The sequence below is a fragment of the Mucilaginibacter gossypii genome (assembly GCF_900100945.1).
In the GTDB taxonomy this organism is placed as follows: Bacteria; Bacteroidota; Bacteroidia; order Sphingobacteriales; family Sphingobacteriaceae; genus Mucilaginibacter; species Mucilaginibacter gossypii.
The window spans coordinates 172612-230282 of sequence record NZ_FNCG01000005.1 but is presented as its reverse complement, the minus strand read 5'-3'; the positions used below and the strand labels follow the sequence as shown (position 1 = coordinate 230282).

General features: G+C 43.9%; 48 protein-coding genes and 1 pseudogene (2 of these 49 only partly in view). 28 read left to right on the top strand and 21 right to left on the bottom strand.

From position 1 onward, the window contains the following. From BLS28_RS12685 to dcd, 3 genes are all read right to left on the bottom strand, one after another. On the bottom strand, positions 1-1711 hold the 5' portion of the coding sequence (locus BLS28_RS12685) for a hypothetical protein (RefSeq protein ID WP_091167415.1). Its footprint begins 1130 nt before the window's first position; the window shows 1711 of its 2841 coding nt (coding positions 1-1711); it begins with the start codon at positions 1709-1711; its stop codon lies off the left edge, out of view. An 88-nt stretch (positions 1712-1799) separates the two neighbouring features. Beyond that, positions 1800-4517 (bottom strand): TonB-dependent receptor plug domain-containing protein, encoded by a 2718-nt coding sequence (locus BLS28_RS12680; RefSeq protein ID WP_091167413.1) that lies wholly within the window; start codon positions 4515-4517, stop codon positions 1800-1802. A gap of 160 nt (positions 4518-4677) precedes the next feature. Beyond that, a complete protein-coding gene (gene dcd / locus BLS28_RS12675) occupies positions 4678-5214 on the bottom strand; it encodes a dCTP deaminase (RefSeq protein WP_090530796.1) in 537 nt (178 codons plus the stop codon). A 211-nt stretch (positions 5215-5425) separates the two neighbouring features. Between dcd and BLS28_RS12670 the strand changes: the two genes are divergently transcribed. From BLS28_RS12670 to BLS28_RS12650, 5 genes are read left to right on the top strand one after another with little or no spacing between them, the layout of a single operon-like run. Beyond that, positions 5426-6067, top strand: coding sequence for a 4'-phosphopantetheinyl transferase family protein (locus BLS28_RS12670; RefSeq protein WP_090530799.1), 642 nt, complete (start codon positions 5426-5428; stop codon positions 6065-6067). Beyond that, complete coding sequence (lipB, locus tag BLS28_RS12665) at positions 6064-6822, top strand: lipoyl(octanoyl) transferase LipB (protein ID WP_091167410.1); 759 nt, start codon at positions 6064-6066, stop codon at positions 6820-6822. Before BLS28_RS12670 ends, lipB begins: the two co-directional genes overlap by 4 nt. Then, the gene (locus tag BLS28_RS12660) at positions 6822-7541 is read left to right on the top strand and encodes an SGNH/GDSL hydrolase family protein (protein ID WP_218134405.1); all 720 of its coding nucleotides are present in this window, start codon (positions 6822-6824) and stop codon (positions 7539-7541) included. Before lipB ends, BLS28_RS12660 begins: the two co-directional genes overlap by 1 nt. Before the next feature lie 56 nt (positions 7542-7597). Beyond that, positions 7598-8005: an Xre family toxin-antitoxin system antitoxin gene (locus BLS28_RS12655; RefSeq protein ID WP_091167407.1), complete on the top strand. Its 408-nt coding sequence runs from the start codon at positions 7598-7600 to the stop codon at positions 8003-8005. Beyond that, positions 8002-8463, top strand: a complete 462-nt coding sequence (locus tag BLS28_RS12650) for an RES family NAD+ phosphorylase (RefSeq protein WP_091167405.1) — start codon at positions 8002-8004, stop codon at positions 8461-8463. The genes BLS28_RS12655 and BLS28_RS12650 overlap by 4 nt, the downstream gene beginning before the upstream one ends. A gap of 4 nt (positions 8464-8467) precedes the next feature. Here BLS28_RS12650 and BLS28_RS12645 read toward each other — a convergent pair whose 3' ends face one another. Beyond that, positions 8468-9895: an L-serine ammonia-lyase gene (locus tag BLS28_RS12645; RefSeq protein WP_091167403.1), complete on the bottom strand. Its 1428-nt coding sequence runs from the start codon at positions 9893-9895 to the stop codon at positions 8468-8470. A 139-nt stretch (positions 9896-10034) separates the two neighbouring features. Between BLS28_RS12645 and BLS28_RS12640 the strand changes: the two genes are divergently transcribed. Both BLS28_RS12640 and BLS28_RS31560 read left to right on the top strand, forming a co-directional pair. Continuing rightward, positions 10035-10508 (top strand): DUF5684 domain-containing protein, encoded by a 474-nt coding sequence (locus BLS28_RS12640; RefSeq protein ID WP_256337408.1) that lies wholly within the window; start codon positions 10035-10037, stop codon positions 10506-10508. Continuing rightward, a pseudogene (locus BLS28_RS31560) lies at positions 10508-10669 on the top strand (DUF2752 domain-containing protein); the annotation flags it as partial. The gene BLS28_RS12640 and the pseudogene BLS28_RS31560, both read left to right, overlap by 1 nt. An 18-nt stretch (positions 10670-10687) precedes the next feature. Here BLS28_RS31560 and BLS28_RS31325 read toward each other — a convergent pair. Together BLS28_RS31325 and BLS28_RS12630 are read right to left on the bottom strand one after the other, a co-directional pair. Then, positions 10688-10843: a hypothetical protein gene (locus BLS28_RS31325; RefSeq protein WP_256337414.1), complete on the bottom strand. Its 156-nt coding sequence runs from the start codon at positions 10841-10843 to the stop codon at positions 10688-10690. Positions 10844-10860: 17 nt separating this feature from the next. Further along, entirely contained in the window at positions 10861-11595 is a 735-nt protein-coding gene (locus tag BLS28_RS12630; RefSeq protein WP_091167401.1) for an RDD family protein, read from the bottom strand. Between the two features lie 90 nt (positions 11596-11685). On the opposite strand from BLS28_RS12630, the gene BLS28_RS12625 reads away from it, so the two are divergent. The 7 genes from BLS28_RS12625 to BLS28_RS12595 all read left to right on the top strand — a co-directional run bounded on the left by BLS28_RS12625 (position 11686) and on the right by BLS28_RS12595 (position 20367). Next, entirely contained in the window at positions 11686-12648 is a 963-nt protein-coding gene (locus BLS28_RS12625; protein ID WP_091167399.1) for a stage II sporulation protein M, read from the top strand. Further along, complete coding sequence (locus tag BLS28_RS12620) at positions 12649-13521, top strand: hypothetical protein (protein WP_091167397.1); 873 nt, start codon at positions 12649-12651, stop codon at positions 13519-13521. 7 nt (positions 13522-13528) lie between these two features. Further along, positions 13529-14293, top strand: a complete 765-nt coding sequence (locus tag BLS28_RS12615) for a DUF4129 domain-containing protein (RefSeq protein ID WP_091167395.1) — start codon at positions 13529-13531, stop codon at positions 14291-14293. Beyond that, positions 14290-15471, top strand: coding sequence for a DUF4350 domain-containing protein (locus BLS28_RS12610; RefSeq protein ID WP_091167394.1), 1182 nt, complete (start codon positions 14290-14292; stop codon positions 15469-15471). The genes BLS28_RS12615 and BLS28_RS12610 overlap by 4 nt, the downstream gene beginning before the upstream one ends. Positions 15472-15473: 2 nt before the next feature. Further along, positions 15474-16451 (top strand): AAA family ATPase, encoded by a 978-nt coding sequence (locus BLS28_RS12605; protein WP_091167392.1) that lies wholly within the window; start codon positions 15474-15476, stop codon positions 16449-16451. Positions 16452-16459: 8 nt separating this feature from the next. Continuing rightward, on the top strand, positions 16460-17806 hold the full coding sequence (locus BLS28_RS12600; RefSeq protein WP_091167389.1) for a DUF58 domain-containing protein: 1347 nt from the start codon (positions 16460-16462) through the stop codon (positions 17804-17806). Between the two features lie 287 nt (positions 17807-18093). Continuing rightward, entirely contained in the window at positions 18094-20367 is a 2274-nt protein-coding gene (locus BLS28_RS12595; RefSeq protein ID WP_091167387.1) for a Tex family protein, read from the top strand. Between the two features lie 231 nt (positions 20368-20598). Here BLS28_RS12595 and prfA read toward each other — a convergent pair whose 3' ends face one another. Both prfA and BLS28_RS12585 read right to left on the bottom strand, forming a co-directional pair. Further along, complete coding sequence (gene prfA / locus BLS28_RS12590; protein ID WP_091167385.1) at positions 20599-21672, bottom strand: peptide chain release factor 1; 1074 nt, start codon at positions 21670-21672, stop codon at positions 20599-20601. A 329-nt stretch (positions 21673-22001) separates the two neighbouring features. Continuing rightward, positions 22002-22748 carry a UDP-2,3-diacylglucosamine diphosphatase gene (locus tag BLS28_RS12585; RefSeq protein ID WP_091167651.1) on the bottom strand — a complete coding sequence of 249 codons (747 nt, stop codon included), beginning with the start codon at positions 22746-22748 and terminating at the stop codon, positions 22002-22004. Between the two features lie 114 nt (positions 22749-22862). On the opposite strand from BLS28_RS12585, the gene BLS28_RS12580 reads away from it, so the two are divergent. Together BLS28_RS12580 and BLS28_RS12575 are read left to right on the top strand one after the other, a co-directional pair. Further along, positions 22863-23105 (top strand): hypothetical protein, encoded by a 243-nt coding sequence (locus tag BLS28_RS12580; RefSeq protein WP_091167382.1) that lies wholly within the window; start codon positions 22863-22865, stop codon positions 23103-23105. A gap of 11 nt (positions 23106-23116) precedes the next feature. Continuing rightward, positions 23117-23464 (top strand): hypothetical protein, encoded by a 348-nt coding sequence (locus tag BLS28_RS12575; RefSeq protein ID WP_091167380.1) that lies wholly within the window; start codon positions 23117-23119, stop codon positions 23462-23464. 123 nt (positions 23465-23587) lie between these two features. Here BLS28_RS12575 and BLS28_RS12570 read toward each other — a convergent pair whose 3' ends face one another. Further along, the gene (locus tag BLS28_RS12570) at positions 23588-24343 is read right to left on the bottom strand and encodes an outer membrane beta-barrel protein (protein ID WP_091167378.1); all 756 of its coding nucleotides are present in this window, start codon (positions 24341-24343) and stop codon (positions 23588-23590) included. Between the two features lie 405 nt (positions 24344-24748). Between BLS28_RS12570 and BLS28_RS12565 the strand changes: the two genes are divergently transcribed. From BLS28_RS12565 to BLS28_RS12555, 3 genes are read left to right on the top strand one after another with little or no spacing between them, the layout of a single operon-like run. After that, on the top strand, positions 24749-26803 hold the full coding sequence (locus BLS28_RS12565; protein ID WP_256337407.1) for a prolyl oligopeptidase family serine peptidase: 2055 nt from the start codon (positions 24749-24751) through the stop codon (positions 26801-26803). A gap of 31 nt (positions 26804-26834) precedes the next feature. After that, complete coding sequence (locus BLS28_RS12560; protein ID WP_091167373.1) at positions 26835-27608, top strand: GDSL-type esterase/lipase family protein; 774 nt, start codon at positions 26835-26837, stop codon at positions 27606-27608. Positions 27609-27619: 11 nt separating this feature from the next. Beyond that, positions 27620-28471, top strand: a complete 852-nt coding sequence (locus BLS28_RS12555) for a hypothetical protein (protein ID WP_218134404.1) — start codon at positions 27620-27622, stop codon at positions 28469-28471. 40 nt (positions 28472-28511) lie between these two features. Here the strand turns inward: BLS28_RS12555 and BLS28_RS12550 are convergent, their stop codons facing one another. The 7 genes from BLS28_RS12550 to pdhA form a co-directional block, all read right to left on the bottom strand. Beyond that, a complete protein-coding gene (locus BLS28_RS12550; protein WP_176844444.1) occupies positions 28512-33896 on the bottom strand; it encodes an Ig-like domain-containing protein in 5385 nt (1794 codons plus the stop codon). A 348-nt stretch (positions 33897-34244) separates the two neighbouring features. After that, the gene (gene trpC, locus BLS28_RS12545; RefSeq protein WP_091167370.1) at positions 34245-35027 is read right to left on the bottom strand and encodes an indole-3-glycerol phosphate synthase TrpC; all 783 of its coding nucleotides are present in this window, start codon (positions 35025-35027) and stop codon (positions 34245-34247) included. Between the two features lie 462 nt (positions 35028-35489). Beyond that, positions 35490-36107: an anthranilate synthase component II gene (locus tag BLS28_RS12540; protein ID WP_091167367.1), complete on the bottom strand. Its 618-nt coding sequence runs from the start codon at positions 36105-36107 to the stop codon at positions 35490-35492. 71 nt (positions 36108-36178) lie between these two features. Then, positions 36179-37588, bottom strand: coding sequence for an anthranilate synthase component I family protein (locus BLS28_RS12535; protein WP_091167365.1), 1410 nt, complete (start codon positions 37586-37588; stop codon positions 36179-36181). Between the two features lie 248 nt (positions 37589-37836). Continuing rightward, complete coding sequence (locus BLS28_RS12530; protein ID WP_091167362.1) at positions 37837-38262, bottom strand: cytochrome B; 426 nt, start codon at positions 38260-38262, stop codon at positions 37837-37839. Positions 38263-38563: 301 nt separating this feature from the next. Further along, positions 38564-40222 (bottom strand): dihydrolipoyl dehydrogenase family protein, encoded by a 1659-nt coding sequence (locus BLS28_RS12525; protein WP_091167360.1) that lies wholly within the window; start codon positions 40220-40222, stop codon positions 38564-38566. Positions 40223-40360: 138 nt separating this feature from the next. Then, positions 40361-41356: a pyruvate dehydrogenase (acetyl-transferring) E1 component subunit alpha gene (pdhA, locus tag BLS28_RS12520; protein WP_090534807.1), complete on the bottom strand. Its 996-nt coding sequence runs from the start codon at positions 41354-41356 to the stop codon at positions 40361-40363. A 467-nt stretch (positions 41357-41823) separates the two neighbouring features. Here pdhA and BLS28_RS12515 point away from each other — a divergent pair, with 467 nt between their 5' ends. Next, entirely contained in the window at positions 41824-42429 is a 606-nt protein-coding gene (locus BLS28_RS12515; RefSeq protein WP_091167357.1) for a C40 family peptidase, read from the top strand. A gap of 62 nt (positions 42430-42491) precedes the next feature. Beyond that, on the top strand, positions 42492-43619 hold the full coding sequence (locus tag BLS28_RS12510) for a CapA family protein (RefSeq protein WP_091167354.1): 1128 nt from the start codon (positions 42492-42494) through the stop codon (positions 43617-43619). Positions 43620-43826: 207 nt separating this feature from the next. Here the strand turns inward: BLS28_RS12510 and BLS28_RS12505 are convergent, their stop codons facing one another. Next, positions 43827-44015, bottom strand: a complete 189-nt coding sequence (locus BLS28_RS12505) for a hypothetical protein (protein WP_090534854.1) — start codon at positions 44013-44015, stop codon at positions 43827-43829. A 94-nt stretch (positions 44016-44109) separates the two neighbouring features. Between BLS28_RS12505 and BLS28_RS12500 the strand changes: the two genes are divergently transcribed. The 3 genes from BLS28_RS12500 to dinB all read left to right on the top strand — a co-directional run bounded on the left by BLS28_RS12500 (position 44110) and on the right by dinB (position 47335). Further along, positions 44110-45057 (top strand): SPFH domain-containing protein, encoded by a 948-nt coding sequence (locus tag BLS28_RS12500; RefSeq protein WP_091167351.1) that lies wholly within the window; start codon positions 44110-44112, stop codon positions 45055-45057. A gap of 25 nt (positions 45058-45082) precedes the next feature. Continuing rightward, entirely contained in the window at positions 45083-45640 is a 558-nt protein-coding gene (locus BLS28_RS12495) for a DUF922 domain-containing protein (RefSeq protein ID WP_091167348.1), read from the top strand. A 576-nt stretch (positions 45641-46216) separates the two neighbouring features. Beyond that, on the top strand, positions 46217-47335 hold the full coding sequence (gene dinB, locus BLS28_RS12490; protein WP_091167645.1) for a DNA polymerase IV: 1119 nt from the start codon (positions 46217-46219) through the stop codon (positions 47333-47335). 151 nt (positions 47336-47486) lie between these two features. Here the strand turns inward: dinB and BLS28_RS12485 are convergent, their stop codons facing one another. Continuing rightward, a complete protein-coding gene (locus tag BLS28_RS12485) occupies positions 47487-49316 on the bottom strand; it encodes an FAD-dependent oxidoreductase (RefSeq protein WP_091167346.1) in 1830 nt (609 codons plus the stop codon). Positions 49317-49406: 90 nt separating this feature from the next. On the opposite strand from BLS28_RS12485, the gene BLS28_RS12480 reads away from it, so the two are divergent. Then, positions 49407-49943: a YfiT family bacillithiol transferase gene (locus tag BLS28_RS12480; protein ID WP_090532080.1), complete on the top strand. Its 537-nt coding sequence runs from the start codon at positions 49407-49409 to the stop codon at positions 49941-49943. A 324-nt stretch (positions 49944-50267) separates the two neighbouring features. On the opposite strand, the gene BLS28_RS12475 is transcribed toward BLS28_RS12480, so the two are convergent. From BLS28_RS12475 to BLS28_RS12465, 3 genes are all read right to left on the bottom strand, one after another. After that, on the bottom strand, positions 50268-51359 hold the full coding sequence (locus BLS28_RS12475) for an acyl-CoA dehydrogenase family protein (RefSeq protein WP_091167343.1): 1092 nt from the start codon (positions 51357-51359) through the stop codon (positions 50268-50270). Positions 51360-51682: 323 nt separating this feature from the next. Further along, on the bottom strand, positions 51683-52315 hold the full coding sequence (gene pnuC, locus BLS28_RS12470) for a nicotinamide riboside transporter PnuC (protein ID WP_091167341.1): 633 nt from the start codon (positions 52313-52315) through the stop codon (positions 51683-51685). Positions 52316-52384: 69 nt separating this feature from the next. Then, complete coding sequence (locus BLS28_RS12465) at positions 52385-54838, bottom strand: TonB-dependent receptor (protein WP_369596626.1); 2454 nt, start codon at positions 54836-54838, stop codon at positions 52385-52387. 398 nt (positions 54839-55236) lie between these two features. On the opposite strand from BLS28_RS12465, the gene BLS28_RS12460 reads away from it, so the two are divergent. The 3 genes from BLS28_RS12460 to BLS28_RS12450 all read left to right on the top strand — a co-directional run. Beyond that, positions 55237-55686 carry an Imm44 family immunity protein gene (locus tag BLS28_RS12460; RefSeq protein ID WP_091167339.1) on the top strand — a complete coding sequence of 150 codons (450 nt, stop codon included), beginning with the start codon at positions 55237-55239 and terminating at the stop codon, positions 55684-55686. A 90-nt stretch (positions 55687-55776) separates the two neighbouring features. Beyond that, complete coding sequence (gene aspS, locus BLS28_RS12455; protein WP_091167337.1) at positions 55777-57522, top strand: aspartate--tRNA ligase; 1746 nt, start codon at positions 55777-55779, stop codon at positions 57520-57522. A 62-nt stretch (positions 57523-57584) separates the two neighbouring features. Beyond that, positions 57585-57671, top strand: the 5' end (the start) of a protein-coding gene (locus BLS28_RS12450; protein ID WP_091167334.1) for an FKBP-type peptidyl-prolyl cis-trans isomerase. It continues 378 nt past the right edge of the window; 87 of the gene's 465 nt are visible here — the first part of the coding sequence; it begins with the start codon at positions 57585-57587; its stop codon lies off the right edge, out of view.

The following is a 57671-nucleotide window of genomic DNA, read 5'->3' as shown; positions in this document are numbered from 1 at the left end:
GAATTACGATTTGCTCCGGTGATAGATCAAATAAATCGTTATTATCACCCGCGTGCTTAGACTTATTTATTACAGGATAGTCAGGCTGTTTTACATAAATGGATACGTTTTTCCCGTTGTTTTGCTTGCGTGCCCTGAGCACTATTTTTGAAGTGTCGGAAAGATCAAGGTTGCTGAATTTAAAATCACCGTTGGCATCGGTTACGGTATCAATAAATAAATTATCAGCAGTTGATGTGAGGCTTATTTTTCCATTAGATAAAAGCCCTCCTGATGATGATTTCAATGTTCCGGTTAATGTAAGTGCATCTTCGGGCTTGTAAATAACAGCAGGCAGTTTCTCATCTAAAATATTTGCCCAATCAAACCTCCGGTACCCCTGGGTAAGCATTAGTATATCAAGATCGGCATTTTTTTTATCGTCGATGTTTGTGAAATAATAATTAGGCTTTTCAATAAATCCCTTTATATCTGAAGTAAATAACAGATTATTAATTATTGTCGGTTCTGCGTCTTCATTAAAGCTAACCCTGCTTTCATTAATTACCGCTACCGAAAATGAGCCTACAACAGCCTTGTTATCGATATCTACAGCTTTAATATCAATAGACATTTTTTGTCGGCCCCGGGCTTTGTCGCCGGCACCACTTATAGCCAGTTTGAGGTTGTCATTACCGCGGATAAAAACTACACGTTCATTTATTGGACTATGATCCGGCCCTAATAAAGTAAGTTGCAATATGCCGGATGGAAACCTATTCTTCTCTACTTTAATTAAAAACGATTGCTCTGATAATTTAAAGGCAGTAGTATAATAAACCTTGCCCGCTACCTGGCCAATCAAATAAAACGTCGAATCACGTTGTTGTGCAAATGTTGGCGCTCCCGGGGTGATCTTTATCCTGAGTGAGTCGGCCATGCTGTTATTGACAGTTAAAACAAGTCCATCATCTTTGGCCAAGGGGAGGTCAGTACTAAATTTGGTGCCGCTTTTATCAGTAATCTGTACTTTATAGTTTTTACCTTTTTGCGGTGTAAGTGCAAACACCCCCATCCCTAAATGCTGTGTGCTAAATTCAGTTACAACGGTTCCCGTATTATCTGTTATGATACCACTTACATCTTCGCCAAGGCCAGCGGCATTTAACACCTTTATGGCTACTTTTGAACGAAGGCCATTAATGAGAAATCCGCCTTCCGGAAAGAATTGAACGTCGGGTTGCGATATTAAATGCTGCTGTGCGGCTTGCCCGGTCAAAATTTCGATCCCTCCAATTTGCAAAGATTGATCATAAAAATAGTCCGTACCTGCGTTTCGCATCCAGTTTGTATACGCCCTAACATGGTAAGTTCCGTCAATGATTGAATTGCCTAATGCGAATTCGCCCCGTGTTGTGCCCGAAGCCAGTTTGAATATTTTACGATTTATTACAGAATCTTTGGGGTTTATAAGTTCCACATACAAAACACTACTTAATGCAGATAGTTGATGTTGCGGGCCGATAACTGTATAGGCTTTAAACCAAATAGTATCACCCGGCAAATAATTAGGTTTATTCAAGTGTAAATAAACTTTTTCAGTTGGATAGGCTGACGACCACTTATTAAGCGAATTAACAGCCTTGTTTAAAAGCAGAGTATTAGTTTGTGCTGTACATGCAAGTCTGTATAATAAAAAAATAGCAAAAAGGGTTATGCGAAAAGGTTTCATAAGGTTTAAGTGTTATTATTCTAATATATTAGTTAATATTAGACTTACACAATATAAATAGATTAATTACACCCTCATTCTATTTTTATTATTCCACCTTATATCTATAAACCTGCCTTCCTAAATTGCCATCGGCATCAATACCTTCAATTATTACACGATATGTACCTTTAGCATCGGCGTTAAAAAAGCTCATAGATGTATTGCCATTCTTATCAGTTAATAAGCCTGGTGCCCAGTAAATGGTGCTGCGAAGGTCCTGCATTTGGGCATTGGTTTTAGGATCATCATATTTAGGCGAATAAAATTCGCGCGCTTTATAATATCCCTTAGGAGCATAGGTGACAATACCCGGCGCGTATTTATTGTAAACACTTTCACCGCCGCGCTTGGTTGTAATAACCAAAAGGCCGCCAGCTCCCCTTGAGCCATAAATTGCAGTGTTGCCAATGCTGCGTAAAACTTCAATAGTGGCAATATCATTTACATTTAAGTTATCCAGGAAATCGCTTCCTACATAGGTTCCATCAAGTACAATTTGCATGGGAGTTCCCGGGCTGCGGGTTGAATAAGGCGTGCCGTTACGAAAAATCACACCGGTTAATCTGCCTTGTAAAATCTGGGATAGCATTCCACCCCCGTACATCAGATTTTTGCTGGTAAGTGTTTGATCTGCATTGCCGGGTCCATTAAGGTTAGAAGAGTTTTTAAATGGGTTTTCCCGCTTTTCGCGGATCACTACTTCCTTTAATACGATAGTGTGGTTCCCAATACCGTATTTTACCTGCTCGTCATAAAGCTTTTTACTGTTCAACAGATAGGCCGATGCGCCATCGTTGATGTTGACCTGGATATCGGGTGCGTTTTTATTTGGCCCAACGGGTTGCGGGGTGACATTGTCAAGCGTGATGTCGAGATTTTTGCGGTCTTTAGCAGTGCGCGCCTGGATCACAAACTTGATACTATCCCTAAAAACAAGGTCTTTAAAAGTAAACTTACCTTCGGCATCAGCCACGGTATCAATAATAAAAGTTCCTCCCGATGTTGAAAAAAGGGTAACCTTGCCATTAGGTACAGGCTTGCCACCAAAAGTTTTGAGGTGCCCGGTTACTTCCAGAGATTTTTCGGGCTTGAAGACTATTGGGGTAAATTTATCAGCAAGCAGTTGTTTCCATTCAAAGCGATGGTAGCCCTGGGTAAGCATCAGTGCATCAAGGTTGTCCTTGGTTTCGTTACTTACATTAGTAAAGTAATAGTTCGGTTTTTCAATATACCCTTTCAGATCGGAGGTGAGCAGCAGTGTTGAAAATATAGAACTTTCATTTGTTTCATCAGTAGTAACTTTTGATTCATCAATAACCGATGCCGAAAAACTACCCACAACGGGTTTATCCTCACTGTTTTTAGCGTTGAGATTAATAGTAACTTTTTCGCGGGGTTTATAGTTCTGTTTTTCGGAACTAACGGCAAGCTTAAGCTGATCTGAGTTTTGAACAAAGATGAGGCGCTCGTTCAAAGGCTCACCGGTTGCCGAAAACAGCGTGAACTGTATAATGCCCGATGGGAATTTATTTTTAGGGATGGCAGCCGAAAAGGATGTTGCCCCATCCTTACTTTTGCCCGCATAACAAAGCTCGCCGCCAGATTGCGCTATCAGCGTTAAACCCGATAATGAAGCTGTGCCGTTACCGGTGCTTTTACCGGGAACGATGGATACAAACACCTTATCGTCGCGCATGCTGTTGACACTTAATACATAGCCATTATCAACTGCTTTGGGCAAATCGAAAACACCTTCAGAGCCATCAGCATAAGTGATGTGCGCTTTATAGTTTTTACCACTTTCAGGCTCAAAGGTAATAGTACCCATGCCAAAATGACTCTCGCCCAATGGCGCAACCTGGTTGTTTTGATCGTCGGCAATAAAGCCTTTAATATCAACCCCTAACCCGTCGGCACCAACAGCTTTAAAAGCTACTTTTTCAAAAACACCATTAATTAAATTTCCGCTCTCCGGAAAAAACTGAACATCGACCTTGTTTGATAGCGTTTTTATAAGTACGGCTTTGGCTATAGTATGCTTTTCATCCAATTTAACCTCGGTATTGATATGGCCGGATGTTATTGAAACTGCCTGACCCGTTGTGAAGCTGACTGTGAGGTTCCCTTTATCATCAGTTACACCTTTCCCCCGGGCGATTGATTTCCCGTTTATTTCAACTTCATAGCTTACTGGTTTATTAACATAGGCTATACCGTTGAGGTCTGTGTATGTAGTAATAGCAGTTACTTTTTGTTTGTCGTTTAAGGTGCTGTAGGCATAGGCGGTTTTGGTGAAAACCTTGTTACTGATTCCGTTTACCACAGTGATGGTTTTATTGAAGAAATAGGCCTCTCCTTCGTTTCGCATCCAGTTGGTATAAGCGCGAATGCGGTAATTTCCTTCAGTCATACTATCGGCCAAAGCAAAATCGCCCGCGGCCAGGCCAGCTGTTAACGGCAGTTTAAGGCTGCGTTTTACCGAATCGTTATCATCAATAAGGTCAACATTCAGGGTTTCGCTATAAGCCGAAAGCTTATGCTCACTGCCTATAGTAACATAGGCTTTAAACCAGATATCCTCGCCAATTGCATAATAGGGCTTATCAAAGTGCAGGTAAACTTTTTCCTGCGGATGATCGGTACGCCATTTATCAAGCTGGGCAATGATTTTTGTTACCAGTTCATCATCGGGTTTTATAAAAGCTAAGGTAGCACCGGCAATTAAGGTGATCAGGATTCCAACTGATAGGCGTTTTAGGTTCATAGAAAGATAAATCTTGAACTACCAAGATACGCAAAAAAAGTACCAAGTCGTATTAAGTCTGAAGTTCGAAGTCTTTAGTCGAAAATCTGACTTTATTTTCTATACTGAATACTTAAGACTACCAACTTGAGACACTCAACTTAATACTTGTTGCTTAAGCCTACCACTTATTCTTCCACATCATGCTTTCAACAGGGCGTGTAGTAGGGTTGTTGTATTTGGCGTTGGCTTTACTGTTGTACAGTGTTTCAATCTCGCCCTCAACTACAAAATAAATAAGCTGACCAATGGGCATGCCGGCGTAAATGCGCACAGGCTGGGCACATGAAATTTCAAGTGTCCAGGTATTGCAGAAACCAACATCACCTTTACCCGCTGTTGCGTGAATATCGATACCTAAACGCCCTGTGCTTGATTTGCCCTCTAAAAACGGAACATGCCGGTGTGTTTCGGTGTACTCCATTGTTACGCCCAGGTAAAGGGTATTGGGCTGAAGCACAAAGCCATCCTTCGGAATTTCAAAGCCATCTATCTCATTATGAACTTTGGCATCAAGCACCCGGCTACGGTAAGTAGCTAAATATTTGCCCAAATGAACGTCGTACGAGTTAGTGCCCAGGTATTCGCGGTTAAATGGTTCAATAATAATATGGCCTTGTTCAATTTCTTCGAGGATGCGCTTATCAGATAGTATCATACAGGCAGGTTATTGCTGGCGCTAAATTATGAAAATTAGCCTAATCGGCGCCGGCTTTTATAAACAATATTGGCCGGCAAAATGCGTTCAGATAGCGCAGAAACAACTCCTAAACCTGATATGGTTCAGCCGATTACGAATATGTAGCTGCGCTGATATTATTTAATTTTTTTTGACATATGTTTGCAACCTATTTTGCAATTTTACTTTTATGGCGATAGCATACAGGCAGCGTATTGATGATGACACCGAGTTTGCACTCTGGCGTATCGAGGAGGAGGCTACAGACCTGTACAGCCAGTTACAGCTTGATCAGCAGGAAAAGGATTTTGTAGAAAGCCTGAGCAATGGCAAGCGCCACCTGCACTGGCTGGGTACCCGCGTGCTGCTGCGTAAAATGCTCCGTACCGATGAGTATATTGACTGTAAAGTTGATGAGCATGGCAAGCCTTACCTGGTAAACCTCCCTTACCATATCTCCTTAAGTCATTCGTTTGATTATGCCGCTGTGATGATCAGCAAAACATATAAGGTTGGGATTGATATTGAGCAGATTAAGCAAAAAGTTGAGCGCATTGCCAACAAGTTTATGCGTAAGGAAGAGTTGAAATTTATAAATGGCCCGCAAAAAATTGAACAACTATATGTTTGCTGGTGCGCCAAGGAGGCTGTTTATAAATGTAACGGGCAAAAAGAGGTTTCATTTGCCGATAACATTTTTTTGGAGCCTTTCCAGTTTGAGCATCATGGCGTGGTAAATGCGCAATTAAATAAAAAAGATACCACCATTGATTATACAGTAGGCTATCTGCAATATGAAGATTATATGATAGGCTACGTAAAGGGCGAATGATGAAAAACAAGAAAGTATTTTTTCAGGATTGGGGCCTGGTTGATTACCAGCAGGCCTGGGATAAACAGGAAACCCTTTTTAGTGAAACGGTTAAAACTAAAATAGACAACCGTAATCGTGAAACGGCTTACGAAGCAGCTGCTAAAAACGCAGGGACTGCTGTAGCCTACGATACTATCGAAGCCGACGAAACTTTTAATTACCTGGTTTTTTGCGAGCACTCGCACGTGTATACCCTTGGTAAAAGCGGCAAGCCCGAGCATCTATTGTTAGATGAGGCAGGCTTGAAAGAAAAACAGGCTGTTTATTATCCGATAAACAGGGGCGGTGATATTACCTATCATGGGCCGGGGCAAATTGTATCATACCCGATACTCGACCTTGATAATTTTTTTACTGATATACACCTGTACCTGCGTACGCTGGAAGAAGCAGTGATCCTTACCCTCGCCGATTTTGGCTTGCAGGCCGGTCGTTATGAAGGTTATACCGGCGTATGGTTTGATGCCGATAATGACAAAGCCCGTAAAATATGCGCCATGGGCGTACGCTGCAGTCGCTGGGTTACTATGCACGGCCTCGCGCTTAATGTAAATACCGATCTGAGCTATTTTAAAAACATAGTGCCCTGCGGTATTGACGATAAGGCTGTTACCTCCATGCAGCAGGAACTTGGGCATGAGGTTGATATTAATGAAGTAAAAAAAATCCTTATACATCATATTTCCGTACTTTTTGGTATGGAGATATTATAATGAAGGGAATAATTTTCAGTTTACTCACAGCAATTACATTATCGGCCTGTGCAGGCAAAAACACGCCGGCGCCGGTTAGTTATAATCCCCCGTCAAAACCAGTTACCGTGATAAAGGATACCCTAACATACCTTGCCCTCGGCGATTCATATACCATAGGCCAGTCTGTGCCCCCTGAACAGGCATTTCCTAATCAACTGGCTAACCAGTTACAAGGCCTCAAAGTAAATACGCCGACTATCATAGCCCGTACCGGCTGGACAACCGATCAACTCATTGAAGCTATTGATCAAAGCAGCATCAAAAGCAATACTTATGATGTAGTCACGCTGCTGATAGGTGTAAATGATCAATACGATGGCTTAAGCCAGGAAAATTACCGCGTTAAGTTTGAGCAGGTTTTAAATACGGCCGTTAAATTTGCTGACGGTATCAGCGAGCATGTGTTTGTGCTGTCTATCCCCGATTATGGCGTTACTCCTTTTGCTCAAGGGCAGGATGCCGTTATCGGCCCTGAGATAGATCAGTTCAATGATATTAACCGTAAAATAAGTGCTAATGCAAAGGTTAATTATGTTGAAATTACCGGCATTTCTAAGTTGGCGGCGAATGATCTTACCTTACTGGCGACCGATGGTTTGCATCCATCCGGTAAAATGTATGGAATGTGGGTTGATAAACTGAAGGCGGCAGTAGGGGTTATTTTTGCTAAAAAATAAGATTTGCTTTTCGGCGACAATTGTCGTAAATTTATTGACAATTTACAGCAAACGCCATGAGTGCTCCAAAACCCTATAAATTTATTGATGATGACGAGGTTAATTTAACCTTTATGGTGAGGGAAGGAATCTCATTCCCCTATCTTACCAAATTATCAAAACATATTCATTTTAATATAGATGACTGGGCTTCGTACCTTCATCTTTCCGAGCGTACAATTCAACGTTATAAAAAGGAAAACAAAACCTTTGATCCCATATATTCTGAAAAGATAATCATGATCGAATTACTCTATAAAAAGGGTATTGAGGTTTTTGGCGATGAAAATAAGTTTTACGCCTGGATGGATTATAAAAGCATTCCCCTGGGCGGAGTAAAGCCTAAAGAACTTTTGGATACAGCCTTTGGGATCAATATGATCCGCGATGAGTTGGGCCGTATTGAACATGGCATACTTGCGTGATCGTTTATCGCTTAAGTAAGCAGGCTTACATTCATGACTTAAGCGGCAGGGGAGCTGAACTAAACGGCGGGCGCTGGAACAGTAAAGGAACCGCCGTGGTTTATACCTCTTCGTCACGCGCATTGGCTGTACTCGAAGTCGCCGTACATACACCGCTTGGATTTATGCCTTCTGATTATTTTATGGCGACGATTGAGCTGCCTGATAATGCAGATGTTTTTAAGCCCGGCGTTGATCAGTTACCCGAAAAGTGGAATAGCAACCCCTTGATCAAAGCAACACAGCAAATTGGTGACGGCTTTGTAAAAGTCAACAAATATTTAGCGCTCCAGGTACCATCCGCCACTGTTACGGGCGATTTTAACTACCTGATCAACCCTTTACACCCCGATTTTAAAGCCGTAAAAATTATTAATACCGAATTTTTTGAATTTGATTCAAGGCTGTTTAAGAAGTAAGTAATTAACACTCCGGCAAACTGATAGGGATATTAATTGCCAATCCGCCATCACTTGTTTCTTTGTATTTCGAGTTCATGTCGAGCGCGGTTTGCCACATCGTTTTTACCACGGCATCAAGGCTTACCTTCGCTTTTTCAGGATTGCTTTGCAGCGCTAATTGTGATGCTGTTATTGCCTTAATGGCCCCCATGGTATTACGTTCAATGCAAGGGACCTGTACCAGTCCGCCGATAGGATCGCAGGTGAGGCCGAGGTGATGTTCCATAGCTATTTCGGCAGCCATGAGTACCTGGCGTTGGGTACCGCCCATACATTCGGTCAAAGCAGCCGCGGCCATAGCCGATGATACGCCTATTTCGGCCTGGCAGCCCCCCATAGCTGCCGATATGGTAGCTCCTTTTTTAAAGATACTTCCGATCTCGCTGGCGGTAAATAAAAAGTTGATGATCTTTTGCTCGGTATTGCCATCGCAAAAAGCAATGTAATATTGGAGCACTGCAGGAATAACGCCTGCGGCGCCGTTTGTTGGCGCGGTTACCACACGGCCAAATGAAGCGTTCTCCTCATTAACGGCTAATGCAAAACAGCTTACCCAATCTAAAGTATTTTTAAAGCTGTCGCCGGTATTTCTGATGGCCGCAACCCATTCATCATAATTGCTGTATTTATTATTCCCGATGAGCCTTGCGTTTAATTTTGCGGCGCGCCTTGCCACATTTAACCCGCCAGGCAATTGGCCGGTAGTGTGACATCCCCGGTAAATACACTCTTTTAATGCCTTGAAGATATTCAACGCCCCGGTACGGGTTTCCTGTTCACTGCGCCAGGCCAGCTCGTTTTCGGCTACCACTTCCGAAATCCGAAGACCTGTTTTGATACACCAGTGCAGCAGATCGGCTGCGGTATCAATAGGGAAGGGAAGGTCAACCTCTGCTTTTGATTGCCCTGAAGCACCTTCCTTCACCACAAAACCACCTCCTATCGAGTAGTATGTTTCAGAAATTGCCTTTCCGGTACTTAAAAATGCCTGGAAAGTTACCGCGTTTGGATGATAAGGTAAGCTTTCGTTAAAAAGGAACAGCAGGTCATCCTCAGCATAAAAACTTAATGGTAAAATACCACCGATGATCAGTTGATGCGAACTTTTGATCTGCTCAATTTTAGGTGTTACCTGGTCCACCTCGAAAGTAACCGGGTCATCGCCGCTTAAACCTAATAATATAGCTATATCCGTACCGTGCCCATGACCTGTTTTGGCTAATGAGCCATATAATAATATCTTAACCTGCTGCACCATCGGCAGTACCCCCTGTTGCTCAAGCGACTGCACAAACTGCTGGGCTGCACGCCAGGGGCCAAGCGTATGTGAGCTCGACGGGCCTATGCCTATCTTAAACATATCAAAAACCGAAATCTGTTCTCTTTGCATCAAGTCAAAATTAAGGATAAATTATAATTACAGGTTCTATAATAAATACGTTATGCTGGTGCTTTTGATAAAAATAATTTATAATTTGCATTGAACTTAAACAAATAATAACACTTAAACTTAAACACTAAACAAAATTATGGATTCTTACACTTCTTCTTCCGACATGTCTGCGGGCATGGCTGGTGCTATTTTTGGTGCATTTTTCATCCCGTGCCTTATAATCTGGGTTATTGTGGTGATTGGTAGTTGGAAAGTGTACACCAAAGCAGGAAAACCTGGTTGGGCGTCAATCATTCCAATTTATAACATCATTGTACTGCTTGAGATAATCGGAAAACCGATTTGGTGGATTATCATGCTCTTGATCCCCTGTGCTAATATAATTTTTGGTATTTGGATGATTAACCTGTTAAGTAAAAGCTTTGGTAAAAGTGAAGGTTTTACAATTGGTCTGATTATCTTCCCATTTATTTTTTATCCGATTCTGGGATTTGGAAGCGCAACCTATTTGGGGCCATCTGCCAAAGAGGCACAAGGTGCTACACCATTCAATCCAAATGATTATCGTGATCCGTTCAATAATCAAAACCCTCCTCCACAAAACTATTAATGTGGTTAAATAATATCATGATATATGCTTCCTACAGCCGGTTGGGATTTATCCACTGGCTACAGGGACATTTGTTACCTTGTCCTTTTAAATACCTTACGGGTATAGATTGTCCCGGCTGCGGCTTTCAGCGATCAGTGATGGCGCTCATTCAGGGCGATTTTCAAAAAAGCTTGCTCTTATATCCCGCGGCTATTCCGCTGATCCTTTTTTTTCTCTACGGCGTAGCCGATGTTATTTTTAAACTTGATACTGACAAAGCGGTTGTAAAGAAAACCGTTTTTATGATCAATGGTAGTATCGTGCTTATCAGCTATGTTATAAAGATGTGTCATCTTTATAATCATGTTGCTTATTGATAAGGTTCAGACATGGCGCTTACATGGCTGTAATCTTTGATAATAGCCTGTAAAAACTGCAGGTCGTTCATATCGGGGGGCTGGGCGGATATTTTCAGATGTTCTTTTAATTTGAGCGCCATATTGTAAACCACAACGGCATTATGCGTTTTCATGTAATTATGTATCACGTCGGCTATCAGCCTTACATCGTTATCGTTTAGCTCAGCTACTTCTTTAAAAGTAGGTTCATAATCGTCGCCCGATGGCCTGAATGTTAAGCTGTCTATTTTGGTACGCGGATGTGTTTTTACCATGGCTGTCCCGGCAACCACATCACCTATACGCTGGCCGTTTTCAGTCACCAGGGCGCAAAGTAACGCGCCAAGGTTAAGGGTAATGCCAAAATCAACCATGCGCATCAGCCATCTTAACAAGTACTGCCCAAAGCGGGGGCGGTTGCCATTGAGGCTGATCACCCGTATTTTCATTATCCGCTTGCCAACGCTTTGGCCGTTGAGCAGCGTTTCGCAAATCAAATCGTAAAATACAAATATCGCCGCCATGATTATTGCGCACGTTACCAGCACACTTTCGGGCATTTTTCCGATGATGAGAAAAATAAGGATGAAATAGAAAGCAATGAAAATGGCGTAATCAATTATGCGGGCAACTATCCGTTCGCCAATACCGGCTATTTCATAGTCTATATCAATATTTTGTGTTGTGTGTACGGTTATGGTTTGCATCTTAACAAAGATAAATTTGTTAGTGTAAAATATGATTGCATATTAAAGATTTGTGAGTATTTTAACAAAAAATAAAACCTGCTTTTTAAAATGCGTGAGGCGCTGTTTATCAAACAAAATACCGAAAAATGGAAGGCCTATGAAACCAATAAGCCAACCGATCCGGATGAGCTTGCTGCCGCATTTATAGCCATTACTGATGATTTGGCATACGCCAAAACTTTCTTTCCGCAGTCAAATACAACAAAGTACCTTAACGGGCTTGCATCAACGTTTCACCAGGATATCTACAAAAATCAAAAGGAAAAAAGTAACAGGTTTGCAGCTTTCTGGCGATACGAACTGCCCCTGCTTTTTTTTCAGCATCGCAGGCAGTTATTGTATTCGCTTATCTTCTTTGCTGTTTTTACCTGTATGGGAGTGCTTTCGGCCAAATACGATAATCATTTTGTACGGCTTATCCTTGGCGATGATTATGTGAACATGACCAATGATAACATTGCGAAAGGTGACCCTTTCGGTGTATATAAAAGCAGTTCTTCGGGGCTGATGTTTTTACAGATAGCCATCAATAATGTTTATGTCGAACTGCGCTTTTTTGTGATGGGCTTATTTTTTTCTGTTGGTTCATTATACGCCAGTTTAATGAACGGCGTTATGCTTGGCTCATTTCAGTATTATTTTTTCAGCAAGGGACTGGGAATCCAATCCATACTGGTGATCTGGATCCATGGTACGCTTGAAATGTCGTCGTTTATTGTGGCCGGTGGTGCCGGTTTAGTACTTGGTAACAGTTTGTTGTTTCCCAAAACGTATACCCGGCTGCAATCCTTAAAAAAAGGAGCACTCGAGGGATTAAAAATTACGGTAGGCCTCATTCCCATTATATTATTAGCTGCCTTTTTTGAAAGTTTTGTAACACGGCATACCGAAATGCCTGTTTGGCTAAGTATTATTATATTAGCTTCATCATTACTGTTCATGATATGGTATGTGATCCTTTACCCCGCAAAATTGAATAAAAACCTAAACTATATTAATACCGATCATTAAATGAAATATATTATTGAACTGAGGAGGATCCGTGATTTTGGCGAAATAATAAATGACACCTTCACCTTCCTGAAACAGAATTTCAAACCGCTTTTTTCGTCATTACTCGTTATCTGCGGCTTTTTTGTGCTGGTTGGTACTGTTGCCACTGCATTTTCACAATTATCTGTTTATGACAGTCTTGATCCAGGCGCTAAAGGCGACTATAACAGCACCCTCAAAGTGGGTATAAGTGCTGCTGCAAACGGTTTCGTGATGATGCTGGCGCAATTTTTTATATACCTTACTACCCTGTGTTTTGTCGCGGTTTATCTTGAAAAAAAAGGAGATAAACCAACGGCGCAAGACGTTTGGGGTTATTTTAAATATTACTTTTTCCGTTCGTTAGGGAGTGGTCTTTTATTATTCATCCTGCTCATTTTCGGTTTTTTATTTTGTATAATACCAGGCATATATCTTACGCCGATATTTTACCTTATTTTGCCTACCATGATCATGGAGAATGCCTCATTTGGATACTCATTCAATAAAGGCTTCCGGCTTATAAAAGATAACTGGTGGATGGTTTTTGGGATCATATTTGTTTGTTCGCTGATAGTTAGCGTAAGTAATTCAATTGCCAGTATACCTTTAATGCTTGTTGCCTCATTACGGATCCTCGTTTCTTTTAAATATCTTTCAATAGCAGCAGTGATATTTTTCAGTATGCTTCAAAATATTTTACTACTTACTTATGCTATTCCAACCATAGCCATTGCCTTGTGTTATTTTAGCCTCCAGGAAAGAAAAGACGGAACCGGGATATTAGAGCGTATAGAAGCATTTGGCACACATGCCGATAAGGCCGACGATCTGCCTGCCGAACAATACTAATTGAGCTATGCCCAAACCGATACTAATCCTTTTCATACTGTTGTGCTTTGCCCTCAAGCCGGCGGCTGCTAAAGTTGGTGGACATGCTATCTCCTTAAAAACAGATACCGTTGCCAAAAAAAAGCCCCTGGTTTTGCGTATGGATAGCTCGAAGGTTAACGTACGCCGTTTTAACGAAGACGCGCTTGATAAATACCGGGCCGACAAGGAATATCAGTATAACGATAAAAGTATAGGCAATGAGCTGTCGTTCTGGGATAGGTTTTGGATGTGGTTTTGGCGTACGTTGTTTGGCAGCTTAAGCATAAGCCCCGGCTTTGGATCTTTTTTAAAGTACTTCTTTTTGATACTGGCTGTAGGTGCGATCATTTTCTTCATCATGAAACTTTTGGGTATGGATATGGGCAACCTGTTACTGGGCAAGTCCCGTAAAACACCGCTGGCCTATACCGAATCGGCAGAGAATATCCACGAAATTAATTTTGATGAGGAGATTGAAAAGGCAATTTCAAATCATAACTACCGGCTGGCTGTTCGCCTGCTTTATCTGCGGAGTTTAAAACAGCTCAGTGATAACGGCCTTATCCAATGGCTGCCCGAAAAAACCAATTCAGCATATGTGTACGAATTAAATAATCCATCCGTACGGCAGTCTTTTGTGTCGTTGACCCGGCAGTTTGAATATGTATGGTATGGCGGTTTCAATATTGATGGCGCTGCTTTTGGCAATATAAACCAGTTGTTTCAAAACTTTAAAAAACAGCTGTTATGAAGGACCTTAAGATTTACTTTATAATAGCCACAGTATTGTTTGCCGTTTACATAGTGGCAAACATGAATAAGCCCAGGGATATTAACTGGACGCCTACGTTCAGCAATACTGATAAAATCCCCTATGGCACGCGGATGCTTTATGAGCGTGCCCGGGATATTTTTCCCGGTGCTGTGATCAAACCTAAACGCCAGGCCATTTACAATACTATTGCCGAAGATTCCATTAAGGGTTCATCCTATATTATCATAGCAGGAGGGCTCAATATTACCAAGCCCGATTTTAAACAGCTTAAGCAATATATAACTGCCGGTAACGATGTTTTTATTGCCGCCGGATTTTTAGGGGCCGATTTTGAAAAGGAACTTAAAATAAGCATCACTAATAAATTTGCGGTTAATGGAAATGCTCATACGTTAATGCATTTTGTAAACCCGGCCCTGTCGCCCGAGGTGAATTATTTTGTTGATAAAGGTTTAACGGCAGGCTATTACGATAAATTTGATACCGCACATGCAGTAGTTATAGGTGAAACGGACGACCATAAGGCCAACTTACTGAAGTATCCGATGGGGAAAGGCAACCTGTATTTAACGCCCAATCCGGGTATGTTCACTAACTACAGCTTGTTAAAGCCTCAGGGGGCCGAATGGGCTTCTACTGCTTTATCCATGGTAAAGAAAACGCCAGAGATAGTTTGGGATGAATATTATACCCAGGGTACCGGTGAGAATGACTCGCCGATGAGGGTATTCCTTGGGAATGCGCAGTTGAAAGCGGCTTACTATCTGACGTTGTTTAGCTTGCTGATATTTGTGCTATATGAGACGAAAAGACGTCAGCGCATTATCCCAATTATTAATCCGCTCGAAAACTCAACTGTTGATTTCGTGAACGTAGTGGGGCAGGTATACTATGAACGAAGGGACAACATTAACATCGCCCGGAAAAAAATGCAGTATTTCTGGGCTTTTATACGCGAAACCTACCGGATAAAAGCAAACCGGCCAGGTCCCGAATTTGTAGAAGAACTGGTTAACCGTACCGGTGCAACCGAAGACCTTGCCCGTGAATTGTCCGGTGCATTTATCTTCATCAGTACTCATGACATTGTAACAGATCAAGAGCTCATCAGGCTTAACCAACTTATTGAACAATTTTATATCCAATCCAGATAAATATGGAAAACGAATTTTTTGAACAACGTACCGATCTATCTAAATTAAGCACTGCTGTTGAGCAAATAAAAGCCACGCTGGCAACCATCATCGTAGGTCAGCATGATTCAATCGATTTGCTTATTGCGGGGATCCTGGCCGATGGGCATATCCTGATTGAAGGTGTGCCGGGCGTTGCCAAAACACTTACCGCAAAGCTTATTGCCAAAACTATAGATGCCCGGTACTCCCGTATTCAGTTCACACCCGATCTGATGCCATCGGATATCCTGGGAACCTCTGTTTTTAACCCTAAAACAACCGAGTTTGAATTTAAACAAGGGCCTATTTTCGGTAATATCATCCTGATAGATGAGATCAACCGTGCACCGGCAAAAACACAGTCGGCCTTGTTTGAGGTAATGGAGGAGCGACAGCTTACTATTGATGGGCACCGTTACAAAATGGAAGAGCCTTTTACCGTTTTTGCAACACAGAACCCGGTTGAGCAGGAAGGTACCTACCGCCTGCCTGAAGCCCAGCTGGATAGGTTTTTGTTTAAGATAGAAGTGAAATATCCAACGCTTGAAGAGGAAATAACTATCCTTAGTCGTCAGCATCAGCAAAAAACAACCGATCAGCTAAGCCAGGTACAACCTTTACTCGCCGCTGCGGATATCAACCAGTTGCGCAACCAGGTGAGGGCCCTGCATGTAGAAGATAAGATCCTGGAGTTTACAGCTAAAATTATCCACGAAACACGTAACAGCAAATACCTGCAGTTGGGCGGCTCGCCGCGTGCGTCGCTGGCTATTGTTAATGGAGCCAAAGCGCTTGCTGCTACCAGGGGGCGTGATTTTGTTACGCCCGATGATATTATTTATGTTGCCGCCCCTGTGCTCCGCCATCGTATTATGTTAACGCCTGATAAGGAGATGGAAGGCGTAACGCCCGACGAGGTGATAACCCAGGTAATACAAAAAATTGAAGTGCCACGATAGTAAAGCGCGTGAAAAAACTATTCCGACTATTTTATACCAACTTGTTTTTAACTAACCGTTTATTCGGCGCGGTTGCTGCCTGTGTGGTATTGTATTTACTTTCGTTTTTCTTCCCCTGGCTGGGCATTATGCCCGACATCGCGTTTTACGCCTTATTGGCATTATTAATTGCCGATCTGTTTATACTTTACCGTGTTGCAGATGGCATGTCTGCCAAACGCCTTGCCCCCGAGCGCTTGAGCAACAGCGACGAAAACGAACTTAGTATTTATATCGAAAACCGGTATAGTTTCAGGATTAACACCGGAATTATAGATGAGATCCCCGCACAGTTTCAGAAACGTGATATTTGGTTTGCTACAACCCTTGCCCCCGGCGAACGTAAGCAGATTAATTACATACTGAGGCCAACCCGCCGGGGCGAATATGAGTTTGGCTTTATCCGGGTTTTTGTGCGATCGGCTATTGGTCTGGTATCTAAACGTTACAATTTTGAGCAGGCTGAGACTTTGCCCGTTTATCCTTCGTTTTTACAAATGCGTAAGTATGAACTGATGGCTATATCAAACCGGCTCACCGAGATAGGCATTAAGAAAATCAGGAGGATTGGCCACAGTATGGAGTTTGAACAGGTAAAATCCTATGTTCCGGGCGATGACTATCGCACCATAAACTGGAAGGCCACAGCCCGGCGGGGCGACCTGATGGTAAACTCCTATACCGACGAAAAATCGCAGCACGTTTATTGCATCATTGATAAATCGCGGGCTATGCGGATGCCTTTTGAAGGGTTAAGTTTATTGGACTATGCCATTAACGCAAGCCTTGTGCTATCAAACGTAGCCCTGCTTAAAGAAGATAAAGCGGGTTTAATAACTGTAGGCGAAAAAATAGGTTCTATAGTGCCTGCCGATAAGAATTACGCACAGCTTAATAAGATAATGGAGGTTTTATACAAGGAAAAAACCCGTTACCTTGAAACCAACATGGAGGCGCTTTATACTACTGTACGCAGGGTAATAAAACAAAGAAGTCTCGTTGTTTTCTTCGCTAATTATGAAAGCTTACCTGCATTACAAAGGCAGTTGCCTTTTTTACGACGGATAGCCAAGTTTCACCTGCTGTTGGTAGTCTTCTTTGAAAATACGGAATTAAAAACCCTGAGCGAACAGCCTGCCAAAGATGTTGAAGGCATCTACATAAAAACCATTGCCGAAAAGTTTGCTTACGATAAAAAATTGATGGTAAAAGAGCTGGCCAGCCACGGCATCCAGTCGATACTGACATCCCCCCAAAACCTTACCATAAACACAGTAAACCGCTACCTGGAAATAAAGGCGAAGCAAAAGATATAAATGACCATACATTTCCCGAATTGTCATTACGTAATTACCCATTGCGCTAATGTTACTTATCGTGATCATGCATTCTTTGCATTTTGAAACTTAAAGAAAAGATCAGCATTTTTAACATCGGGCGGTTTAGCGCGCCGCAGAGACAATTTTAAAACTGCCGGATAACAAAATGTACCCTATATTTACATTACCAACAATAGCCCAATCAAAAACTTTCAACTTTTTGTTAGCAATCTTTTTTTGAATTGTAAGCCTATTCCCTCAACTTCGCAGTCCGAATTTTGATTATGAGTATTCATTATAAAATAATAGCTACAGAGCTTTCTGTAGCTGAGAAACAGGTTACCGCTACGGTAGGCTTGCTTGATGAAGGAGCTACCGTTCCGTTTATTTCCCGTTACCGTAAAGAACTTACCGGCAGTTTGGACGAGGTACAGGTTGCCACTATTCGTGATCGTGTACAGCAATTGCGGGAACTGGATAAACGCCGTGAGGCTATCCTGAAATCGCTTACAGACATGGGCAAACTAACGCCCGAGCTTGAAAAACAGATCAACGAAGCAGAAACGATGGTTACTTTGGAGGACCTTTATCTTCCTTATCGCCCAAAACGCAAAACCCGTGCTACTACAGCCCGCGAAAAAGGCCTGCAGCCATTGGCCGATGTTTTATTGGAACAAAAAAATATCGACCCCGAACTGATAGCTGCCGAATATATCAGCGATGAAAAAGGCGTAGCCAGCGTTGAAGAAGCTTTAGCCGGCGCAAGGGATATCATTGCCGAAACCATAGCCGAAAATGCTGAAATACGTACCAAAATCCGAGAGCTGTTTGTTGAAAAAGGCACTTTTGCATCAAGAGTGGTTGAAGGCAAAGAAGAGGCAGGCATTAAGTACAAAGACTATTTTGAATGGACTGAGCCTGTTAAAACAGCGCCATCGCACCGCGTATTAGCCATGCGCCGCGGCGAAAAGGAAGAGATACTATGGCTCGACCTGAAACCTGAAGAAGATGATGCACTGGAGATATTGGAAAATTCAGTTATCAAAGCAAACAACCCAGCTGCCGGACAAATCCGCCTGGCTATTACCGATGGCTACAAACGCCTGTTAAAACCATCGATGGAAACAGAGGTGCGCCTGCTTACCAAAAAGAAAGCCGATGAGGAAGCGATCCGCGTATTTGCAGAAAATGCCCGCCAGCTATTGCTGAGCGCACCGCTTGGTCAAAAACGCGTAATGGCGCTTGACCCAGGTTTCCGTACCGGTTGTAAACTGGTTTGTTTGGATGAGCAGGGCAAACTGCTTGAAAATACCACCGTTTACCCACACACCGGTGCAGGCCAGGCGCGTGAAGCCGAAAAAACGGTACAGCACCTGTTCCAGAAATACAATATCGAGGCTATTGCTATAGGTAACGGCACCGCTGGCCGCGAAACAGAAGTATTTGTTCGCAACCTGAATTTACCGGGCGTGACTATTGTAATGGTTAATGAAAGCGGTGCTTCTATCTATTCGGCATCTGAAGTGGCGAGGGAAGAATTTCCGGATTATGATGTAACCGTAAGAGGGGCCGTATCTATTGGTCGCCGTTTGATGGACCCATTGGCCGAGCTGGTAAAGATCGACCCAAAATCAATTGGTGTAGGCCAGTATCAGCATGATGTTGACCAGAACAAGCTGCAAACCTCATTAGATGACACAGTGATCAGCGCCGTGAACGCGGTGGGGGTTGAGTTAAACACTGCCTCAAAACAGATCCTGGCTTATGTATCAGGCCTTGGTCCGCAATTGGCACAGAACATTGTAGAATACCGCAACCAGAACGGCGCTTTTAAACGCCGCGAGCAACTGAAAAAAGTTCCGCGTTTGGGCGATAAGGCTTTTGAACAGGCAGCAGGGTTTCTCCGGATCCACAATGCCGAAAACCCGTTGGATACCAGTGCAGTTCACCCGGAGCGTTATGGCTTGCTTGAACAAATGGCTACTGATATGAAGTGTACGGTGAAAGACCTGATGAGCAATCCAACCCTGCGCAAAAGCATTCCGTTGCAAAAATATGTTTCCGAAACAGTTGGCCTGCCAACCCTGAATGATATCATGGCCGAACTTGCCAAACCGGGCCGCGACCCGCGCGAGCAGTTTGAAGCTTTCAGCTTTACAGAAGGTGTAAATGCTATCGGCGATCTGAAAGTTGGCATGAAGCTGCCGGGCATCGTCACCAATATTACAGCCTTTGGTGCTTTTGTTGATATCGGCGTTCACCAGGATGGCCTTGTTCACCTGAGCCAGATCACCAACCGCTACATTAAAGACCCTAACGAAGTATTGAAAGTACATCAAAAGGTTGAGGTAACTGTTACCGAGGTTGATGTGAACCGCAAGCGTATTGCCCTATCCATGAAAGAGAACGACAAAAGCGAACCGAACCAGCGTCGGAGCGATGACCGCCGTCCGCAAGGCAATAACAACAAGCCCAACTTTAATAAAAGGGTTGAAAAAGAACCGGAGACAGATATGGCTTTGAAGCTGGCGGCTTTGAAGGGTAAGTTTAAGTTGTAATATGCGTTCGTGCCAGCAACAACAATTCAAATGGGTGTCATGCTGAGTGTTTAAATCCGTGGACTCTGAAGGTAAAATAACAAAAGAGGGCCTGTCAGTCTGAGCCTGTCGAAGACTCGCGCGCAGACTGACAGGCCCTCTCTTTAAAGTGATTCGCTCTTAAAGATTTCTCCTAAACAAAAAATCCCCAACCTTACGGCTGGGGATTTCTATTTAATATCTGATTATAACTTACGCTACTGTACCTTCTTTCAGCTTCTCAGCATTCTCTGCAAACTGAAGCGATTCAAGGATTTCCTGCAGGTCGCCGTTCAATACGCCAGGCAGGTTGTAAATAGTTAGACCGATCCGGTGTTCAGTTAAACGACCCTGAGGATAGTTATAGGTACGTACCTTGGCCGACCTGTCGCCGGTTGACACCATGGTTTTACGTTTTTTTGATGTTTCTTCCAGGTGCTTTTGCAGCTCCATTTCGTACACCCTTGAACGTAGTACCTGTAAAGCCTTATCGTAGTTTTTTAATTGTGATTTCTGATCCTGGCACTGGGCAACAATACCTGTAGGGATGTGGGTTAACCTCACAGCCGAATAGGTAGTATTTACCGACTGACCACCAGGCCCTGAAGCACAGAACAAATCTTTACGGATATCACTAACCTGCAGGTCGATATCAAACTCATCAACTTCGGGCAATACAACCACCGAAGCTGCTGATGTGTGCACCCTGCCTTGTGTTTCTGTATCAGGCACACGTTGTACACGGTGTACGCCCGATTCATATTTAAGGGTTCCGTAAGCGTCTTCGGCGTTTACGTTAAATACAATCTCTTTATAACCGCCGCTGGTGCCTTCGGTATAATCCACCAGCTCGGTACGCCAGCCGCGTTTTTCGCAATAGCGCATATACATGCGGTAAAGATCGCCGGCAAAAAGGGCTGCCTCATCACCACCGGTACCACCACGGATCTCCACAATAGCATTTTTAGAATCTTCAGGATCTTTAGGAATCAGCATCAGGCGAATTTCTTCCTCCTTTACTTCCTGTTGAGCAAGCAGTTCGTCAAGTTCCATTTTGGCCATCTCACGAAACTCTTCATCTTTTTCGGTAGCCAGGATCTCTTTATTGGTTTCGATATTGCTCATAATGTTGCGGTATATATGATACTCATCAACAATTTTGGCAAGATCTTTATATTCTTTATTCAACTGGGCAAAACGCTTCATATCCTGCATTACCTCAGGATTGCTTAGCTCACCTTCAACATTTTTCCAGCGCTCGTATATCAGCTCTAATTTATCTAACATATTTTATAAATAATAATGCAGCTAAAACTGTTTGATATTGAACCGGCTTATGAAAGATTTAACGTTTCGGGCGGCTTACAGGCTTACTGCAAAAAAGTGCACAAAAGTACGCATTTTACTGCATATTTTAATTCAGCGGATTGTAAGTTGTTTTTCTTAGTTTATAGATGATGGTTCATAGATCATAGAGCACCCCGCCAATGGTTCATAGTTTATGGACCATAGGTAGCTCGGCTTATAGATCATAGTTCATGGATCATAGCAAAGCCACCCTATCAATATCAATTAGTCCAATCAAAAACCATGAACCATGATCTATTAACCATGAACTAAACAAAATACTCCAGCCTCAATTCATTACCATCAAAAACCGCATAAGAAAAATATGAAATCCATTCGCCAAGGTTAATATAACGGCTTTGAGGGGTCATTTGAATATCAAGCGGCATATGGCGATGGCCAAAAACAAGGTAATCGTAAAAATTAGTCTTTAATTCTTCACGGCAAAAATTTACCAGCCATTCCTGTTCGCCTGGTTTTGGATTTTCTTTCTTTGCATTGGTATCCCGGCTGTGGCGGCTCCATTTATTGGCGATTCCCACGCCAAGGTTTGGGTGAATGCGGGCAAACAGCCACTGGCAAAACCGGCTCCTGAAAAAACCTTTCAAAAACTTATAAAAGTTATCCCCCGGACCAAGCCCATCGCCATGATGAATGAAAAATTTCTTTCCGCCGCGCTCAATTTTTAATTCGTTGCTGATGATAGTTGCGCCCAGTTCATTTACAAAATAATCAAACATCCACATATCGTGGTTGCCTTTAAACAGGTAAAGCTTTACACCGGCATCGGCAAGTTCGGCAAGTTTGCCAAGGAAACGGATGTAGCCTTTGGGCACTACGGTTTTGTATTCAAACCAGAAGTCGAAAACATCGCCCACCAGGAATAGTTCGGCGGCATCATGCTTAATACTGTCGAGCCAGCGCGTTATCTTATCTTCGCGTTGGCGGCTTGAGGCATATGTGCCTGTGCCTAAATGAACATCAGAAGCAAAATAGAGTTTGTCGCGAACCGGCATATCGGCAAAAGTACGTTTTAACAGCCAAACAGAAAAGATAAAGATTGTTACACAATAACCAGCAAACAACGCCGTATCTTAGTGGTTATTCAGCATACATTAAACATTAAAATTATGGCAATCCCCGAAAACCCAAATCTTGACGATGCGCAGGAAGATAAAGACCCCGGCAATGAATATGAGCAGAATGAAGGCCAGGATACCGGTAACGAAATAATTGATAAAAGCGAACCGGATGTAGCCGGACTGAACGCGGCCTCCAGGGCATCAGAATCAGCGTTTACTTTAAATTTTGAAGATGGCTATGCCCCTGCTCCGGATAAAAAAGACGAAGACCAGCAAGCGCCAAAGCACTGATATATTAAGCAATGAAAAAAATATTACTGCCGGCATTGATCATGATTGTTTTTGCCAGTAAGGCATCTGCACAGTCAAAAGGCTTTACCATGGCTGATTTCAAGGCTAATATAGGCAAAACAGGCACTTTGTGCGATACTGTTTACTCGTACAAAGCGGTGAGCGACACACTTACCCTATTAAACTTAGGCGCGGCTTACCCAAGGCAAAAATACACCATAGCGATAAAGGGCAATAAAATAAAGCTCGACCTGTCTACGATAAAAGGAAAACACGTATGCGCAACCGGCACATTTGAGTTTTTTAAAGGTCAGCCCGAAATCGTAGCCGACAAACCAGAGCAGATCACGGTTAACTAACAAACTATCAACACCTTATAAACAAGAAAAGCAGATCAATGATCTGCTTTTCTTGTTTATAAGAGAATAATCTTATTAAGGTTTTTTAGCCTTAAGCTTTATGCATTTCGCCTTTAGCTTCAATTAAAAAGCTTTGTACAAGCCAAATACAATTTGTCCTTCGGTAATTGGCTGTTTGGTGACTAAACGGCCTACATTAAGCGTACGCCCGGTTGTTGTTACATCATATCCCTGCGATTTAACATAATTACCTTTAAGCGATAAACCCCAGCCGGCACCCATATCAAACCTGATAGCCGCGCTGCCGCCGTAAGCAAAAGCATAGCCTTTAGCACTTTGCTGGGTAATGCTGCCGGTTTGCGCGTCAACACCGGCAACACTAATGGTTAACTGCGGTGATGTTTGGCTTTTGATAGCACCTGCCGATGCTCTTAAATCAAATGACAGGCTTCGCCATACAAAGGTGTATTGCGGGCCTACTAACAGGTTAAAGCTACGGTAACGTTTATCGGCTGTTACGGTTCCCTGGTCGGCTTTAAAATCGGTTGTATAGCCTTGCGATAATATCAGGTCGTCATCATATGAAAAATTGCTTTGGTCCTGGTATGAAAAAGTATAACCGATACCAAAATTTCTGTAGATATAATATGCTCCGTCAAGCTGGAAGGTAACGCCCTTATTTGCAAAGCCCGATTTATTATTTTTATAATCCACCTTTTGGAAATCGCTTAACGGATAAGAAATACCCATACCTAAGCCCACATAAGGTTTAAGTTTTACTTTGGTTTCGTCATCTTTATCGTTGGTATCCTGAGCTTTTGAAGTAAATGCCAGCAGCATTAAAAGGCCTGCTGTAAAAAAAGTAAGGGTTTGTTTCATGTTTGTTATTATGTAACTGTATTACCGTTAGTTGCCGCTGCATCCTTAACCGCAAAGCAAACGTGTAAAAAAACGCATTATTATTGATACTTCGGTGATAACAAGCTCCGCTTCCGGGTTAAAAATCACACGGGTTATCAACTGCAAAAAGTTAAAGGGGGTAATTTTTAATAATTTGCCCTTATTTTACAACAGTTTTTTCACGCCGCTAATATAGCCTGCCACGGGCAATTAAACAGCAACCGGGTGTAAAATTAACAACTTTTAACCTTTTGAACCGTTATTGCCTTGCGGCAATGTAACCTGAATGGCTATCTTTAGTTGCCTGTAATTTAAACAACCATGACAAAAACGTTCTGTTTATTAGCATTAGCTGTTTTATTTTGCAGCTATACACATGCACAAATGACTATAAAAACACTTCCATACCCTAAAACAAAAAAAGTTGATGTTGTTGATACCTATTTTGGCACACAGGTGCCCGATCCATACCGCTGGCTGGAGAATGACCATGCCGATGATACCAAAGCCTGGGTACAGGAAGAAAATAAGGTAACGTTCAACTATCTCGATCAGATCCCTTACCGCGCCGACATTCATAAGCGCCTGGAGTTTTTATGGAACTACGAAAAGTACAGCGCCCCTGTTAAGGAAGGTAAATACATTTACTTTTATAAAAACGACGGCTTACAAAGTCAGAATGTGCTATATCGCCAATTAGGCGATAACGGCGCCCCCGAAGTTTTTCTCGACCCGAATAAATTCTCTGCCGATGGTACTACCTCTTTACAAGGCATCGAGTTTAGCAAAAACGGTGAGCTGGCAGCCTACCAGATCTCTGAGGGAGGCTCGGACTGGCGCAAGGTTATCATTATTAACACCGAAGATAAAAGCGTTGTGGGTGATACCCTGAAAGATGTAAAATTCAGCGGACTGGCATGGCATGGTACCGATGGCTTTTATTACAGCAGCTATGATAAGCCGACAGAAGGCAGCCAGCTTTCGGGTATGACACAATTTCATAAACTTTATTACCATAAGCTGGGCACACCTCAAAGTACCGATAAGCTGATCTTCGGCGGTGATAAAACCCCTCGCCGTTACATAGGCGCTTACCTTACCGAGGATGAACGCTTTTTGGTGATCACAGCCGCCACTTCAACAACCGGCAACGAGCTTTATATCCGGGACCTGAGTAAACCCGGCAGCCAGATCATTAACGTTGTGAACAATTTTGATAACCAGCACAGCGTTTTGGATAATGTGGGGAGCAAGCTTTATATCCTCACCAATATCTACTCGCCCAATTTTAAAATAGTTACTGTTGATGCCGGCGAACCGGGTATCACCCATTGGAAAAACCTTATCCCCGAAACTAAAAACGTGTTAAGCGCCACTACCGGCGGAGGCAAAATTTTTGCCGAATACCTGCAGGGTGCCACCTCGCTGATCCAGCAATATAATATGGATGGCAAACTTGAACGTACTATCCAGTTGCCATCAATAGGCTCCGCATCGGGTTTCGGCACAAAAAAAGAAGACAAGGTTACCTATTACACTTTTACAAATTATATATACCCGCCTACTATTTTTAAGCTGGATATTGAAACCGGTACCTCCGCTGTCTATAAAAAATCGGGGGCAAAGTTTGATCCTGAACAGTATGAATCAAAACAGGTGTTTTATACCTCGAAGGATAAAACAAAGATCCCAATGATCATCACCTATAAAAAAGGGACGGTACTTAACGGGCAAAACCCAACCTTGCTGTATGCTTACGGTGGTTTTGGCGTTAGCTTAACCCCTGCTTTCAGTACATCAAACATCATATTGCTTGAGCATGGAGGTATTTATGCTGTGCCTAACCTGCGGGGCGGCGGCGAGTACGGCGAAACCTGGCACCGCAAAGGCATCAAGCTAAAAAAACAAAATGTGTTTGATGATTTTATTGCCGCGGCCGAATACCTTATCAAAAACAAATATACCTCCAAAGATTATCTTGCCGTTTCGGGCGGCTCAAACGGGGGCCTGCTGATTGGGGCAATGCTAACCCAGCGCCCCGATTTGTTCAAAGTAGCTTTCCCTGCTGTTGGTGTGCTGGATATGCTGAGGTATAATAAATTTACTGCCGGGGCCGGCTGGAGCTATGATTATGGTACCGCCGAAGATTCGGAACAAATGTTTAAATATCTTTATAACTACTCACCGTACCATGCCCTTAAACCGGGCATTTACCCTGCTACCATGGTTACTACCGCCGATCATGACGACCGTGTAGTACCCGCCCATTCCTTTAAATTTGCGGCACGCCTGCAGGAATACCAGCAGGGTACTGCGCCAACACTTATCCGCATTGAAACCAATGCCGGCCACGGAGCAGGACAAAGTACAGCCCAGCTCATCAATGGCCAGGTTGATAAATGGGCTTTCATGTTCTGGAATATGGGGATAAAATGGTAACGATTTTTTAATTTCAATACTCAATTTATAAATGAAAAAATACCTGTTAGCTGTTGTTCTGTTATTCGTTGCCTCGGCAATAACATTCGCGCAGCATAAAAAGCCAAATTTAAACATTGTATTCATAGGCAACAGCATAACCCAGGGCGTGCAGCTGGCCAATCCGGCAACTGAAGCGCCGCCAGCCATGGCAGCAGCTTATCTGCAAAAACAAAAGAACCTGGACACAGTAAGTTTCAGTAACCAGGGCCATAGCGGCTACACCACGCTCGATTTTTTGCCAGGCACAGGTACTTTTGCCAAAGTTGAAGAAGCGGCTAACGCTTTTACCAATAAGGACGCATTACTCATATTTTCGGTAAAACTTGGCACAAATGACAGTGCTATACACGGGCCGCATGGTGCTCCCGTATCGCCCGAAGATTATCAAAAAAATTTAAAGACCATAGCTGATAAACTTTTAGCCGATTTTCCAAAAGCGGTTATCATTTTCCAGCATCCGTTATGGTACAGTCCTAATACCTATAATGGCTCCAAATATTTACAGGAAGGCCTGAGCAGGTTGCAGAGTTATGTGCCGATGATAGATGAGCTTATAAAAGCATATGCAGTTACAAATCCCAAACAGGTTTTTGTGGGCGATACCAAAGCGTTCGCCTACTTCGAAAAAAATCATTTAACTGACCTCATCCCGGAGAATGGAAAACAAGGTACTTTTTATCTTCACCCTAATAAAAAGGGGGCCGAGGCTTTAGGGCAGTTTTGGGGGATGGCTATCAATAAAATAATAAAGCGTTATTTTTAAATAAACAGGCGATGGGTTACATAGCACATATCAAGATCCGGATTTTTACGGTATCGATATGTTTATTCATTTGCTCGTGCAAACCATCTGTAAAACAGCCTGCCCAAACTGGTAGCAGCCATGCGGCTGTGCCCAAATTTAAAACCATTGCGTATACTGATACCGCTTTTAAAGTAATCCATGTTTTTGTTGCCCTTTGCGATAATAAATATCAGGGAATAGTACCTGTGCCGCCCGTAATTGGAAATGGTCAGGATCCCGAAACCAATTTATATTGGGGCAGCGATAACGGTGTGCGCACCTATTTTAAAAAAAGTAAAGACTGGCAATTGCTTAAAAAACAAAAAAGAGGCCCAATAATATTGGAAAGGCTCATCTTTCGGCATCGCACAAAAAAGGTTTATTTAGTAGCCGATGCCTGGGATGGCCAGGCTATTGAAAAAACTACCGAAGATTTTTTATTTAGTTGCGCGGGCCAATTAAAGGATACCATACATTATAACAGACGGGTTATAGGCATTAATGGCAATGCGCAATTGCTGGCTTATATTGGTCATGATGGGCTGATGGACTTCAAACTACCCAACGAATTTAAAAATGCAGATAGCAAAACCCGGGATTGCATCATTTTGGCCTGTATCAGCAAAAAATACTTTGGCGATTTTATTAGTACTGCCAAAGCTAATCCCCTGCTTTTAACAACCGGGCTCATGTGCCCCGAGGCCTACACTCTCCATGATGCAATAACAGGCTATGTCAATAACGAATCGCAATCAAGCATTCGGAAGCGGGCAGTTGCGGCTTATGTAAAATATCAAAAATGCAGTATCAGGGCGGCTGAAAACTTATTGGTTAACAATTAAGCGTCGGTAACTCATTAAATTGTTTGCTAATTGCATTCCATCACCTCAAAATCACTACATAGCCCGAAATAACAATGTTATTCATCTTTGTATTTACTATATAGTAGTAAGTACCGGACGGTAGCGGTTTTCCCTGGTAAGTGCCATCCCAGGGTTTAGGATAGCCTACAGAATGAAATAAAAGTTGCCCGTAGCGGTTGTAAACATCAACGGTAGAATTTTCATATGCTACTAAGCCTTTAATTTCCCAAAAGTCATTTACCCCATCACCGTTTGGTGTAAAGGTGTTACTAACGTTTATTACCGGCGAAACCTTAACCGCAACAGTGCTCTTGTTAACGCAGCCGTTTGACTTATCGGTGATTTTCAGTTGATAAATGATATCCTGATCACCTGTTACTACCGGGTTTTTAGCTGTAGGGTTATCCAGACCGGTGGCCGGTGTCCATTCATAGGTTACGTTTTCGCTGCCTACTACCGGGTTTAAAGTAATGGTATGCCCTTTTAATACATATCTTGTATCGCCGGCTGCATCTGCCTGTACTGTTGGCGGTGGAACAAAATTGATGGTGATATCATCAGTAGGCGTATGACAATTATCTGCCTGGGTTGCCCTAAGTGTTAATTTAACCGAGCCTTTGGCAATATCAATCGGGTCGGGTTGAAAGGTTGGAGCGTATACATCATCCGAAGGAATAAATTTACCTAAGCCCGATGCTGAAGTCCATTTAACCGTAGTGCCCGAAAGCGGCTGGCCGCTTAACGCTACCATAGGGTTTTGGTTACAAACATTATCAATGCTTGGCGGCCCGGCATCGGCACCAGGATCCGGCGCAAACTTAAATATCACATCTTTGGATACGGCTGAACACCCATCAGGACTTGTTGATGTAAGGGTTAAAGTAACGGAACCGGCATTCTTATCTGCAGTTGATGGAAAATATTGTCCTTTCAGTTCATCCTGTTTAGAGAAAGTACCGCTGCCATTAGTACTCCAAATGCCGGTTTTATATACGCTAATCACATCGCCGGCAAGTTGTATAAATGGATCATTAACACATACATTATGCGAGGGGCCGGCATCAACAATTGGAAGCGGGTTAACTTTAACGTCTATTGGATCACTTGGCTCGCCCGGGCAGTTATTAATTATCAAATACAAATTATAAGGACCCGCGTTAGCAGCTGTGGCGTTTGGAATGGTTGTGCTTGGGCTTTGAGTTTCCAGTCTGAAATTATTGGGACCGGTCCACAAATATTTTGCACCAGCTATAGGCTGGGTTTGCAGTATAATATCATTGCCTTCGCAAACGGGGCTGTTGCTGTGCCCATCTATTTTTAATGTCTGGGGCCTTACAGTTACTGTATATTTAACTGGAGTGCCCGGACAGCCAAATGCTACAGGCGTTATGGTATAAGAAACCTGGATAGGGTTTGTTGTGGTATTAACCAGGGCTTCATTAATAGGGTTAGCAGTTTGATCGGTAACAGCAGCATTGCTGATGCCGGTGACAGCCGGCCTGCTCCATAAAAACGTAGCCGTAGATATATTGGATGTTAAAGTAAGCCCAAGTGGGGTGTTGTTACACATAACAGACGACAGCGGCGGCGGATTGGTAATTAACGCCCCCGGGTTAACCGTTACCTTAAGCGGATACGGAACTCCCGCACAGTCGCCCGTTTTAAAATTAAACATATAGGTAACTTCAACGGGCGCATTGGTAGTATTATAAAGCACCTCTTTTATGGTAGGTGACGCCTGGCCCGCTACAGCGGCATTACTGATACCCGGAACGGCCTCCCTGCCCCATGTAAAGCTTGTTGCCGGGGTGTTAAATTTAACCTCATAATTGGTGCTTGTACCATTACAAACCGGGCCTGGCGAAGCGCTTGTAACAACAGGGGTGGCATTTACCTTTACTGTGTATGTAAACACAGGCCCGGGGCAACCGTTTAAATATGGTGTTATTTTATATACCACGTCAATAGCCGCACCGTTTGCATCGTTATTTAACAGTGTTTCGGTAATTGTGCTTGATGTTTGCCCCGTTACCGCTGGGTTACTGATACCGGCAACAGCAGGGCGGTCCCATGAAAAAGTGGCGTCGGGCTGGTCGGCGGTGATCGCGTAATTTAGCGCGGTACCGCTGCATATCGGATCGCCTGTGGCGCTGCTTATTACCTGCGGGGCGGGCGTAACCGTTACCTCAACTTTAGTGCGCTCACTGATACATTCGTTAACCTTAGTTTCTACGTAATAGGTCCTGTTGATAGTTAACGGAGCTGTAGGAAAAGGGTTTCCCTGGTGTACAGGAGTTCCTCCGACGGGCACATTGTACCAGGTATAAGTACCCGTTGAGCCGCTTGCGGTGAGTATAGCAGATTGGCCTTCACAAACCGTCGCTGTGTTATTGGTGCCAACCGTAGGTGCTGCCGGAGGGGGTATAGCCTTAACCAAAACAGGGGTACGCGCACTGGTAATACCGCCCACCGTTGTCGCAACATAATAAGTAATATCGTTTAGTATTGGCGGGGTAGTAAATATCGGGCCAACCTTAAGAGGTGTTCCACCGGTAACATCGCTATACCAGCGGTATGTTCCGCCCGGCGCTGTGGCTACGAGGGTGGTTGTACTGCCTGTACAAACAGATTTACCAGGGGCCGTTGGCGCGGCAGGCACCGGGTTTATAGTTATGGTAACACTACTTGACTTTAATAGGCAAGGTCCCGCAGGATCATTAGATGTTAAAGTTAGTGTTGCAACTTTTTCTCCTGCGGCAGGGGTGTAAACAGCGTCCTTCTTTGTATCATCGGAGAATGTCCCCGCGCCATCTGTTTTCCATTTTACTGATGTAGCCCCCCCTCCAAAACTGCCGGCCAATTGTACAGGATCGCCCTGCTTCACGGTTTGATCCGGACCTGCATCAATGATAACCCTATTGTAAATGGTTATAGTGTTGGTAGCAATACTTTGCGGACAGCCGCTGCTTGCGGCTATGGTATTGGTTATGGTGTACGGCCCCCCGGCGCGGCTTCTCACCAGGTCAATCTCGCCGGTGCCGGGATTCTTAAATACGATATTACCGGTTGGTTCGCTGAAAACGCCGGCACTTGCCCCCGGCTGGAAAACCGGCAGCGGGTTTTTTACATCGTTACAGATAGGGGTATTATATGTAAAAGTAGCATCCGGTGTTGTTACTATGGAGATGCTTTGGCTGGCCGTTCCCGCGCATGAACCTCCATAAGTAAAGGTAATGGTATATTTTCCGGGAATACTTGCCGCCACATTGATTTCGCCGGTGGTGTTACTCACAAAAACCAGCCCGGGTGATGACGAAAAAGTACCACCGGCCGGATTAAGAATAGCAGGCTTTACATTACTTCCCGATGTACATATCGTGCCCGAAGGATACCGGAACTGGGGGTCAATAATAGATGTTATTGACACCGTGAAAGCGGTACGCGGACTAACACATGTGCCATTAACGGCCTCGGCATAAAAAGTTGTTTGTGCAAACAAAGGATCGGTAGTATAAGTGTTGCCGGTATGCACCGGTGTACCGCCTGTAGCACCAGTATACCATTGAATGGTTGCGCCCGAAGCCGGAACGCTTAAGCTGGCAGGGTCTCCGGGACATACCGTTGCAGTACCGTTAACCGTTGGGGCGGTAGGCAGTGGGGTAACCTGTACGGTTACCGGGGTACGCTGGCTGCTGCAGCCATTAGCTATACTTTGTACATAATAAGAGGTATTTGCAGTTAGCTCCGGCGTAACATAGGTGTTGCCGGTTACCAACAGGTTACCGCCGGTGGCCTGGTCATACCATTCATAGTCATCGGGCGAGCCTGTTGCTGTAAGTGTGGCCGATGTACCGGCACATATTGCCGGAACCGGTTGCACAGCAGGGGCAGGGATCGGATCAAAAACAGTCACAGTAATTGCCGACCTCTCGCTGATACATGTTCCTACCGTGGTTTGAACATAATAAGTTGTGGTGGCTGTTAAAGCGGGAGTTGTAAACGTATCGCCCGAAAATATAGAGTTACCGCCGGTGGCCGCGGTAAACCATTGAAAACTTCCGCCTTGTGCCGATGTTGCCGTTAAAGAGGCTGTTGCCCCATTACAAATTACCGGCCCTTCGGGCACCACCGGTGCATCCGGGGCAGGGGTAACAGTAATTGTTATCGGGGTACGTTCGCTTGTGCAACCGCCGGTGGTATGCTCAACATAATAAGTTTTATTACTTGTTAAAGCCGGGGTTTGAAAAGTATTGCCGGTACCAACCGAACTGCCACCTGTGGCTGCTGTATACCAGTTATATGTGCCGGTAGGCGATGGATCGGCAGTTAAGGTAATACCGGTGCCATAACAGGCAGACGGTGACTGCGAAGGTGGCGCGGCCGGTATTTGCGTTACAGATACGGGCACCGCAATACGGTCGCTTGTGCAATCGCCTACCCGTGTTTGCACATAATAAGTTACCGCAGAGGTAAGCACCGGCGTTGTATAATCCGGACTTGAAATTAACGGCGTGCCTCCTGAAGGCACATCAAACCACTCAGCTACCCCCGAGGCATCAGCATGCAGCGTAATAGCCGATCCGGAACAAGTGCTGTAGCCACCGGCGGGAAGTACGGGAACTGCAGGTGGCGCATTGATTCGGGCAACTACAGGTATACCGGAGCTGGTACAACCTTTAATTACTGTAAAAAGATAATAAGTGGTATTTGCAAATAATGGGGGCGTTATATAGGTTGCATCGTTGCTCAATGGAGTTCCTGTTCCTGCGGAATTTGAATACCAGGCATAACTGTCGGCACCCGATGCTATTAACGTTGCGGGGCTACCATAACACACCGGATCTGCCTGAATGCCTGGCCGGCCTGTTACATTAACAACAACCGAACTTCGTGTACTGGTACAACTTCCTATAGTGGTTTCCACATAAAAAATGGTGCCCTGAGTAATTGGGCCTGTTACATATGGGTTACCTGTAAACAGGAAATTGCCACCGGCATCATACCACTGGTAAGTTCCTCCGGGAGCCGTTGCTGTTAATGTTGCCGAAGTATTGGGGCAAACAACCTGATTGGCTACCGTAGGCGGATTTGGAGAAGCTACAGCGGTAATCGGAATACTGGCAACTTTTGGCTGGCAGCCCGGGGTTTTATCACTAACCGTTACAGTATACGTTCCGGCTTTGTTTACATCAATAGATGGCGTATTTTCACCGGTGTTCCAGATATAGGTAAATGGGCCTGTACCACCCGATAGGTTAGCAGTTAACGTTACATTCTTTCCCGAACATATCGTATTAGCTGTTGAGGATATGGTTACATTCAATGTACAAACTTGACTATACCCTGCTAATGAACAAATAACCAACAGGAATAGTACAAGCAACGGCTTATTAATGTTCTTCATAAGTCTCTTTATACTCAATAAATGTGGCTGCAAGCGGCTCATTTTAACAACTCCCCTTATTGAGCACAGTTTTAAGATTGGCAAACAATACTGTTATGTTATACCAATCCGGCAATGATGTGCGCCTTTTTACGTAAAATACTAAAAATAGGTTTGATAAAACGTCAACAAAATGAACAATGATACCCAGGTGAAATTATTTATTTTATAGGTTAAAAAAATACCCGGTTAGGAAAACAACCAGGTATAAAAGAGGCACGATAGTGTACCTCATACAATTACGGGATCTGCCGGTAAGCGTTTCCCCCCCGGCAGCGATGTAATAATACTTTAAAGATCCGGATTGGCTTATAACAAAGCCACAAAATCACGCATAGCCTGTCCCGGATCCTGCTGCTTCATGAAAGTTTCGCCAATAAGAAAACCATTGAAACCTTCCAATTTAAGGTGCCTGATAGTTTCGGGATCGCTGATGGCGCTTTCCGAAATCTTCATAAACTCGGCGGGGATATGTTTAGCCAATTTGTAAGAGGTTTCAACCGACACGGTAAAATCGGCCAGGTTGCGGTTATTTACGCCAATGGCATCCAGGTTAGGGTTAATGCTACGTTCCAGTTCTTCGAGGTTATGTACCTCAAGCAATACGTTAAGGCCTATACTTTTGGCAAGTTTGGCCAGGGTATCAATTTCGGCAGGTGTAAGTATAGCGGCTATGAGCAGGATAATATCGGCGCCTAATGACTTGGCTTCTATCACCTGGTACTCATCTATCATAAAATCCTTGCGCAATACAGGGATGCTGTTTACCGAACGCGCTTTCACCAGATCGGCTTTGCGGCCCATGAAGAAGTTACGGTCAGTTAAAACTGAAAGTGCCGAAGCGCCGGCAGCGGCATAATCTGTTGTAACGGCGCTAACCCGCACCTTATCGTTAATAATACCTTTTGAAGGCGATTTACGCTTAAACTCGGCTATGATACCGGTACGTGAGGGATCGAGCAGAAATTCTTTGAATGAATAGGTTTCACGGTGAAAATGATCCGATTCTTCAAGTACGGTATATGATGTACGTTTTTTTGCCGAAGCAACCTCTTTTTTTTTGTTGGCAACTATTTTATCAAGTATCGTCATAGGATCGAAGCACTAATATTTATGTCATTGTGAGGCGCGAAGCAATTAGTCTTACCCAACCCCGTCCAGAGGAGAGGATTTTAAATGCTTTTTAAATCTTCCTTTCCGTAGAAGATTTAGAGGGGGCTAATTGCTCTCTTCCTTATAATGACATAGTTGTAAGCTATTGGTTAATAAGTGTATTTTTCAATCAATTTTATAACATGTGCGTTGCCTGCGGCCCGGGCTTTTCGTTGCAAGTCCTCGCTTTTCCTGCCCCCAATCCCAACCCGCGCTGTGGGCTTTTCACTGCAATCCCTAACGCGGCCACCGCGCACCGCTAAGTGTCCTGCACCCCGCGAGGGTCCTCTGCGAGAGACCCTGCGGTTCGTCACATGCATGGCCGCAGATATCAGGGTCCTCTACGAGAGACCCTGCGGGGACGTTATATCAATTTTTCAAAGTTATCATTATTTCATAAAACTAAGCCTTAAGCCAGTTTTGCATCATTTCCTTACCATAATCGGTCAGGATCGATTCGGGGTGGAATTGTACGCCCCTTACATCGTATTGTTTATGCTTAAGCGCCATGATAGAATTATCGGCTTCATCAATAGCGGTAACCTGCAATGAATCGGGCAGGTCATTGCCGCTTACTACCCATGAGTGGTAACGCCCAACTTTAAAGCTTTCGGGCAAACCGGCAAATAGTTCTTCATCGCCATCGGTCACTTTTATCGGCGTCGCGATACCGTGCATAGGCTGGTTAAGATTGTACAGGCTCCCGCCAAATACTTCGGCAATAGCCTGCTGACCAAGGCATACCCCAAATATGCTTTTGGTGGGTGCATACTTTGCTATTACATCCAGGAGCAAACCAGCCTCTGAAGGAATGCCCGGCCCCGGCGATAGGATGATCTTATCAAAAGCTTCCACATCCTCAATGGCAAACTGATCATTTCTCCAAACCTCACATTCCAGGCCGAGCTCATTAACCAAATGCACCAGGTTATAGGTAAAGGAATCGTAATTATCTATGATCAGAATCCCCCCCCGCCCCCTAAAGGGGGTGCTTTCCGTGGTATTTGTATTTTCTTTCATTTTGTTTTATATATCTTCAATATTTGTCAAAATTATTATTCACTATTGTTCCCCCTTCAGGGGGATAGGGGTTATAGCTCCTCCGCCAGTTCAAAAGCCCTTCTCAAAGCCGAGATCTTGGTATCAACCTCCCTTAGCTCACTTTCGGGGATCGAACCGGCGACTATGCCGGCGCCTGCCTGGTAATGCAACGTATTGTTCTTGCTCAAAAACGAGCGGATCATGATGGCATGGTTAAAATCTCCGTTAAAACCCAGGAAACCTATAGCACCGCTGTAAAAGCTGCGTTTTATATTTTCGTTTTCATCGATGATCTCCATGGCACGGTATTTTGGAGCGCCGCTCAGCGTGCCCGCCGGGTAAGTATCAGCTACAACTTTAAAGGCCGATACGCCGGGCTTCAGTTTTCCGCTTACGTGTGATACCAAATGGATCAGGTGCGAGTAATACTGAACCTCTTTAAATGCCTTCACGGTTACATTTTCACAATGACGGCTCAGGTCGTTACGGGCCAGGTCAACCAGCATTACGTGTTCTGCCGATTCTTTTGGGTCATTTTCCAGGTTGCGGGCCAGCTCGGCATCGCGCTCATCATCACCGCTGCGTTTAAATGTTCCGGCTATCGGGAATATGTTAGCCACATTATTTTTTATGGTGATCTGCGCCTCGGGCGATGAGCCAAAGATCCTGAAATCGCCAAAATCAAAATAGAAGAGATATGGTGATGGGTTGATAGAACGCAGGGCGCGATAAACATTAAACTCATCGCCCAGGAAAGTACGGGAGAAAGCCCTTGAAGGCACTATCTGGAAAACATCGCCCCGATAAATGTGTTGCTTCATTTTCTCCACTATGGCAATGAACTCATCGCCGGTAAGGTTCGATTTTTCATCCCCATTGCTTTTAAAGCTATACTCGGGGAAGTTTTTGTTTTTGATGAGGTATTCCAGTTTTTCGATACCGCCATTGGTTGGTGCACCTTCGGGCTGATTATGAAATATGTAAAGTTCATTTTTAAAGTGGTCGATAGCGATGATGTACCTGTAAATATGGTACTGCATCACCGGGATCTGGCGTGTAACATCATCGCTTTGCTTTAGTTTAATGGTTTCATAATGTTCAACGGCCTCGTGGGTAAAGTAACCAAACAAGCCATTGGTGATCATTTTTAGCGGCAGCGAGTCGGTTTCAAAGCTACCGGTAAAATTGTTAAGCTGTTCAATCAAATCAAACGTACCAGCCTCGTGTACTTCCTGGCTACCATCGGGGTATTGTTTTTTAAGGATACCGTTATTGAGCACAATGCCGCTGAGCGGTTCGCAGCAAATGTAGCTGGTGCTGTTTTCGCGGCTGTGATAATCGGAGCTTTCCAGCAGCAGCGAGTTAGGAAATACATCGCGCAGGCGAAGGTAAATGCTCACTGGTGTGGTGGTATCGGCCAGCAGCTTTTTATAAGTTGTAGTAATTTTAAATGTGCTCATGTTTATTTTTCAAATATCTTAAAACAAAAAAACCCGGCGAATTGGGGTCGCCGGGTTTCCTATTTAGGTTCACAATTGATTAGGTTGTCTCTGATCAAAAAGCGCAAGCCGGCTGCCAATTTAATTGGTGCCACCAGCTATTTTTATGTGTGTTTTTAATCATCGCGGTCACAAATTTATAAAGAAATTTGAATTGTCAAATTTTTTGTGAAATTATTTATTTGCTAAATCCTATTAGCTACGTAGAATTACTGTGGAATAAGCATAATACCTACCGAAATAAGTACAATCCCTATTAAATAGAAGATAGCGATGGCTTTATGCTTACCTTCGGGCAGTGCTGCTTTCTTCGATTTGCTGTGCCCGATAGTAATCAAAACAATGGCAATAAGCATAATTACCCAATGCTCAACCGTGAAATAGCGGGTAACAGGGTTTTTCATGGTATCCTTGCTAAACTGCACCATCGGACTGATAAAAAACAGGATGATGCCCAGCAAAAATTGTGTATGTACCGAGATCATGGCAAACAGGTTAAGCTTGCGATTGCCCTCGCCATATGGTCTTTTACCCAGCCAGCCCATAAAGGCACGTACAAGGGCCAGCAATACCAGTACAATAACAATGTACCTGAAACCGGAATGAAATTCCTTAAAAAAGCTATAAAGTGTCATACATCAAAATTTGCCGTGAATATACACATATAGGTCATTGAAGTCATTAGGTCATTGTGTCATTTTTTTGCAGACATAAACTGCCGTTAATAAAAAAATGTCATTGCGAAGAGCGGCATGGGTAAAGAGCATCCGGGGCGACGTGGCAATCGTAGCCATACATATCGAACTGGCATTGGTTACGAGATTGCCACGCTGCGCTGCAATGACATTTTTTATAATTTATCCCATAAACAAAAAAAGCGATGAGCCTAAACCCATCGCTTTTCAAAATCCGAAATCGAAAATCCGATATCCGAAATTATATCAGCAGCCTTACCGGCTCTTCTAATAATTGCTTTAATGTTTGCAGGAAGGCAGCGGCTGTAGCACCGTCAACCACGCGGTGGTCGGCGCTCAGGGTAACCTTCATGATGTTGCCAGGTACTACCGCACCATTTTTAACAACCGGAACAGCCTGAATACCGCTTACAGCAAGGATACATGCGTTTGGTGTGTTAATGATGGCCGTAAACTCGTCAACGCCAAACATACCAAGGTTTGAAATGGTGAAGGTTGAACCCTCCATTTCGTTTGGCTGTAGTTTTTTAGATTTTGCTTTGCCTGCAAACTCTTTCACTTCAACCGAAATGTGACTTAATGATTTACCATCGGCAAATTTGATAACCGGTACCAATAAACCTTCGTCAACAGCAACGGCAACGCCAACGTGAACGTGCTCATTAGTGCGGATCTTATCACCCAGGAATGATGAGTTGATAGCAGGATGCTGCCTTAAGGCAACAGCGCAGGCTTTAACAACAAAATCATTAAATGAAATTTTAACCGGGGCGATCTCGTTCATACGGGTACGGGCCACAATAGCCTGGTCCATATCAATGCTCATGGTTACATAGAAATGCGGAGCAGTAAACAAGCTTTCGCTTAGGCGGCGGCTGATAGCTTTACGCATTTGAGTAACCGGCCTTTCGCTGAATTTCTCTTCGCCTGTAAAGGTTGGCAATACGATAGGTGCTTTTGCAGCAGCAGCCGGAGCGGCAGCAGGTGCAGCTTCAGTAACAGGAGCCGCAGCCGGTTTAGCCGACGGTGTATATTCTTCCACATCCTTTTTGATGATACGGCCACCTTCAGCGCTGCCTTTTACATCATTAAGGTTGATACCTTTATCTTTAGCTATTTTACGCGCCAGCGGAGATGCTTTTACGCGGCTATCATCATCAGATGAGCTTTCAGGTGCAGTAGCAGTGGCAGAAGCAGAAGCTTCAGTTTTTGCTTCGGCGCCAGGTGCAGCCTCAGCGGCAGGGGCCGAACCTCCATCCTGTAATAACGGAGTGATGTCGGTACCTTCTTTACCTACTATGGCAATGATATCATTTACTTTAGCGGCTTCACCTTCTTTAACACCTATATATAACAAGGTACCGGCTTCGTAACCCACAACTTCCATGGTAGCCTTATCGGTTGCCACATCAGCCAGTGAATCATCTGCTTTTACTTTATCGCCAACTTTAAAGTTCCATTTTTCAATGGTACCTTCGGTCATGGTGTCGCTCAATAATGGCATGCGGATAACCGTAGCCGGAATGCTCGATAAATCAACCTTAGGTGCGGCTGGTGCCGGAGTAGCGGCAGGTGCTCTGTCGGCAGCTGGTGCCGCTTCCTTAGCAGGCTCTGCGGCAGCGCCACTGCCAGCCTGGTCAAGTAAAGACTTATAATCTTCACCTTCTTTACCTAAAATGGCAATTACAGAATCAACCGGGGCGGCAGCACCTTCCTGTATACCTATATACAGCAATGTACCATCCTGGTACGATTCAAAATCCATGGTAGCTTTATCAGTTTCAATCTCGGCCAGTACATCGCCCGATTTAACCTTGTCGCCAACTTTTTTATGCCATTTCGCTAATACCCCTTCGGTCATGGTATCGCTCATTTTAGGCATTTTTACTACTTCGGCCATATATTAATAGTATTATAAATTCAGTATAAATATAGTTAGTTCTTATCGTGAAGTTTAAAGTCTGAAGTTTTTAGCCTGAAGTCTTTTTTTTGACCGCAAAGACTATAGGCTCTCGACTTAGTACTTTCGACTTAAAACTTAGTCCCTTATATAAGGGTAATCTTCTTGAACGTAAACATCTGTATATAATTCAGATGCATCCGGCCATGGCGATTCTTCAGCAAACTTCACAGCTTCGTCAACAATAGCTTTGATCTTAGCGTCCATTTCGTCAAACCATGCTTCATCAGCATATTTTTCGGCAAGGATAGTTTGTTTGGTAGCCTCAAGAGGGTCTTTCGCTTTATAGCTTTCCAACTCCTCTTTAGTACGATACTTTTGCGGATCGGACATGGAGTGACCTTTATAGCGATAAGTACGCATTTCAAGGAAGGTTGGGCCTTCGCCTGCACGTGCGCGCTGAACAGCTTCGTCCATTGCTACGTGTACCGCAGCAGGGTCCATACCATCAACCGGCGATGAAGGGATTCCATAAGGCAGGCCTAATTTATAAATATCAGTCTGCGCGGTTGTACGCTCAACAGAAGTACCCATGGCGTAACCATTGTTTTCGCAAACAAAAATTACAGGCAGTTTCCAAAGCGCAGCCATATTAAAGGTTTCGGTAAGCGCGCCCTGGCGTACGGCACCATCGCCCATATAGGCAATGTTCACAAACTCGGTACCTTTATATTTTTCGGCAAAAGCAATCCCGGCACCCAGTGGTACCTGGCCGCCCACAATGCCGTGACCACCATAAAAATGTTTTTCTTTATCAAACATGTGCATAGAACCACCTTTGCCTTTTGAGCATCCGGTAGCTTTACCGTACATTTCGGCCATAATGGCGTTTGGAGTTACACCTTTAGCAAGTGCATGAGCATGATCGCGATATGCGGTGATCATACTGTCTTCAGGTTTAATTACAGACATGGCTCCGGCCAAAACAGCCTCCTGCCCAATATATAAGTGGCAAAAGCCCCTGATCTTTTGTTGTCCGTATAACTGTCCTGTTTTTTCTTCGAACCTGCGCATCAATAGCATCTGTTCGTACCACATCAGGTAGGTGTCCTTGTTTATTTCGATTGAACTCATGTATTAAACAACCTTTTTGGAGTAAAGCGCAAATCTAATTATATCCTGCAAAATATCGAAACCTCAAGCAAATTGTTGCAAAATTTTATTTGGTGGCCTTAAAGTGTATTTAAACACAACAAACCGGCTGTTTATTAGTTTGGCATGTCCCATTGGGTTAAAATAGAACTTAAAAAAACACACCAGGAGGCAATAAATTATCGTTTTGCGAAGTTTTAGAAGGTTTGTTTTTCGCGAAAGACTAAAAAAAGCCTTTAAATAATTACAACCAAATTACATTAATACACGTACAAAAGCCTGTTTATTAAAAGGGTGTGTAATAAAAAGCACTTTTTTATATTTTTTGAAAAATAAGCTGCATTTATTTGCAATTTTAAAAAATATAAATAGTTTTGTAGAGCACGATAGACATAGTGTCTGATTTAATAAACAATTTGTTGTCCTAACTCAACAAACAAACTGATTAAATGAAGAAATTTGCCCTGGCTATTGCCTTACTTTTCAGCGTCGTAGCTTCACAAGCTCAAACCAAAAGTGCCCAAAGCACCAGTGATGATAGCAAAGACGACCAGGAAAGTTTAGGTAAAGCATACTTTTCCCAAATTATGGGAGTTGCTTTATCTGCTACCTCAAACATGAAACTTTTTCACTTTGTTTACGATTGGATTGGTACCCCTTACCATTTTGGCGGAAGCTCAAGAAGAGGCATTGACTGCTCAGCCTTCACCAAAGAATTGTACAGCGAAGTTTTTAACCTTGATATTAAACGTAACTCACGCGATATTTTCAGCATGGTTAACCCTGTTGGTAAGGATGAGTTAAAAGAAGGCGATTTGGTTTTCTTTAAGATCCACAGCCGCAGCATTTCGCATGTAGGTATTTATTTAGGTAATAATAAATTTGCTCATGCCTCGTCAAGGGGTGTAGCCATCAGTAGCCTTGACGATGCTTACTACAGCCGTTTCTTTTATAAAGGCGGCAGGTTGTTAGCTTCATTTAAGGATGAGTTTAAAGGTTCGGCATCGACGGGTAGCAACGATATGGGCGACGACGTAGACGAAAGCAAGAACTAAACGATTTTGAAATAAATAAACTAATTTGGTCCCTTCATCCCGGTGAGGGGATTTTTTTTATAATGAAATTTTTATTGCTTACGGCAGCCTGCCTGGCGCTGTTTTTACAGGCGTGTAACCATCCGCCAAATAAAAAACAAATCCTGGCCCCTGCACCTAAACCCGATACTGCCGCTAAAACAACTACAGCCGTTGTTCAGCATGATTCATCCATATCTATTGCCGCTGTTGGTGATATGATGCTCGGAACATCGTACCCTAATAATTATACCCTCCCGCCTGACAGTGCTAAAAATAGTTTTGCTGTTATTGCTGATGAACTAAGAAACGCCGACGTAACCTTTGGCAACCTTGAAGGCAGTTTGCTTGACGGAGGAAATCCGGCACATTATAAATTACATCAAAGAAGCAAGGCTTACCTGTTCAGGATGCCAACGGCTTATGCCGGCGTTTTTAAAAACGCCGGTTTTAACTTGCTGAGCCTGGCCAATAATCATATAGGCGATTTTGGCGATACGGGCCGGATGAGTACCACTCACCTGCTTGATAGCATAGGGATTAATTATGGCGGATTGCTTAGCCACCCCTCCACAGTGTTCGAACGTAACGGTGTTAAATATGGCTTTTGCGCTTTTGCCCCCAATGCCAATACCCTGCCTATTCTCAACCTAAAGAACGCAACCCGTATCATAAGCCAACTGAAACAGCAATGTGATATTCTCATTGTATCGTTTCATGGTGGCGGCGAGGGCGTAGCTTATGAACATATTCCTTTTGCAATGGAATCCTTCATCAGTGAAAAACGTGGCGATGTAAATGCCTTTGCCCATAATGCTATTGATGCCGGTGCGGATATTATATTGGGCAATGGCCCGCACGTGAGCCGGGCAATGGAGGTTTATAAAAACCGGCTGATCGCTTACAGTCTCGGTAACTTTTGTACTTATAAATCAGTAAGTGTGGCAGGGGTTTGCGGCCTGGCGCCATTATTAAAAGTAAAGCTGAACAAAAAGGGGGAGTTTTTAAACGGACGCATCATATCCCTAAGGCAGGCGCATGATAAAGGGCTCGAACTTGATTCGCTTAACCGTGCTGCTATCCGGATCAGGGAACTTACAGAAGCTGATTTCCCCGATGCGGGATTACTTATATCCGACACCGGGGAGATTAGCCTTAACCCGGCTATTTAAAATATCAGCAGATAAAAAAGACATAGGATAAATTAAGCCAACGTGTGGACTCACCCGGTCTACGCTTCGCTGGACCACCCTCTCTGCTGCGCAAAGAGGGGATTTTAATTTTTTCCAACCCTCTTTGCGGCACAGCCGGAGAGAGGGTGGTCCAGCGAAGCGCAGACCGGGTGAGTAAACTATGCAATTTGCAGCTAATGTCCACATTTAAGCTGCTTCATCCTTAGTATTACGCACCAGGCTGATACCCGTTGTAAAAAATATTAATGAGATAATACCTATTACCACCATGGTGGTTATTTGTGCGCTATGGTTTATGATAGCTACACCGGTATAAATAAGGCCAACTATACCAAGCACGCTCAATATAGCTCCAAAAGTTCGTTTTAAGTTCATGACAGGTGTGTTGTTTTTTATAAGCATTTTTTAAAAAACAAATAACACACCAATAATTAATGCTACTTTTATTTTAAACATAATAAACCAAACCATGCCCGAATCATTTGGATCATTGATAACAATCATCATTTTTGCTGTTATCCTTATTACTATTTTCACCTCGTTTGTGTCTGTAAAACAGGGCACTATAGTAGTCATCACCGTATTTGGCAAATACCGTCGCATCCTAACCCCGGGGCTTAATTTCAAGATCCCTTTTATCGAAAACATTTACTCCAAAATCTCTATCCAAAATCGCTCGGTTGAGCTGGAGTTCCAGGCGGTAACTTACGACCAGGCTAATGTGTATTTTAAGGCCATGCTGCTGTACTCGGTATTGGACCAGCAGGAAGAAACCATCAAAAACGTAGCTTTTAAATTTGTTGACGAGCGCAACCTGATGCAGGCCCTGATCCGTACGGTTGAAGGCTCCATCCGTGCTTTTGTAGCCACCAAACGCCAGAGCGAGGTACTGATATTACGCCGCGATATTGTGGAACACGTAAAAGAGCAACTGGATGTGATACTGGAAGGCTGGGGCTACCACCTGCAGGACCTCCAGTTAAACGATATTACTTTTGATGATGTGATCATGAAATCAATGAGCCAGGTGGTGGCATCAAACAACCTGAAGGCAGCTGCCGAAAACGAAGGCCAGGCCCTGCTCATCACCAAAACCAAAGCTGCCGAGGCAGAGGGTAACGCCATCAAAATTTCGGCCCAGGCCGAGCGTGAGGCAGCTCAATTACGTGGCCAGGGCATTGCGCTGTTCCGCGAGGAAGTTGCCCGCGGTATGACTGTAGCCGCTAAAGAAATGGCCGAAGCTAATATGGATACCTCGGTTATACTGTTCACCATGTGGACAGAATCCATCAAACATTTCTCTGAAAACTCAAAAGGGAATGTTATTTTCCTGGATGGCTCAACCGATCAGATGCAACATACGTTAAAAGAAATGATGGCCTTAAACCTTTTACATACCGACAACGTCAAAAAGTAAAAGTTTGAAACCGCCAGTTTTTTAAATGAAAAGAAATATAGTGAAAGTGATAGGCCCTGCGGCCATGTGTGTTTTAATGATGATTGCGCCTGCTTCGGCACAGTCATTTCACCAGTTAACTGCCAATGATTTTTGGGGAACGCCGCGGACTAATGCCGGCGGCGTTGTAGCTTATACCAACTGCACCATCGATTACCGATACCAGGCCCGGCGCGAAGGCAGGGGTTACCGGCTTAATTTTAACATCAGGCTCATCCTTAACAACAATAAATCATGGCTTGATAAAAGCAGGGTTAATACGCCGCAGCAACTCAGCGAAATACTGAAACATGAGCAGGGCCATTACACCATTGCGTTTTTAGAGCAGCAGGAGCTGTTACGCATAGTAAGCAATACCCGTTTCAGCAATAATTACAACTACGAAGCCATGGCCATTTTTAACCGTATCGACGCCAAGTATAAACAGCTCAATGCCGATTATGATGAGGACACGGCTCACATGACAGATCGTAAGCAACAGCACAGCTGGGATGTGTATTTTCAACAGAAACTTCAATTTTTGCCGGGAGATACCGAGAGTTGATTTTTCAGATCCTCTTTGCATGTTCAAGCGTCCTTCCGTCAAGCTTACTGCAAAAGACCAACCTTACGCTCGTTTGCAACGAGCGCTTATGGTTTGGCGATTGTATCGCCCGTGCGTTATAAACGCAAACCCAGCTACGCACTCGTTACAAACGTACCGTGTACCCATATCTTTTTAATTATTAGTATTATGAATTAAAAGAAAATGTCATTTCGACGAACCTGTTAGGGAATTTGCGGATGTGGTGAGGAGAAATCTTATACATCCAGCTCTAAACTATGTAAAGCGGCTCTACAGGGCGTATAAGATTTCTCTTTCGCTCCTATGCTTGGGTCTGCCCAGCTCTATCGAAATGACATTTTTTTTAAAGATATGGGTACACGGTAGGTTAAAAACGAGCGCGAGTTAAGATGTGTTTCTGCGGTGGTCGGCTTATCAAAGCAAAAACACACACCGCCACACCTCTCAAGAGGGGAATCGCACATTCCCAGGCTTTTCACTCTAAGTTAACAGGCTTTCAATCTGCCACAACAATTGCAGCAAGCCAGCAACCCGCCTATATTTGCTTTCATCACCATGAAGGAGCAATCACCAAATATCCACCGTAAAATTATCCATATTGATATGGATGCTTTTTACGCGTCGGTTGAGCAGCGGGATTTTCCGGAGTACCGGGGTAAACCTTTGGTGGTGGGCGGTTTGCCCGAAGGTCGGGGAGGTGTGGTGGCGACCGCCAGTTACGAGGCCCGAAAATTTGGCATCCGATCGGCAATGTCATCAAAAAAAGCATTGCAACTTTGCCCGCATGCTTTGTTTGTAAGGCCAAGGTTTAATGTATACCGGGAGATATCACAACATATCCGGGAGATCTTTAGCCGTTATACCGACCTGATAGAACCGCTCTCTTTAGATGAAGCTTTCCTGGATGTAACCAACGATAAGCAGGACATCGGCTCGGCCATCGAAATAGCCAAACTTATCAAACAGGCTATTAAAGACGAACTGCAGCTCACCGCATCGGCCGGGGTGTCTATCAATAAATTTGTAGCCAAAATAGCATCTGATATCAATAAGCCCGATGGCCTGAAGTTTATCGGGCCATCAAGCATCGAAAACTTTATGGAGCAGTTACCTGTCGAAAAATTCTTTGGCGTGGGTAAGGTAACAGCTCAAAAAATGAAACAGATGGGCCTGCACACCGGGGCCGACCTGAAACGGCTGGAAGAAAGTGACCTTGTAAAACACTTTGGTAAAGTGGGCAGGTTTTACTACCAGATAGTGCGCGGCATTGATAACAGGGAAGTCCAACCCCACCGCGAAACTAAATCCCTGGGTGCCGAAGATACTTTCGCCTATGACCTGACAACTCTTGAGGAAATGGAGGCTGAACTGGATAAAATAGCGGTCACGGTACATAACCGGCTGCTTAAATATGAATTGAAAGGCCGCACCATTACCCTCAAAGTAAAATACCACGATTTTAAACAGATCACCCGCAATCAATCCTTCCCCACACCGGTAAACGATCTGGAAACGATCAGCCATACGGCCAAACAATTGATGGCTGCAACAGGTGTTGATGATGTAAAAGTGCGGCTGTTGGGCATTTCGCTTTCAAACTTTGGCGAATTGCCGGTTAAGCAGCGGGATGATAAAGAGCTTGGGCCGGGGGATCAGTTGGAATTGGAGTTATAGGTATCAAAAAATGTCATTTCGATGGAGCAGGGAAGGCTGAGCGTTGGTGCGAAAGAGAAATCTTATACGCCCGGCAATCGGCTATGCACAGTTTGCTAACTTGATGTATAAGATTTCTCCCGATGGTCGAAATGACATCGTTTTTGACATTCTAATTCACCATCCTCCCCGCAATATCCACCGACCTTGCAAAAGGATTAAAAAACCTGTTGGCCAGTATGGCAAACTCCCGGCGGGTTACCGGCCGTTTCATATCAAAAGCAGAACTGAATTTATATTGATCCTTCCAGGCCTTTTGCATGGCAATTTCCAAAGTATGCGGATCGGTTAGCGTGGTTTCGCTGATAAACGATAATAGGTTTCCTACCGTGAACACCGGGCCGGGCTTCTCTTTATTAAACCATAAAAAGCCCCGGGTATAAATCTCTTCCAGTGTTGGTTTGATTTCGGCTGTGGCAACTAAGGAATCAGGCTGAAATAACAAACGCGCGGTATTGCCATCTGCCTTTTGTACGCCTTTTAATAGTCCGGAAGCACCTATTTGTTGTATCGCCCTGAAATACGGATCGGTTGGTTTAATATCGGCAAAGGGCATAATCCAGGCTTTAAAGTCGAGCAGTTCCCCCTGGATTATCCGCACATTTAAGTTTTGGGTGGTGGTTTTAAAAAAGGCGCAATAGGCTGCGGTTGCACCGGCGCCCTGCCCAATAGCCATTTGTACTGAGGGATACATGGTGCTGGCATTTACCAGGTGCGTTACCGACATGGCTTTTTCCGTTACCAGTAAATTATCCAGGTCTTTAAGCACAATAGCCCCCAGCGGCACACCATAGGCAGGGAAAGGCGGGTAAATAACTTTCGGAACATTGGCATCTGTATAATGCTGGCCCGGGGAAGCATCGCCAACGGCAATGGCTGTACGGTAAAGTTTTGATTCGCGGTCGTAAGGTTTGTACACATCATCCAGCATCATCCTCACCAATCCTTTTGTCGCGCGACCAGCTTCGCGCAAATATGGGACATATGGCAAATGATCGGATGTAGTAAAGCCTTCGTCCAACCCGAGGTTTTTATAGCCCAGTTCGGTTTGCAGATAGTAGATCAATCCTAAAGTATGCAAGCGTGCTTTGGCATAAAAAGCTTCCCGGTTTTCCGGCTTTAAATTATCAGGGGCAACCAGGAACTGGTTTCCGCATTCGGCCCATTTGATCGTGTATTTATCATTGGGCAGCCTGCCATCATCAAGCATTTTTTTAATATTCTTACCCTTAAGGCAAGTGTACGCCGCGGCATCATAGCCTTCGGGCCTGGCAATGGTCTTATCTGCCGCAGCACCAAAATCTTTCAAAATAGCAATCCAGCTAAGGTCCTGCAACTGTGTCGATTCATTATCAGGCGCCAGGGTTTCGTTAGTTTGCTTTTTACTCTCAAAACCATAAACGTAGGTTTCGCCTGCTTTGGCGGCCACATCGCCGGTTTCGGTAGCATCAATAACTACTTTAGCTTTTACGGTAGCGGTTTTCCCGTCGAGGGTGATAGTTACATCCCAGCCGGTGCCATCTTTTTTAATACCTGTAAATGGGGTGTTTAATTTTACAGTGAGGTTTTTTACCGTATCGGTTATTTTTTTGAGGATAGCTGCCCCGGTATATGGTTCAAATCTTAGCGTAGCATTGTAAGCAGTATCATAACCCGGGGTTTTGCTATAAAAATCCCGCACCCTGCGCCTGAACTCACCCCAGATGCCTGTTGGTAAATTGCGGTTACCTTCAACTATGCTCATCCCGCCAGCTGTCATGCTGCCGCCAAGCCAGGGGCCTTGTTCAACCAGCATGGTTTTCAGTTTGCTTCGTGCACCTTGTATGGCGGCCGCTGTTCCGCTTGCGCTTCCGCCTACAACTAATATATCGGTTTTAATGGTTTGTGCAAAGGATAGCGTACAGTTAAAAAATAAAAGTACGGCCAGTAACTTTTTTATCATTAGTTAAATTAACAATCTACAGAACGCTAAAATAGGCCAAAAGCTTGTGGTAGTATAAAATAATGCCTAATTTAAATTTTTTTAACATTTATGATGACAGACGAACAAATGAAATACCCTATAGGGAAGTTTGCGCCCCCGGCCTCATACACTACCGAAGATATGCGCGGCTGGATTGAAGATATTGCTACCTTACCGGGGAAGCTGCGTCATGCAATTGCCGGCCTTAATTACCAGGAACTGGATACCCCATACCGCACCGGCGGCTGGACACTGCGCCAGGTGATTCACCATTTGGCCGATAGCCACATGAATTCCATTACCCGCTTTAAGCTTGCCCTCACTGAAAATAACCCAACTATAAAGCCATATGAAGAGGCCGACTGGGCGCTACTACCAGATTATCGCCTGCCGGTTGAGCCATCATTAAAAATGCTGGAAGGCATCCATCAGCATTTTGTAGCCCTGTTTGAAAGTTTCACCGAAAACGAATGGGCACGCACTTTTGTTCATCCGGCCTCGGGCGAAACGATATCGCTGAAAAAAGGACTGGCCTTGTACGCATGGCATAGCAACCATCATTTGGCACATGTAACCGAAACGGTGAAGAAGTTTGCGAAGGTTTGATTTGAGGTGAAAGGATAAAGGTAAAAGGCGAAAGGTGTGTTTTACGGAATAAAGTTCATGTTCCCTCAGGGTCTCTCTGCGAGAGGCTCTGAAGGGACGTTATGACGTGAATGTAAGTTATTGATTATCGGATGCGTTTTTTAATTGATTTATAAATATGGGCGTTGCCTGCGGCCCGGGCTGTACGCTCATACGGCACAAGGCCTTAGCCACAGGCCGGTATCCGCTCCCATCCCTAACGCAGCCCCATGCACCATCTTTAAATAAATTTCAAACGTCATTCCGATTTTTTACGGGGTTACGAACGAGCTAACTGAATATCTTTTAATCAATCGATTCAAAGGTTAACAGCGAATGCTGACCTGCGGTATGAAGGTCCCGCCATACCTGGTTAATTTCCGTATCGGGGTTGGCGGCAGATAAACCACAGTAGGTATAAAGCTTATCCACACTTTCGCGCGAAACTTTGGCCAGCTTCCGGCTCATTAAACTTACTTCCTGCAAGCCGTTATTATCGGCCGAGTCAAAGTTGTTCCATGAGCAATCAACAGCCTGGTAAAATTCGGCGCGGACTTCATTGAGTAAAATGATCTGATCGGCCAATAGTTGTTGAATGTATTCTTTTTGCGGCTCGGTTAAACGCGGGTTTTTCATCCGTTCATCAAAGGCCGGTCCGCACAGGTCAAGAAAATGAACAGCTAATCCCGAAAGGTTAGCGGCCAGCGTTGCTTCGGCTAATTGCAGAAAGGGGTAGCGATATAAAGGTTCGTTTATAACCGTATATTGCGGATCGATCTTAAAACTGCGGTTTTTATCAACGTACAGGTCTTTTACTTCATAGGCATCGCTCCCGGTAGCCATCATGCCAACATATTTCCAGGCCGGGAAAACATGTACATCTTTTTTATCAAAAATAAAAGGTAATATCAGTGGCTCACCATCATCATTCAAAACAGTGTCATCGCCTTTTTTAATGATGCAATTTGCAGTGATATGGGTTGCATGATGTGCACCGCTGGCGTACTTCCAGGTACCGTTGACGATATAGCCATCTCCGCTGATGGTAGCTGTACCTGTTGATGCACCGCTACCTGCCAGGCACAATTGCGGATTGGTCATGATCTCTACAGCTAAAGTCGGATGCAGAAATCCGCCAAACCAACCTGCACCTGCACAAAGGGTTACTACCCAACCCAAACTGCCATTGGCCCAGGCCAGGCTTTCTTCCAGCCGTACCATTTGCGGCAAGGCCAATTGCAAACCGGAATAAGCTTTCGGCACTAAAAATTTAAACCAGCCCTGCTCATAAATAAGCGCCAGCTGATCGGGCTGCAGCTTGCCGGCCTGCTCAGCTGCAGGAGCTGCTTTCCGTATGATATCAACCCATTCGGGTTTTAAATTTTGTGATGGATGCATTTTTTATTTAGCTTAAAGCTGAAAGCAAAAGGCTTAAAGCGTAACAGGCAATACTCAATTTACCATCAGGATAACAAAAGATACTGACAGTATTTTGTCAGTGTTCAATTTTTGAAAAACGGGTGTTCAACGTTTCGGCCCCTTAAAAACACAAGGTTCTGATTACCAGAACCAAGGCGTTCAATTTGATTAAAATTGAATTTTAACCAATTCGCAAAGCATTGATTATCAACCATGTTCATTTTTCAAAAAACGCCGGGTGTTTACACTTTTTAAAATTGAACACCTGGTACAACCTGGCCATTGAACATTTTTCCTAACCTCTAATCTCCAACCACCAACCGCTCTGCCTCTACCTGTTTCTTCCACTCAAAATACCCCCATATCGCTATAATAAACAGGAAGATGGTGAGCATGGCGAATAGCGGCAATTTTTTATAAAACTGTAGCGGTACCGCGAAGAAGTTGGAGACATTTAAAAAAATCCAGTTCTCTATTTTACGGCGTGCCAGCAGCCACATGCCTGCCCAGGCAGTTGATGACACTAATGCATCCCAACCGGGAACATTTGATGGCGTGAAATACTTAGAAGGAAGGTTTTTGATGAGGAAGTAAAATACTACCCACCCAACAATACTGATAGCTAAGCTTATTATCCATTCATTTTTGGTAGAATAGGTTATTTTAATTGGCGGCTCATCCCTTTTTTTAATCCAGTATACCCAGCCGTAAACACTCATTACAATGTAATAACCGTAAAGTATCGATTCCGCATAAAGGTGAACTTCCATCAGCAGAAATATCGAGATGGCCGTACCCAGTATCCCTGCCGGGTACAACAATATGTTATTTACGCGGGCCAGCAGCACCTCGGTAATACCCAGCGCAACAGCAAGCCATTGCAGCCAGGTAGTTTCCTTTATTTGTTCAATGAATAGGTCGAGCCAATGATTCATATCCTAATCCTCAATTCGTGAAATTCGATCCAATTCGTAAAATTTGCGTCGATATAAAATTAGTGCCTATTAAAATCCCAGACTCAACGAAGCCATAAAATTTCGCGGAGCCTGCGGGAAGTAATAGTTATAGTTAATTACATGTCCTCCTTCAATATCCGGGTAGGTAGCACCATTGTTTTCATACTTCTCGCTGAAGATATTATTAACCTGCAGGCCAACAGTTATGTTTTTAACCGAGCGAACACTGAAGCTGTACCTCAACCTCACATCGTTCACAAAAAAGCTGTTCAGCAAACGGTTGGCAGCATAAGGATTAGCAGCATTATCAGGTGCTATGCCAAAACCTTCGGGATTACGGTTCATGGTATTATCTAAGTATTGCTTGCCTACATATTTGCTGATGAAAGCAATTTCCCCGCCTTTAACAGGGCTGTAACTGATTACGCTTGAACCGGTAAATGACGGCGAATAGGCGATATCTGTTTTGGCAAATGTTTCCTCAACCAGCGAGCCATCATCATAATTAGAGAAAAACTGGTGATAGTTTTTAATCTTGTTAGTGCTGAGGGTTGCGGTAGCGCTCCAGTTTAACTGATCAGTGATTTTCACTTTTCCGCTGAATTCCAAACCCGCGCGGTAGCTGTCCTTTACGTTTGTACGCACCGGGCTACCTACATCATTCAATGACCCGGTTAATACCAGTTGATTTTTATATAGCATGTAGAAACCATTCAACTCTCCACTAAAAACAGGTGAGCTGAAGCGGTAGCCGGCCTCAAAATCTTTCAGGTTTTCTGGTTTCGGCCGGTTTTGCGGAGGCGAGTCGACATAATCATCTCGGTTGGGCTCATGGTTGCCCACCGCAAAGGAGGCATACACATTACTGTGCTCATTAAACTGGTAAGTAACACCTGCTTTAGGGTTAAAGAAGTTTAACTGCGCTGTTTGCTGGGCATTGTTAAGGTTTTTGTCGATACCGTAAAATGAATAATTAATGTGACGGTATTGCATATCGGCATACAACAAAAATTTGTCTACATGCCATTCGGCGCGGCCAAAAATGTTAAAATCTTTCTTTTTTGCATCATCCCGATAGTATTGATAGTTAGGACCAACGCCTATACTTTCTTCGGCAGAAATAATATTACCATAATGCGCACCTTTATATTCATTGTAGGCGCCACCAAGATTGAAGTTCAGTTTGGTAGTAGGCTGATATTTTAAGGCATAAGTAACACCATAAAAATCATTATTAAGCCAAAGCCTGCGAACAAGATTAGTGGTTGAAATGGTATCGGTACCATAAATGACAGGTGATAAACCATAATTACTCACAGCATCACCTTTCCTGTACTCTTCGTAATAACCTTCGCCATGAGTATAATGCAGGGCCCCGCTGAACGACAGTTTATCCGAAAACTTTTTATCGTATAGCAACTGGTAATGGTTTTGCAGGTAATCGTCAACCTGGTCTTTATAAAAGGCTCCGTTACCCATATCTCCCAGTTCGTTATAAGTACGGTTATCCGGGCGGGTATCATCGCCTATTACATAATCGGCAACGCCGTTCCAGGCCTGGTAAGTACGCTCATGGCCCGAGAACACGTTTAATCTTAAAGTACTGTTATCACCATAATAAGCACCGCTTACAAAAAATGATTTTAACCGGGATGATGCACGGGCGATATACCCGTCGGAACGGATGCGAGATAAGCGACCATCTATGCTAAACCTGCCGCCAAGCAGGCCAGTCCCTACGCTTACGGTGTTTTTTAGTGAACCGTATGAACCTGCCGAGTTATCGAGCTGAGCATAGGCGGTATCCCTGCGAGTAGCCGTTTGTACGTTGATACTACCGCCAAAGGCACCTGCTCCATTGGTTGAGGTACCCACACCACGCTGGATTTGCAGGGTGTTGATAGATGATGCGAAGTCGGGCAGATCAACAAAGTATGCGCCCTGGCTTTCCGCGTCATTTAAAGGAATGCCGTTAACCGTTACGTTAATGCGCGATGCGTCTGACCCGCGGATGCGGATCCCCGTATAACCTATACCTGTACCTGCATCAGAGTTGATCACTACCGATGGCGTTTGGTTAAGCAGGTAAGGCAGATCCTGGCCGAAGTTGTTTTTTTCGAGATCTTTTTTGCTGAGATTGGTAAAGGTTGTAGGCGAGTTTTTGCCTGCGCGGGTAGCCGTTACAGTAACCTCATCAGCAGTAAATGTACTGCCGCCCAATAAAAAGTTGATTGATTGATTAGCAGCAAGTGTAACACTTTTGGTTAAAGGTTGATAGCCGATATAGCTGGCTTTAACGGTATAATTGCCTTTTTTCAGATCGTTAAAACTATACTTACCTGCAGCGTCGGCAACGGTGCTTTGCTGCGGGTTTAAAATAGTAATAGTTGCGCCGGGCAATGCTTCGCCGGATTGATTGGTCACTTTCCCCGAAATGGAAAGCTGGGCCGATGCCATAACAGGCAACAACAGGGCCATAACAGCCACAAATAAATTTTTCAAAATGTTGTAAAACAAAAATTGAGTTAAACCATCTGCGCGCCAGGGTAACGCGGCAGTACACTTAACTTATTTACCTTTATCCCTCCGCCGGCATTATCCGGATCAGGTGTGGGGGGAAGTCGTGAGCCGGAAGTCGTTAGTCCAAAGTCGCTTTGACTTAAGGCTTAAAACTTAGTACTTATTGACTTACTCCCTGGGTATGATCTCAGCCCGTCTTTCAGTTTGGTGAACAATCTGCAGTTTGTTTTGCAACCAAAGCAAGGCACCCCTTGAGAATTATTGAGGCAAAGATATGTTTTGATTTCGGATTTTGGATGCGGAACTTCGGATTTATAGGATAAGATACTTATTTTCGATAAACCTTAATCACATTATAATAGTAAACAACCCCGGTAGTTATGAAATTTAGCCTGTTAAGTGATACTAATTGGGAAACGAGGGTTGATAAAGTTCTTCATACTCTTTCAGACTTTGGATATACAGAGTTTTTCGAAAAAAGAAATTATGGCACTTCTCTTAATGGGGTTGTAGTAGTTTTCATGTGCAGAGATCCGGAACTTAATTTCAAGCAACGAATCAGGCATTCAAAAAAAGAGAAATTGCTTTATATGGATATAATGCTTGATTACAATGAATTTATCAAGATAGAAAACGACGAAAGAGAAAAAATAATCACGGAACGTCTTGCTTCTGAAACAATTGCAATAATTGCCAAATACAAATTTGATGACTTTGATTTAGAAAGGTTTGCAGCGGATATCAAAAGATGGCTCAAAAGGATAAAGCTATTGAAAAAAAGAATGGGCTATCAAACACCAAAATATCCCGATCCTTTCAATAAAAATTAATGATGGCCTGTTCTTTTCTTACCTTTCTCCTTTTACCTTTCTCCTTTCGCCTCAAAAATGTACTTTTGCAGACTTTTATAAAACATTGTTATGCTTAGAACTCATACCTGCGGCGAATTAAATATCAGCCATTTAGGCCAAACCGTTACTTTATGCGGTTGGGTACAAAAATCGCGCGATTTGGGCGGTACCACTTTCATCGACGTGCGCGACCGTTATGGTTTAACCCAATTGATATTTAACACAGATACAGATGCTACCTTGCGCGAAAAAAGCCGCGGGCTTGGTCGTGAGTTTGTGATCAAAGTTACCGGTGATGTAATTGAACGGGCCAGCAAGAATACCAAAATCCCAACCGGCGAAATTGAAATTGCCGTTACTGATATTGAAGTGCTTAATGCCGCCAAGCTGCCGCCGTTTCTGATTGAGGACGAAACCGATGGCGGCGAGGAACTGCGTGCCAAATATCGCTACCTCGACCTGCGCCGTAACCCTATCCGCAACAACCTGGTGCTTCGCCACAAAATGGCGCAGGAAGTGCGTAAATATTTAGATGAGCTTGATTTTATCGAGGTTGAAACCCCGGTACTGATCAAATCGACTCCAGAAGGCGCGCGTGACTTTGTGGTGCCAAGCCGCATGAACGCAGGTGAATTTTACGCCCTCCCGCAATCGCCCCAAACTTTTAAGCAATTATTGATGGTAAGCGGCTTTGACCGTTACTTCCAGATAGTAAAATGTTTCAGGGATGAGGATTTGCGTGCCGACCGCCAGCCAGAGTTTACGCAGATCGACTGCGAGCTTTCGTTTGTGAGCCAGGAAGATATCCTGAATATTTTTGAAGGCCTTACCCGTCACCTGTTCAAAACTGTAAAAGGTATTGATTTGGTTGAACTGCCGCGCATGTTGTATTCAGATGCTATGCGTTTATACGGATCTGACAAACCCGACCTGCGTTTTGGGATGGAGTTTGTTGAGCTGAATGACATTGTTAAAGGCAAAGGATTTAGCATTTTTGACAATGCAGAACTGGTTGTTGGCATCAACGCCAAAGGCTGCGCAGGTTATACCCGTAAACAGGTTGATGAGCTTACCGAGTGGTTAAAACGCCCGCAAATCGGTGTAACCGGCATGATATACTGCCGTTACAATGAGGATGGTACTCTGAAGTCATCAGTCGATAAATTCTATAATGAAGATGAGCTGACCAACTGGGCCGCTGCTTTCAATGCCGAAAAAGGCGATTTGATGCTGATCCTGGCCGGTGGTGCCGATAAAGTACGCAAACAACTGAATGAGCTACGTTTGGAAATGGGCAACCGTTTAGGCCTGCGCGATAAAAATACTTTTGCACCACTATGGGTTGTTGACTTCCCGTTGCTGGAATGGGACGAAGAAAGCGGCCGTTATCATGCCATGCACCATCCGTTCACTTCACCCAAACCAGAGGATATTGCCATGCTGGATACCGAACCGGGAGCTGTACGTGCCAATGCTTATGATTTGGTGATCAACGGTACCGAAATTGGTGGCGGCTCTATCCGGATCCACGACCGCGGCTTGCAATCATTGATGTTCAAGCACCTTGGTTTCTCGCCGGAGGAAGCACAAAAACAGTTTGGCTTTTTGATGGATGCTTTTGAATATGGAGCACCTCCGCATGGTGGTATAGCATTTGGTTTCGATCGTTTGGCATCGATATTTGCAGGTTTGGATTCAATTCGCGATGTGATCGCATTTCCTAAAAATAATTCGGGCCGCGATGTGATGATCGATTCACCATCAACCATTGCCGAAGCACAAATGACCGAACTAAAAATAAAAACAACGGTTTAACCAACCCAAAACATACACTGAGCCTCCTTTATTGCAAAGGGGGCTTTTATTTGCCCTCCTTCATGAAAAAATACGTTCTATTGCTAAGCGCGGTTATTATTACACTGATAATGTCATGTGATAACTCAGCGAAATTAAACCGTGCTAAA

Coding starts and splice junctions, on each gene's coding strand:
- pdhA (WP_090534807.1), bottom strand. CDS start 41,356: ATGAGTTCAATCGAAATAAACAAGGACACCTACCTGATGTGGTACGAA.
- BLS28_RS12510 (WP_091167354.1), top strand. CDS start 42,492: ATGAAATTTTTATTGCTTACGGCAGCCTGCCTGGCGCTGTTTTTACAG.
- BLS28_RS12480 (WP_090532080.1), top strand. CDS start 49,407: ATGATGACAGACGAACAAATGAAATACCCTATAGGGAAGTTTGCGCCC.
- BLS28_RS12680 (WP_091167413.1), bottom strand. CDS start 4,517: ATGAACCTAAAACGCCTATCAGTTGGAATCCTGATCACCTTAATTGCC.
- prfA (WP_091167385.1), bottom strand. CDS start 21,672: ATGTTAGATAAATTAGAGCTGATATACGAGCGCTGGAAAAATGTTGAA.
- BLS28_RS12595 (WP_091167387.1), top strand. CDS start 18,094: ATGAGTATTCATTATAAAATAATAGCTACAGAGCTTTCTGTAGCTGAG.
- BLS28_RS12565 (WP_256337407.1), top strand. CDS start 24,749: ATGACTATAAAAACACTTCCATACCCTAAAACAAAAAAAGTTGATGTT.
- dcd (WP_090530796.1), bottom strand. CDS start 5,214: ATGATACTATCTGATAAGCGCATCCTCGAAGAAATTGAACAAGGCCAT.
- BLS28_RS12640 (WP_256337408.1), top strand. CDS start 10,035: ATGGATTCTTACACTTCTTCTTCCGACATGTCTGCGGGCATGGCTGGT.
- BLS28_RS12580 (WP_091167382.1), top strand. CDS start 22,863: ATGGCAATCCCCGAAAACCCAAATCTTGACGATGCGCAGGAAGATAAA.
- BLS28_RS31325 (WP_256337414.1), bottom strand. CDS start 10,843: ATGACACATCTTTATAACATAGCTGATAAGCACGATACTACCATTGAT.
- BLS28_RS12615 (WP_091167395.1), top strand. CDS start 13,529: ATGCCCAAACCGATACTAATCCTTTTCATACTGTTGTGCTTTGCCCTC.
- BLS28_RS12550 (WP_176844444.1), bottom strand. CDS start 33,896: ATGAAGAACATTAATAAGCCGTTGCTTGTACTATTCCTGTTGGTTATT.
- BLS28_RS12475 (WP_091167343.1), bottom strand. CDS start 51,359: ATGCATCCATCACAAAATTTAAAACCCGAATGGGTTGATATCATACGG.
- BLS28_RS12630 (WP_091167401.1), bottom strand. CDS start 11,595: ATGCAAACCATAACCGTACACACAACACAAAATATTGATATAGACTAT.
- BLS28_RS12575 (WP_091167380.1), top strand. CDS start 23,117: ATGAAAAAAATATTACTGCCGGCATTGATCATGATTGTTTTTGCCAGT.
- BLS28_RS12500 (WP_091167351.1), top strand. CDS start 44,110: ATGCCCGAATCATTTGGATCATTGATAACAATCATCATTTTTGCTGTT.
- trpC (WP_091167370.1), bottom strand. CDS start 35,027: ATGACGATACTTGATAAAATAGTTGCCAACAAAAAAAAAGAGGTTGCT.
- lipB (WP_091167410.1), top strand. CDS start 6,064: ATGATGAAAAACAAGAAAGTATTTTTTCAGGATTGGGGCCTGGTTGAT.
- BLS28_RS12620 (WP_091167397.1), top strand. CDS start 12,649: ATGAAATATATTATTGAACTGAGGAGGATCCGTGATTTTGGCGAAATA.
- BLS28_RS12570 (WP_091167378.1), bottom strand. CDS start 24,343: ATGAAACAAACCCTTACTTTTTTTACAGCAGGCCTTTTAATGCTGCTG.
- BLS28_RS12625 (WP_091167399.1), top strand. CDS start 11,686: ATGCGTGAGGCGCTGTTTATCAAACAAAATACCGAAAAATGGAAGGCC.
- BLS28_RS12655 (WP_091167407.1), top strand. CDS start 7,598: ATGAGTGCTCCAAAACCCTATAAATTTATTGATGATGACGAGGTTAAT.
- BLS28_RS12605 (WP_091167392.1), top strand. CDS start 15,474: ATGGAAAACGAATTTTTTGAACAACGTACCGATCTATCTAAATTAAGC.
- BLS28_RS12525 (WP_091167360.1), bottom strand. CDS start 40,222: ATGGCCGAAGTAGTAAAAATGCCTAAAATGAGCGATACCATGACCGAA.
- BLS28_RS12515 (WP_091167357.1), top strand. CDS start 41,824: ATGAAGAAATTTGCCCTGGCTATTGCCTTACTTTTCAGCGTCGTAGCT.
- dinB (WP_091167645.1), top strand. CDS start 46,217: ATGAAGGAGCAATCACCAAATATCCACCGTAAAATTATCCATATTGAT.
- BLS28_RS12585 (WP_091167651.1), bottom strand. CDS start 22,748: ATGCCGGTTCGCGACAAACTCTATTTTGCTTCTGATGTTCATTTAGGC.
- BLS28_RS12555 (WP_218134404.1), top strand. CDS start 27,620: ATGGGTTACATAGCACATATCAAGATCCGGATTTTTACGGTATCGATA.
- BLS28_RS12560 (WP_091167373.1), top strand. CDS start 26,835: ATGAAAAAATACCTGTTAGCTGTTGTTCTGTTATTCGTTGCCTCGGCA.
- aspS (WP_091167337.1), top strand. CDS start 55,777: ATGCTTAGAACTCATACCTGCGGCGAATTAAATATCAGCCATTTAGGC.
- BLS28_RS12645 (WP_091167403.1), bottom strand. CDS start 9,895: ATGCAAAGAGAACAGATTTCGGTTTTTGATATGTTTAAGATAGGCATA.
- BLS28_RS12495 (WP_091167348.1), top strand. CDS start 45,083: ATGAAAAGAAATATAGTGAAAGTGATAGGCCCTGCGGCCATGTGTGTT.
- BLS28_RS12485 (WP_091167346.1), bottom strand. CDS start 49,316: ATGATAAAAAAGTTACTGGCCGTACTTTTATTTTTTAACTGTACGCTA.
- BLS28_RS12505 (WP_090534854.1), bottom strand. CDS start 44,015: ATGAACTTAAAACGAACTTTTGGAGCTATATTGAGCGTGCTTGGTATA.
- pnuC (WP_091167341.1), bottom strand. CDS start 52,315: ATGAATCATTGGCTCGACCTATTCATTGAACAAATAAAGGAAACTACC.
- BLS28_RS12530 (WP_091167362.1), bottom strand. CDS start 38,262: ATGACACTTTATAGCTTTTTTAAGGAATTTCATTCCGGTTTCAGGTAC.
- BLS28_RS12460 (WP_091167339.1), top strand. CDS start 55,237: ATGAAATTTAGCCTGTTAAGTGATACTAATTGGGAAACGAGGGTTGAT.
- BLS28_RS12610 (WP_091167394.1), top strand. CDS start 14,290: ATGAAGGACCTTAAGATTTACTTTATAATAGCCACAGTATTGTTTGCC.
- BLS28_RS12670 (WP_090530799.1), top strand. CDS start 5,426: ATGGCGATAGCATACAGGCAGCGTATTGATGATGACACCGAGTTTGCA.
- BLS28_RS12660 (WP_218134405.1), top strand. CDS start 6,822: ATGAAGGGAATAATTTTCAGTTTACTCACAGCAATTACATTATCGGCC.
- BLS28_RS12540 (WP_091167367.1), bottom strand. CDS start 36,107: ATGAAAGAAAATACAAATACCACGGAAAGCACCCCCTTTAGGGGGCGG.
- BLS28_RS12535 (WP_091167365.1), bottom strand. CDS start 37,588: ATGAGCACATTTAAAATTACTACAACTTATAAAAAGCTGCTGGCCGAT.